We start from the raw sequence: 57,671 nt of genomic DNA, 5'->3' as shown, positions 1-57,671 counted from the left end.
ATGAGTCCCCTGTTTAGACAAAACTCCCCTTTTGGAGTCATCAGTGAACAAGAATTTCAGCAAACTCAAAAAAAATTTGAAGCTTTCTTAGAAAGTATAGATATCAGTCAAATCTTTTAGCCGTATGCAAGAGTTTGTAGATCTTATGTTTAATTATCATAAAATGATTGTGGTTAAACTAATTTTTCTGGTAACCTAACCTTCCTACCTTATTTGGATGCGTAGCTCAGCGGTTAGAGCACCTGTCTTACACACAGGGGGTCATAGGTTCAAATCCTGTCGTGTCCAAGTTGCGGGAGTAGTTCAATTGGTTAGAGCACCGCCCTGTCAAGGCGGAAGTTGCGGGTTCAAGCCCCGTCTCTCGCGAAACACTCACTAGGGTTCTAAAAATGCCTCACGGTCCACGTCCTGAAAAATTTAGCTTTCCTTTGTATTTCTCTAAAACCCTAAGCTGGTTTTTTTTAGGAGGGGGACTTGCTGCTGTTGGCATTCAAATGATTTTAGTTCCCAATGACCTTATTGATGGAGGAATCGTTGGGTTATCTCTTATAGCCTCGCATTTTATTGGGCATAAGTACCTCCCTTTTTGCTTGGCTATTTTCAATCTTCCTTTTGTTATTCTTGCTTTTCGTCAAATTGGCAAGTATTTCGTTATCCAAATGTTGACTGCAGTGATCGTTTTTTCCTGCGCTTTGTGGCTAATAGATATTCTTCCGCTTTGGTTAGGGATTAGCCCTGTCGTATTTAAAGGCTCTGAAATGGAAACTGTAGTTCTTGGTGGAGTAGTCATTGGGGTTGGCTGTGGTTTAATTATCCGGCATGGAGGCTCTACAGATGGAACAGAGATCCTAGGGATTATTGTGAACAAGAAAAAGGGGTTCACAGTAGGTCAAGTGATCTTATTTGTGAACTTCTTTATCTTTGCTCTGGCCGGGTTTGTTTATAAAAATTGGCACACAGCTTTTATTTCTTTCCTTACCTATGGTGTAGCAACAAAAGTTATGGACACAGTGATTCTTGGATTTGAGGATACAAAGTCCGTAACAATTATTACATCTTCTCCACGAAAGTTAGGACATATTCTTATGGAGACGTTAGGTGTTGGTTTAACCTATATTCATGCAGAGGGAGGTTATTCCGGGGAGCCTAGAAACCTACTTTATATTGTTGTTGAGCGTTTACAGCTTTCCCAACTTAAGGAAATTGTCCACAGAGAAGACCCCTCTGCTTTCATTGCTATTGAAAACCTCCATGAAGTGATCAATGGAAGGCGTACAAGCTAATATCTAAAGTTTAGCCCCCCATTCTTTTGTTAAAGAATTAGGAATACCTAAAAGAGCAAGAAGTTTCCCTACAATTGCGTTCTCCAAATCCTCTATAGTTTGAGGTAAAAAGTACCACATAGGCATAGGAGGGAAAATCGTTGCTCCACTCTGGCTAAGTTTTGCTAAATTTTCTAAATGAATCGTATGAAGAGGAGCCTCTCTCGGGACAAGGACTAAAGTTCTTTTCTCCTTAAGAGCAACATCTGCAGCTCTTCGTAATAAATTATCTCCTAGTCCAATAGAAATCGCAGCAACTGTTGCCATGCTACAAGGAATAATAATCATAGCATCTACAGAATAGGATCCAGAAGCTAAAGGGCTATCTATTGCTGTAATTTTATGTATAGAGATGTTTTGAAGTTCTTTCTTAGAAAAGAGATTTGTAAATGAGGAGGTCTTGAGCTCATAATAAAGTGTTTTTCTCCCTGATGGGGAAATGATTACATCAATGTGATGCTTCATTGCTGCGAGTTGTTGGATAAGCTTAATAGCAAGGATTGCCCCTGAAGCTCCAGAAATTCCAACTACGAAATGTTTCATAAGTTAACACATATTGATCAAAAACAATAGAAACATACTCATAAGAAAAGATAATGCAATATAAATATTCGCGAGAAAGAAGCAGCGCTCCTCTCCTGTTTGTATTTTTCCTATTTTTTGATAGCTTCTAAAAACATAAAATATTGTTCCTAAAGGAAAGATCGCCAAAAGATAAAATATGTAATTTAAGGCCCCTATCCATCCTAAAGAAAGGTACAGACTGCTGCTTAGCATTAAACATACAGAGGCAATAAGAATACTTTTTTCTTTCCCAAAGCGTGCTGGAACACTATACAATCCTTCCGAGCGATCAAAGGAAATATCTTGGATAGCATAGATAATATCATTAGCTGTAATGATAAGTCCTATACTTATTCCCCAAACAATAATTAGGAGATTTATATATCCTGGAAGGTTCCCCTGAGCTAAGACGAAGAAATTCATAAGAATCGCGGTAGTATAAATCCCTCCTAAAATCCAATGGCACAACAAAGAAAAGCGCTTCATATAAGAATAAAGGACAAAAAGTGTTATAGATAAGAGTGCCCAATAAAGAACTCCTAAAATCGCACAAAGAACAACAAAGCAAACAAAACAAGTGCCAAGAATAATATAAACAGAAAGACTGGAAGTTAAGTTACTCGGCAGTACCCTAGATTTCGTACGAGGATTTTTAGCATCTATACATTTATCAATGTACTGGTTCAGTACTATCCCTAGAGTTCTTGCAAATGCTAATGCAATTCCTCCGAAAGAAATTTTCCATAAGGCTTTCTGAAACGTAATCGTTTCTATAACTTCAGGAATAGACAAAACAAAAAATGTAGAAGCCAATAAGAACAATAAAGAAAATACAGATGTATTTATATTAATTAGTTTTTGAAAAACGCTTAATTTCACTATTGACCAAACGTTTGTAATATTGTAATAATTTTTTTATTAGCTTTATTGCTTTACCCCTTTCATTTCAGGGGATATCTTCTGTGGTCTTTTTAGTCCCTTAAAGTGGGGGCTTCTTTTTTACTCATAAAAAAAGAAATCAAATTGCGTCTCTAAAGATCGTGTGCCTTTATCCTTAAAATAAGCACCTTTATAGACGACTCTCTCACTATTTTCTATTCTATAAACATGTTAAAAATTTTTTATAAATAAAAGGGATAATAAAAAGTATAGATTGTTGTTTTTCTATATAGAAAAACAAGTTTGCATTATCATGTTTTATTTTATTAATATTAACTTTTATCATGGCAGTAAACTTTACTAGTTCCCTTTTGCCTCAAGAGCAGGCTCCTCAAGTTTTAGCTTGGAACAACCATTATATAAATAATGACAGGCAAACATTTTTAGCTATTGTTAGTGCAGTTTTTGTTGCGACAGCTCTTATCCTCACAGGAACTTTTTTAATTTGTGCAAATTCTATCGTTGGTTTTAGTTTTGTTTCAGCTATAATTTTAGGAACGCTAACTATAGTCATTGGTAGTAGTGTTCTTCTGTATGTTTTAATTGTAACTCTAAAAAAAACTCGGGCATGGACCAAAAATTTTCTTAGTATTAAAAGATATATTCAACCAATTTTATCTAAACCAATCTCCCATCAAAAACGATCGGCACATATTTCATCATTTTTTTGTAGCTCTCCTTTAGATATAGAGTCCTATGGAAGTCCTTGTAACCACCCCCTTGCTAAGACCCACATAATTCTTTCTGCTGCTGGAGTTTTGTCTGGAGTTAGTTTATTAGTAAGTTCTGTTGCTTTGTTAGTATTGTGTTCATCGTTATGTTGGTTAGGATGGGGACTAGGGGTCATTGGCGCTACTGTTTTAACTGCTAGTTTATTTGGAATTCGCTCCCATAGTCTTATTGCACAGGGCGCCTCTTATATTTACATTAATCATTATCAAAAGCACTTAAGAGAGAAGTTAGAGAAACTCCTTATGAATAAAGAAAAACAACTCCTAGCTCTGGAAAACAGAGAAAGTGCCCAAAAAATTAAGATATCTGTTTTGCAAGAGCAAATTAAACAACTTACAAAACAAATCGAAGAGCAGCAAGAAAATAAAGTTATGGAAAAAAGCTCTTCTCCAAAACCTCCTAGTCCTTCTTCCAGTCTTCAGAGGCTCGGCTCTTTGGCTAGAGGAATTGTAAGTTATCCTTTTACAATAGCTGGCAATGCTCTTTCTTTATCCGCTTTAGAAAACGAAATTTTTGACATCTTCTAAAGCTTTTATATGCGAATTAAAAAAATTAAAATAAAATATGTTATATTGTTTAAGAATGTTTTTTCTTTAAATTCTACCTATGAGTATAAAAATACATCAAGATCTCTCAAACACAAAGAATGTAAAGAATATTAACAATGCGTGTGCGCTGGGAGAGATAATTCAGAAATCTCAAATAAATGCAAATGTTGCTGGGATATCTTGTTTTGCCTTAGGGATAATTTTCCTTTTAGCTGGAATTCTTCTTCTTGCTTATCCTTTGGCTCTTCCTGTAATCTCAACGGTTCTTGGGGCTCTGTGTATTGGGATAGGAGCTGCTTTATTCGCTTCTTCTATATCTCTGTGTGTTTTGAAGAAACCGGTCTTTTCTAATCAGATCATGAATTTATCAAATAAGCTCAAAGAATCTTATGATGCTCTAATTTGTAGAGAAAAAGAAATAAAAGCTCTTTCTTCTAAAGTTAGAAGTCAAGAAGAAGAGATTCTTAAGCTTAAAAAGGAAAATCAACACTTAGAAGCTTGTATTCTAGAGCAGCAACAAAGAATGCATAGTGAGCTTGATCGACTTTCTTCAGACGTTAGATGTTTAAAATCGCAGCAAAACCTTTAGATTTGCTAAGAAGCTTTTTGAAAGCATTTTAGAAGTTATGCTGTTTGACCTGAGACAAAACTATCTGAGTTAAAAATTTCTCTCCTTGCATATAAAGAATTTCTTGAGCGTGTTTTTTGCTATATTCTTTGATAATTTGATGTATTTTAGGATGATCTTCAGAAGAGCGACATTCTGAGAAAAATTTGTCTTCATTGTCTAAAGAATAGAAAAAATCTGTTCCCAGAACAATACTGGATAGAACTCCCAAACTTTCCGCATAGGAAAGATGTTTTTTTAAATCTTGTAAAGATTCCCCCACGAATTTTTTAACAACATTAAGGCCGATTATTCCTCCTCTCGAAGAAATTTCTTTTGCATGTATATCTAAGAGGTTTCTAGGGGAATTTTTCACAGTTCTAAAATTGGAATGGCTAGCAAGTACTCTTAAATTAGGAAGCTTGTCTAGAGTATAATCCAAAATGTCATCAACAAGCTTATCACTACAATGGCTAAGATCTACAGGAATAGCTAGCTCATCCATCAGATTTAGAAGGTTTTTTCCATCTGCAGAAAGCTTCCCCGGTTCTAAACAGCCACCACCAAAGCGGTTTTTCATGTTCCATACAGGGCTAAGATACGCAATAGGACCTTGCTTGGAAAGCATGATAAGTTGATTTAAAAGCTCTTCTAAAGGTTGATCATCCCCTCCCAGTCCTGAAGCATTTTCTAAACTTCGTATGATACTGACTTTGGGATTCTGAGAATCCGTATTAAGAGAGGGTTTTTCATAAGTTATTAATTGGATATGCGCCTCTTGATCAGGAAGGGAGAAAAACAACTGGTTTTGCTGCGAGAAGGTTAGGGAATCTCTGTAATGAGCAACATATAAGGCACAAACTTGCGTGGTAATTCCTCCTACCACTAGCTGCTGAGGGGAACAACGCACAGCAGGATCTTTTAAGGAGAAGGTCGGATGAGAAAGAAGATCTCCATGGAAGTCTATTATCATAGAGAACCTGCGGGAACATTTACAAGATAAGGGGAAAGATAAGGAGAAAGCTCAGGATACAGAGTTGTTTCAGGATTATAGACATAACATATGGAGGAGCAATTAGAGCTAATAGCTTGTCTTAGCTGAGAAAAGAATGTTTTTGGATGAGGAGATTTACAAACGAACTCATGATTTTTAGAGCTTTCCAAAAAGTAGGAGAGCTCGTCAGTATTCAGAAAAGTATAAATTTTTATGTTCTTAGCAAAGGAGTGATTTGTTGTGCGAAAGCGCATAACAACAGCTTCTAAGCAACTTTCTATAGAAACACATGAAATTACTCCCTCGCGATAAAGAATAAAAGGATCTACAGAAGCCACTGTAGATTCTAAACCTAAAAAGCAATCCCCATCAAATATACATAGATCCTCTGTTTTGAAATCCTCAAGAACCTCATGGGCATACACTGCAGGTGGGAAATCTGAAATATTTGCAGATGTCCCCACCAAAGGGCCGCAAACACTAATAAGCTCCTGAACAACAGGATGGTTAACTATGCGAAAAGTAAGCGTGCTTTCTGAAAACTCAGGATTTTTATTGTGAAGAATTAAAGATAGAGGGCCAGGAAGAAAGGTTTTTGCAACTCGAAGCTCTTGAGAAGATAAAGGCCTATGAATCATCTTTTCAATTTCTTCTAAAGTATTCACATACACTGCTAGTGTTTTACTCTTACTTCTTTTCTTCATCTGGTAAAGCTGTGTTTTTGCTTGTGGAGAGTGTTGAGAGCAGACCAAGCCAAATACTGTGTCTGTAGGAATGGCGACAACTTTTCCTAACTGGATATTGTAAATAAGATCTTCTAAAGATGAAGTAAGAAACGCTTGAGACACGAGAACCTGCTGTTAATAGCTTTATACACGCAAGAAGATAAAAAATTCTTTAAAGAGAAACGTTCATTCTGAACGTATCCATATTTTTTCTATGGACTTTTTTAGATAAGATTTTATGCTTTATACTTCTTTTTATACCAAAGAAATTCTTCATCACCCAAGGATGAGTTCCCTACTTTTTAAGTTTTTTAAGAAATTTTTATGACAACAAACTCCTTTTTTCGCCGTAAGCTTGCTGGTCTTGATGTTATTGAATGTCCAGGAAATCCTGAGGATCCTGTAATTATTTTATGCCACGGGTATGGTGCCCAGGCTGATAACCTTACTTTTTTCCCTTCAGTATGTTCTTTCTCTCAAATGAGGCCTACATGGATCTTTCCTAATGGGATCCTGCCCTTATCTGAGAAAGCAGAATATGGTCGTGCATGGTTCCCTTTAGATATATCTCTCTTTGAATCTTTAATTACGGATAACTCTAAAGTTAGTCCAGAAAAAGAACGTAAATACCGAGAATTATTTGATGTTGACCTTACCCCTGCTAAGGAAGCCATTGAAAACCTTATTACAGATTTACAACGCCCCTACAGACAGATTTTTATTGGAGGGTTTAGCCAGGGAGCCATTTTAACAACACATTTGGTGTTAACCTCACAAATCCCCTATGGAGGAGCGCTAATTTTTTCTGGGGCTTACGTATTTGATCAGGGGTGGGAAGAAGGCATACGAAAATGTGCTCAGGTTCCCTTTGTACAAAGTCATGGTCTTCAAGACACTATCCTCCCTTATTTTCTTGGAGAGAAGCTCCATGGTTTTCTCTCTCAACGCCTTCATGGAGAACTCGTCTCTTTTCCTGGAGGTCATGAAATCAGCTCGGGAGTATTGCAGAAAGTTCAGCATATCCTTCCTTTATGGCAAAGCGCTAGCTTCTAATTTTCTAGTTCGAGTAGCTAGAAGCTTCTGATTTCTGAGCTTGAAACCTCAACGATAGAAGCTGCAAAGCTACCCATTCTAGAACACTTGCTGCAGATGAGGAGTTGTCTAGAGCTTGATAGGCACTCTCTATAACTGTTAAAACTTTTTCTAAAGGCAACTTAGGTAAAAGAAGAGACTTGTCCTGATATGTAGGGTAGGATAGAGCTGAAGGGAAACATCCTAAATCTAACATATACCGATCGCGATATAGCTTTAAAAGCACTTCTAAGAACTTTCTAGCTTTATCTCTAAGAAGTTGCTTTTCAATGTCTGGACCTCCCTTAACAAGGTTCCCTACTTCTGTAATAGGGATCTCTTCTAAAGCACAACGATACATACATTCTATGGCTTCCTGATCAGGAAGAGGTATCTCTCTTTCTTTTAAGAAAACCCCTAATGTGCGTGATAAAATCGTTGCAGGCAAACGCTGAGGCTTTGTGGAGGTTAAAATTAAGATGGCATGGTGGGGAGGTTCTTCTAGCACCTTAAGAAAAGCAGATATCGCAGATAATGTCATCCTATCAGCTTCTTCAATGATATACACCTTATAGGATGCCTCAAAAGGAGGTATCCAAATGTCCTTCTTAATCTCTCTTGCAAGATCTATAGAGTGTAGTCTTCCTTTCCCTGAAGGGGAAAACTCATGAATGTCAGGATGGATGTGAGCTTGGATCTTATATTGAGCTTCTGGCAATCTTGACAAGATGATTTCAGCAGCAAGGTCATAGGCCTTATGACGAAGCATTTCATCTTGAAAGCTGTGCAACAAAATTGCCTGAGGAACTTCCCCGGCTTGGATTTTCAGCAACAGAGCAGACCAAGGATCATCTTCTATTGGCATAAGCCACACTGAATATGTTGTAAAACCTTTTTTACAGACTCCTCTAAGGACTGGCGAGCATCCAAAATCAAATAGCGATCAGGATTTGCATTAGCAAGAGCCAAGAAACCAGAGCGAATGGCCTCATGATAGCTTAAAGGGTTCTTCTCAAACTTATCTAAAGTTTTTTGCTGCACCTTTCTAGAAAGACCTATTTCAGCAGGAACATCTAAAAGTACAACGAGATCAGGAAGAAAAGGCTTAGGACCTATAGCTTGGTAGCAAAGATCTGAAACAAAAGACATCCCCAGCCCCTCAGCTATTCCCTGATATACAATTGTAGAATCATGAAATCGCTCGCAGAGAACAATATCTCCCCTTTCTAAGGCTGGAATAATGGTTTCTTGTATATGTTGAGCTCGTGTAGCTAAAAATAAGAAAAGTTCGGTATACTGCGATACTTTTGTCTCAGAAGCTTGTAAAATCAGCTCTCGAATGCGCTCTCCTAAGGGACATCCTCCAGGTTCTCGAGTCATTACTATAGAACGCCCTTCAGAAACTAATTTCTGATGCAACATCTCTGCTAAAGAAGTCTTGCCTGCTCCTTCTCCCCCTTCAAGAACTATAAACATCGCGTGATTTCCTAAATTGAAACGTTTTCTTTTTCTATCAACTCCGACTCACTGCTTTCATTAGAAGATGGCAATCTTTCCATCGCAACAAGAACGTCCCCATCTTTAAGATGCACAAGACGCACTCCTTGTGTAGACCTTCCCATAATACGAACATCTTGCATACTAATGCGAATCGCCTGTCCCTGTCCAGACATCAATAAGATACTATCATTATCCGCAACAGGAACTGCTCCAAGAACATCGCCATTTCTTTCATTAATCAATATAGAGCGCACTCCTATGCCACCACGGTTTGTTTCCCTAAAGTCAGAAACTAAAGAACGCTTTCCAAATCCATTTTCACATACCACAAGTACAGATTGGTTATCTGTAACTATCTGGCAACTAACAACACAATCCTCTTGATTCTTGAGAGAAACTCCACGCACTCCACGAGCAGCTCTTCCCATGGGACGGACCTTATCATGAGGGAAACGTACTGCCATTCCTAACTTTGTAAAGAGCATCACCCGATCATGTTCATTTTCAATGTGACAAGCAGCAATAAGCTCATCGTTATCATCTATCTCTAAAGCACGGATTCCTTTTTTCCTTGGGTTGCTAAATGCATCTAAAGGAACCTTTTTAACAACACCCTGTTTTGTAGCTAAAAATAAGAAGTCAGCATTTTCAAAACTTTTTACATTTAGAATTGCAGCGACCTGCTCTCCAGGACGAATCCCCTCTAAGAAATTAATCAGAGATTTCCCTTTAGATCTTCGTTCGCCTTCTGGGAGTCTCCAGACTTTAATCCAATAGCATTGTCCAAAATTTGTAAAGATTAACAAGTAATCCTTTGTAGAAGCAGAATATACTGCCTTTAAGAAGTCCGACCCCTTTTTCATATCAAAGCCCGAAACTCCATGACCGCCACGACGCTGCTCTCTAAAGACCTTAATAGGCATTCTCTTTACATAGTCATCCCCAGAAATCGTAATAATAACAGACTCATCGGTAATGATATCCTCAATATCACGCACATCATCAGCATCAAACTCTATCGTGGTTTTTCTTGGGGTCTTATGGTACTTAACAAGATCCTGAAGCTCGGTTCGTATAATATCCTTAACAAGCTCCTCATCCGCAAGAACACGTTTATAATAAGCAATCTTATCTAACAGCTCATCATACTCCTTACGCGTTTTTTCAGCTTCTAATCCAGTAAGTTGATACAGCCTAAGTTCTAAAATTGCCACTGCCTGAGCATCTGTAAAACCATAAAGCTCAATGATTTGCTGCTTTGCATGCTCTTTGCTATCACTATCTTGAATCGTCTTTACTACAGCATCCAAACACGACAAAGCTTTTAAATAGCCTTCTAAAATATGCGCACGAGTTTCTGCTTTATTAAGCTCAAATCGGGTTCTTCTTCGTAAAACTTCTGCACGATGGCGAATCCATGCGGAAATCATTCTATGGATGTTCATGGTCCTTGGAAGATTTTTATCCAAGGCCAACATATTTGCTCCAAAAGTCGTCTGGACATCCGTAAACTTATAGAGCCTATTAATCATGACTTCTGAGGATTCACCTTTCTTTAACTCTAGGACAACGCGAACCCCCTCCTTATCCGACTCATCACGAACATCAGAAATACCCGATAAAGTTTTATCATTTACAAGATCCGCGATCTGCTCAATCAGGCGAGATTTGTTAACGTTATATGGTATTTCTGTGATTACGATGCTTTCTCTATGCTTTTCTGTGTTCTCCTCAACATGGAGACGAGCACGCACTTTGATTTTCCCTCTCCCTGTATGATAGGTCGAGCAAATCCCTTCATGCCCGCAGATAATTCCCCCCGTAGGAAAATCTGGTCCTGGCATGACCTCCATAATCTCTTCTATAGATGCTGTAGGGTTGCTCAAGAGCAAAAGGGTTGCTTCAATCAGCTCTCCAAGATTATGTGGAGGAATATTTGTTGCCATTCCCACAGCAATTCCAGAAGAACCATTGCATAAAAGATTGGGGAATTTTGCAGGGAATACTGTAGGCTCATGTTTTGTTTCGTCATAGTTCGAAACCATATCTACAGTGTCTTTATCAAGATCTTCCATAAGGAAAATCGCACTATGAGTGAGCCTAGCTTCTGTATATCGCATAGCAGCAGCTGGATCTCCATCCAAAGAACCAAAGTTCCCTTGGCCATCTACAAGAGGATAACGCATTGCCCAAGGCTGAGCCATTCTTACCAAGGTAGGATAGATTACACTTTCCCCATGGGGATGGTAATCTCCAGAAGTATCTCCGCAGATCTTTGCACACTTTCTATGTTTTGCTCCCGGAGTTAAGCTTAACTGCCTCATAGCATATAGAATACGCCTCTGCGAAGGCTTTAATCCATCTCGAATATCTGGAAGTGCCCGAGAAATAATCACAGACATAGAATAACGAAGGTAGCTCTCCTTCATTTCCTCTTCTAGATTCTTAGGAACAATAATTTCTTCATTGTGCAACATGGGGCTCTAGGCTCCTAAATATCTAAATTATTCATCCGAATAGATAGGGCGTGACTCTCTATAAATTCTCTTCTTGGTGGGACCTCTTCTCCCATAAGCATTGTAAAAACATGATCTGCTTCTACAGCATCCTTCAAGGATACCCGAATTAATGTTCTTTGCTCAGGGTTCATTGTGGTATCCCAAAGCTGATCCGCATTCATCTCTCCGAGACCTTTGTAGCGCTGAATCTCGATTCCTTTCCTTCCTATAGTTTTAAGATAATTAATCACCTCTTGCAAGGTATAGCAAGTATAGGGCAAGATTTTAGAATCATCACTTAAGATTTGAATAGGATGAGTTTGAGGAATCAGATAGTTACGGATATCCATGCCGTAATCTTGAAGTTGATTTTGGATCTCTAGGAATACAGAAGGCTTATAAAGCTCTACAATTTTCACCTCTTCCCGGGCAAGAATTTGGTCTTTTTCTTCCTCAGAATACAGATACATCCCACTCTCTTTCTTGTTTGGAGTACAATAGTATAACGGATACCCCAGGGAGTCTTTGTACATCTCTAAAAACTCAGAAAAGGGTATTGCCTTTTTCTCAAGTGCTGTAATAAAGCTTTCTATGCTTAAAATCACCTTAACAAAAGAATCTAAAGCATCTCCACTAAGTTCTCTTTGTGTATCTGTAAATACAGCCCTACACTCTCCCATCCCTAAAGTTAGGAGATAATCATCCATCTCATTTTCGGATAAGATATAACGAAATTCTTTTTTCTTACTCACCTTGTATAAAGGAGGCTGAGCAATATACACACACTCATTCTCTATAAGAGCTGTCATATGCCGGTAAAAGAACGTTAGCAGCAATGTGCGAATATGAGAACCATCCACATCAGCATCTGTCATAATAATAATGCGTTTATATCGCAGCTTTTCAAGATTAAACGTATCAGAACCAATACCACAGCCTAATGCTGCAATAATTGTTCCAATCTCTTGGTTCTGGAAAATCTTCTGTAGGCGTGCTTTCTCAACATTTAAAATCTTTCCACGAATGGGCAGGATAGCCTGGAACCTACGGTCCCTTCCTTGTTTTGCAGAACCTCCCGCAGAGTCTCCCTCAACAATATATACCTCACATTTCTCTGGATCCTTCTCTAAACAGTCAATCAGCTTTCCTGGAAGACGCGCGCTATCTAAAGCACTTTTCCTTAAGGTTAATTCCCTGGCTTTCTTCGCAGCTTCTCTAGCTTGTGCAGCAATGAAAACCTTTTCTACAATAAGCTTGGCAATTTGTGGGTTTTCATCAAAAAATGTGGTTAAAACCTCTCCAGTAACCTGCTGTGCTACAGAACCTACACTTCCATTTCCCAACTTTTGCTTTGTTTGCCCCTCAAACTGAGGATTAGGCACCTTCACAGAAATTACCGCAGTTAATCCCTCTCGAATATCTTCTCCCGTAAGGGAAAGCTTCTCATTCTTAGCAAGATTGTTTGCTTTAATATAGGCATTTAAAACCCGAGTTAACGCAGTAGAAAATCCTGTAAGATGGGTTCCCCCCTGACGGGTAGGAATGTTATTCACATAGGAGTAAATCAATTCAGAATATCCGGAGTTCCACTGTAAGGATGCTTCAAACTCCGCATCCCCATCATCCCCAGGTCGCACCCCAAAAATATAAATAGGCTCAGGAAATAGGCTTTCTTTGTTTTGATTCAAGTAATTTACAAAAGATTGGATCCCCCCTTCATAAAAGAAGGTCACCTTATCAAAACTTACATCTCTATCATCTTCAAAATGAATGCGTATCCCACGATTTAAAAAGGCTAGCTCCCGAAGACGCTTCATTAAAATAGAACGATCAAAGACACAGACAGAAAAAATCTTTGGATCAGGATAAAAGGTAATCGTTGTCCCCTGGTTTTCTGTAGCCCCCAATCTTTGTAAAGGAGTCTCTGGCACACCTCGAGAAAACTCCATCTGATAGATTTGCTGACCCTTACACACCGTAGCAACAAGCTTTTCGGACAAAGCATTTACACAAGAAACCCCCACACCATGAAGTCCTCCAGACACCTTATAGCTATCCTTATCAAACTTTCCTCCTGCATGTAGTACTGTTAAGACCACTTCTAATGCAGAAATTTCCCTCCCTTGTTTTTCTGATTCCCTCTTGTGAATCTCTACTGGAATTCCTCGCCCATTGTCCGAAATGGTAATCCCTCCATCCTCAAGTATACGCACATTGATTTCTGTGCAATACCCCGCCAAGGCTTCATCAATACTGTTATCAATAACCTCATACACCAAGTGATGCAATCCAGAGATTCCAGCATCCCCGATATACATCCCAGGACGCTCACGAACAGCCTGCAATCCTTCCAACACAGTAATGGCAGAGGCATCATAATTTTTTACTTCTATATCCATAACTTACCCCAACAAAAACTGTATCTCCTGGATATTGGCATAAGGAACTATTTTATGTATTTGAGAAATTAGCTCTCTTTGACTTGCTTGCTTAAGCAGTGCATACAAAGACGAATTATATACTTTTACAAATAAAATTTGATCTTTAAAGCCTATTGCCTGAGACATTCCTGAGTATGTTTTTCCAAAAGCTTGATTCCATGCTTCAATTACTTCCTGAGGCTTTGAAGACACGATTCTTTGAATCGCTTTCAAATAACTATATACATAGTTTTTTGCATGCTTAATGGGAGAGGCTGTTCTTTTACTTTGATATTTCGATACTTTCGGCTTTAAGAGCATAGTTTCTCCATGAAATGATGCGTCATAAAGATTTGACATTATGCCACATCAAAAGAAGAGCTTTATATATCCTAGAGAAACGAAAAAAGTCAACAGATGAAAAGCTTCAGAAGGACACAATTAAACAAACGTACCCTTCTCTGAATAACCACTTAAAGACACTTCTTCAGACTCTTTATGAACAAGTTCTTTATTCTCTTCCGGCTCTATAAGATTTACAATATCTTGCGATGTTTTCCTAATCAATTTAGATATATCAAAACTTAGATTTGCAAATGCTTTATATACCTCCATAGTATTCTCTCTCTTTTTCGTCGCGGGAGAATCACAAAGAGGGATCGCATTAGCAATAATCTTTGTCACTCCATAGAGAAGATAAGCAACAAAAAATCCAGCAATAAATGCTACAGCCGCAGCACCACAAATACATACCGCCAAAAAGTGCCCAAGAACACGCAAAAGCAGCCCCAAAACCTTACAAACAAGCTCTGTAACAAAAGCTATCATCCCAAGACCGGAGATTTCTAACAATGCTCGCATACAATGCTCTTTCGCATATACAGGAGAAGCAACCTCACCAGTTTTATTCGCTTCTTTGCGGCTGGCTAAAATCACTTCGCGCAGCCTTTCTATACCAACAACAGCTCCAATAACGGGAATGCTTCCCGCCAAATGAACAAAAAATCTTACACAAGAAGTAATCCCGAAAGGGCTTTCATTTGGATTAATATACATTAGATGCTCTCTTGTCTTCTCAGGAAAAATTTTGTGGAAGGCAGGATAAAACTTAAAAAAAATAACTGTCAAGTTTTTTCCAAAAACTCACTTCTAATAAAAGTTAGAACTGATTTTATAAGAAAACCCATTCTAGAAGCGACTATTCTAGAGAGCAGATTAAAGGCCTAAGACACCAAAGATTTATCTTAGAGGGAAGATATGGAATTATAAGGTGACAGATACCGAAAAAATTAAACAATCCCAAGAGCATATGGTATAGCACAGTAGTGACAAGCTCTAAAATAGTGAGAACGCTGCTGAGTCCTAAGATCTCTAAAACTCCACGGAAGTAATGCTTATACCTATAATACGAGGCCGACTCTATCTGACACCTAGAGATCCCCCATTCAATTTTCTTTATATATTCTTCAGAAACTGAAGCTACTCTGGCGATTCTATTTACCCCAATATATATACCTAAAAGAGGAACTGAACCTATTAAGTTCTTTTTTAAGTCCTTTAAAGAAGGATGCACAGAAAATGCTGATCCAAAAGGATGATGGGTTACCGAACTAAACATTAGGCCTCTTAAGATTGAGGGGAAAGTGGTGTGGTTAAAATGTTCCCCTTATAGGTCTCTTCAAAAAAGAGCCTTACACGATCACTTTGCAACAGCTGCTTAAGCTTTTGGATTTTCGAAGTAGCTAAATCTTCCTTGCGAACGACAACAATATTAGCATATTTAGAAGTTGAAAAGTCTTCTAACCATAAACTATCCTCCTGCGGAGATAATCCTCCTGTAATCGCAAAATTTCCAGGAATAACAGCAGCATCTACATCTTGAAACGAAGACATCAATAATGGCGCAGCGATCTCATGAATGGAAATTTTGCGCTCTCCTAAAGTACATACATCCCTTTTTGTTGCATTTAGGGAACTTGTATGCTTAAAAGAAATTAATTCACAAGATTCTAGAAGATCTAATGCTCGCTGAGAGTTTGTACGATCTACAGGGATTGCTATGGTAAGTTTCCCCTTGCGTCTAAGCTCTTGGACACTTGAAAACTTCTTAGAATACAATCCCATAGGCTCTATATGAACTCTCACTAAAGGAACAAGCTCCTCAACGCAGTTATAGCGCTCACACTCATCTTGAAAAAATTCTTCATGTTGAAAATAGTTGGCATCTATTTGCTTATCTAAAAGCAAGCGGTTTGGGATTCGATAGTCATCAAGAGGAAGAACCTTTAAACATAGCCCTAGAGCCTTAGCATCTTCATTTAAAGCATAAAGCAGCTCTGCATGGGGAGCTGGGCTTGCGGCTATGCGCAAAAGATCTTGTGATTTTAAATTGTGACAACCTGTTGCTATACAAAGAACTACTACGCACCAAGCAAACTTCAATATTTTTTTCACAAAAGACCTCTTCGCTTCAAGATATTACGACCTAAGATGTCTCCAAAAATTCTTATACACTCTATAAAGAAAAGAGTAATCACGAGAACAGCAATAGTGATTTTCCAATCAAAACGATAATATCCATATTGCAACAGTATCTGCCCCAGCCCTCCCCCACCAACAAAACCTGCCAATGTAGAGCATGCTATAAGATGAACAATAACATTCTTAAGAGAAAAAATCATTTGAGGATACTTTTCAGGGAAAAGAATATCTTGAATAATTTTCCTTCTAGGAATTCCAAGAGCAATCGCTGGCTCAAGATAAGCTCTTCCGGCACATTGCAGAGATTCAGAGATTAATGAAGCAACAAAAGGAATTGTCCCAACAGTAAGAGGAACAATAGATGCTGTTGCGCCCAAAGAAGTCCCTACAAGTAAGCGCGTTAAAGGAAATAGAAGCACAATAAGTATCGCGAATGGAATAGCTGTAAGAAAACTTAAAAGCATTGAGATGACTGTATAAACTCCTTGTCGAGGAGAAAGACTTCCCGGAGAAAAATAAAAAAGAGTTACCCCTAAACCTCCCCCCAAAACACAGGCCAAGACAAAGGCCACACCTACCATATAAAGAGTTTTTCCCGTTTCTACAAATAAAAGACGGACCAGGTCTCCTTGCATCCCCCTACTCTCCTTCTTTAACAATCACACCCTGCTCTATAAGAAGTCGTTTCACTTTGATCCGATTTTCTCTCGTGCCCTCTAAAACTATGTTAAGGAAACCTACAGGCATATTACGAAATAAATAGACATTCCCAGACAGGATATTTATAGAGGCAAGCCCAGTCTTTGCTATATGACTGATGATCCCCCTCATAGCAAGCTCTTTAGGAAAACCCAGCCCAAGGAACTCTTTATTTTCAGATAGATTCACAAGAGACTTAATTAAAGAAAACTTCTGTAAAGGCTCGTGGAAAAGTTCTTTGGTAATTTCATTTTGAGATTTTAAAAATAAACTTTCTGTCTCACCAAATTCTTCTAACCCTCCATTATGCAGTACAACAGTATGAGAGCAAATATACTTTACTACATCAAGTTCATGAGAAACTAATACTAAAGTGATCCCCATGCTTTCATTCAGGTGCAACAAGCGTTCAACAACATCTTCTGTTGATCTTGGATCAAGAGCTGAGGTAATCTCATCACAAAGCAATATTTGGGGTTCACAAATCAATGCACGAGCTATAGCAACTTTTTGTTTTTGTCCTCCACTTAAACTCCCAGGATAGGCATCTTTTTTATGATATAAATTTAAAAAATGCAGCATTTCGTGCACTTTTTCACGAATCTCACTCAAGGGCATGTTCTTATAAAGCGTCTGCAAAGGATAAGTAATATTCCCCAAAACAGTTTTTGTAGAAAATAGCCCATAATTCTGGGAAATATAGGCAACTTTTTTAGCGAACTCCTGTCTTGAGACACCCTTTAAAGATGCGGGGTTATGAAATCCCGCTATAGAAATAGCTCCTGATGAGGGCAGCTCTAAGAAATCCAAACAACGCAATAGCGTAGTTTTCCCCGAACCACTATGGCCTATGATTCCACAAACCTCTTTAGGATATACCGAAAAAGAAATGTTTTTAAGAAGATAGTTTCCATTCACTTGTTTGCAGACATTTTGAACAGAAATAATAGGATGAGATTCTTTTAGCACAATGTTAGTCTGTACATCCGAAGCCCTGCATCGCAAGACTTTTAAAGTTAAAAACCAGAAAAATTAAACTATAACAACTATATTTCCACAAGGAGTAGGAAAATACGTAGCTATTTTATTAGTTCTGGAAGGAAAAATTGCAAACACTTTTTAGTTTCAATTAATGCAATAAGTTCATCTACCGTTATATTCAAACTATCCGCTAGCTTTTTGTAGTGACCAGAAGTAAATACTCTCGAAATAATTCCTCCTTGCATAGCTATAGAGAGAATCTTGGTAAGCGCAACTACTACTTTTTTTGGTAAGTATGTTCGTAATACTTTTTGTAAATGCATAGATTTTTTAAGAATAGGTAAAAATGTGAGCGACATAGGTAAAGTCTTTGGTGGATTTTCTGAAAGAAAGTTCAAAAATTGCTCTAATGCTTTCCTAATTTCTGGTGCTCCCTTAGCTAAAGAAGCTATAAGTCTGAGTCGAGAATTAGGTAAAGCATCTTCTACCTGTTTGATTTGCTCTTGCAGCTTAGAAGCAAATTGTTCTATATCATGTTGATCTTCCTCTATATCTGCAGAAGCTATATCTTTACGAAAATTCTTGGGTGTCAACTCATCTATGGGAAAACGAGCACCTTGAGAAACATCCTGAGAGCCTTCCTCAGTTCTTAAGGCTACCAACATCTTCTCAAATGCAGGATAGCTCGAACCACAAGTCATAATCAAAGCCCCAATGATATTCCCCTTCTCTAACAAGCGAATAACTTGCTTCGTTGCTTCTTGAGAAAGATTCAGTTGTTTCACAGATCCCACAACATAACATAGTAACTTAGGATCACCCAAAACCCATCCTGACAGCACAAGATTTATTGACATCAGGATTTTATTAAGCACGCCAGCAGAAGGCTTTTCTTTCTCTTTAAAAAATTTCTCAATTAGCTGCATAAGAGGAGGCAATATCTTGCCTGGTGTATGAATAGCATCATGAAACCAAGTCACACCATACGTTGAGTCGGTAAATAAAGTTGTCCCCATAGTAATGACGCTGGAGATCAGGTTATCTTGACCCGAAAAAGGATTAAATATCCCTATAATTAACTTTTTGACTAAGGTCTCTTTATTTTCGCCTCTATCCATTGTATCTATTAGGTGCCCTACAGACTGATATAGAGATGCTAAACACTTCTTTATTTTAGATTGACAATCTTTATAGAAAGCAGAAGAAACAACAGGGGGATTCTCTTCTAATAAAAATTGTCTAAGACGTAAAGAGGGGGCAACAAACTCTCCTGCTTCTTCTCCGCTATCACTTGAACTAAACTCTAAGTTCGGGTCATCTCCAGAAGATGGGGTATAGGGGCCTTCTACCCCTTCCCTAAAGGAACTGTGATCTAGTGTTTTTGACTTTCTAGGATATTTACGAATAGAAAGATGTTCACTTGGTTTTCCTATTTTAATTAAATCAATAGAATTTTTAAAATCCTCCATAAGGCGGTTAAAAGCTCGCGCACGACATACCCACAGCCCTACAGACACCCCAAGAAAAATAACAGCTGCCACCCCTAAAGCCCCTACAGCCACGGGAAATGCAGGGATACAATAGAGCAGAACCGCTGTAATTAAAAGAAGAGCAGCAGCCGCCACACCAGCAATTAAAGCGAGCTTATGGTAGCCACGAATAGAATTAACGATCTGCTGCTGATCAGGCGAAAGATTCGAAGAGGGAGAAGTTTTCGGATAGACTTCCTGAAACATAGAAATAAATTAATTAAATTATAAATACCATTTTATTAGAAGAGCTGCTAGAAGCCTAGATTTAATTTTGCATTTGAATGGGTTTTTATGTAAGCTCGTTCTTAACAAAAGTTAAAAACTTAATCAAAATGTTATAAGTTGTTTAAAGGAGTTTTTCTTCCTATGGCAGGAATTTATGATTTTCTAAATGATGACGAAGATAATCTCTTAACCTATGAATGTAAACTCGTTCGTAAAGAGACTCTCACCCTTCCCTCTTATAATTTTGTTGATGAGGTCTTTAGCTTGTCAGACCGCACGAATCGCGCGTTAAGATCTTTGCAAACACTGTTTTCTCATGGAAGATTAAAAGATACTGGATACCTCTCAATCTTACCTGTAGACCAGGGGGTAGAGCATTCTGCTGGAGCATCTTTTGCCGCGAATCCAATTTATTTTGATCCTGAAAACATTATTAAGCTCGCTATAGAATCTGGATGCAATGCCGTAGCTTCTACCTATGGCGTTCTAAGTCTTTTTTCTAGAAAATATGCACATAAAATTCCCTTCATTGTGAAGTTAAATCATAATGAGTTACTATCATATCCCACTACCTACCGACAAATTTTCTTTAGCCAAGTAGAAAGCGCCTATAATATGGGAGCTATAGCTGTAGGAGCGACAATTTACTTTGGGTCAGAAAACTCTAAAGAAGAAATTGTTACTGTTTCTGAAGCTTTCGCTCATGCCCGAGAACTAGGAATGGCAACAATTCTATGGTGTTATTTGAGAAATCCTGAATTTATTATGGAAGGCACGGACTACCATACTGCTGCGGATCTTACAGGGCAGGCAGATCATTTAGGAGCCACTCTAGGAGCCGATATTGTAAAGCAAAAACTCCCTACCTGCCAAGGAGGATTTAAAGCTATTAAGTTTGGGAAAACTGATGATAGAGTCTATTCTGAGTTGTCTTCTGTGCATCCTATAGATCTTTGTCGTTACCAGGTATTAAATAGCTATTGTGGCAAAATTGGATTAATCAACTCAGGAGGCCCTTCAGGAAGCGATGATTTTAAAGATGCCGTAAGAACTGCTGTTATCAATAAACGTGCTGGAGGAATGGGATTAATTTTAGGAAGAAAGGCATTTCAAAGGCCATTTTCTGAAGGTGTCCAGCTACTAAATTTAATTCAAGATATCTACCTAGACCCGAACATTACCATTGCCTAACTTTTACAAAAGGTCCCTAATGCATACTCATTCGAAATCAAAAAAATCTCTAGGAACATTCACCGTTGGGATGTTATCTTTAGCTGTAGTGATTAGCTTACGCAATCTCCCACTTACAGCAAAACACGGACTCTCTACGTTATTTTTCTATGCTGTAGCCGTAGGATGCTTTATGATCCCTTACGCTCTGATTGCAGCAGAATTAGCATCTTTTAAACCTTTAGGAATTTATGTTTGGGCTAGAGATGCTCTTGGAAAATGGTGGGGATTTTTTGCCATCTGGATGCAATGGTTTCATAATATGACTTGGTATCCTGCAATGCTAGCATTTATAGCCAGTACTATAGTCTATAAAATCAACCCTTCCCTAGCGCATAATAAGATTTATCTTGCGACTATTATTCTCTCAGGATTTTGGGGATTGACCTTCTTTAATTTTTTGGGAATTAACACCTCAGCAATTTTCAGCTCAGTTTGCGTAATTATAGGAACCTTAATTCCTGGGGTCATTTTAGTTTCTCTGGCTCTCTTTTGGGTTCTGTCAGGGAATCCTATAGCTCTTCCTCTTTCTTGGAGCGATATGCTTCCAGATTTTCATAACCCCTCTTCTTTTGTGTTATTAGCTGGAATGCTTTTAGCCTTATGTGGTCTAGAAGCTAATGCTAACCTTGCTTCTGACATGGTTAATCCAAGGAAAAATTACCCTAAAGCAGTGTTTATTGGAGCAATTTCCACTTTGGCAATTTTAGTCCTAGGTTCTCTATCCATAGCTATAGTCATTCCTAAAGAGGAAATCAGCTTAGTGTCAGGTTTAGTGAAGGCTTTTATTCTCTTCTTTGAAAAATATAACCTCTCTTGGATGACAAGTATTATTGTCGTTATGACAATTACAGGTTCTTTAGGAGAGCTAAATGCTTGGATGTTTGCTGGAACTAAAGGATTATTTGTCTCTACTCAAAATGACTGTCTTCCTCGAATTTTCAAGAAAGTGAATTCTAAAGATGTCCCTGTAAACTTAATGTTCTTTCAAGCGATCGTAGTGACTTTATTTACCTTGCTTTTTTTATGTTTGGATTCTGCAGATCTTGTTTACTGGATTCTCAGCGCACTAAGCATTCAGATGTATCTTGCTATGTATATATGCCTATTTATAGCTGGGCCAGTTTTACGAATTAAAGAACCTCGCGCACAAAGATTGTATTCTGTGCCAGGGAAGTTCTTTGGGATTTGCGCGCTTTCCTGTTTAGGAATTCTTTCGTGTATTTTTGCTTTATGGGTAAGTTTCCTTCCTCCAAAAGAAATTGCTCAGCTATCTGCAAGCGGTAGCATCAGCTATACCTCTCTTCTTCTTCTTGCCTTCGGCACTAACTGTTTAATTCCTTTTGGAATTTATTTTTCTAGAAAGCGCCTCCCTAAAGTATAACTGAACAACAGCCATCTCTTTTTAAGGAGATGGCTGCTTATCCTCTGTACTACTTGCTCCATTAAATAAGTATGGTAATAGTGCTTCTAAAGCCTGACCAGAGCGGATAGCGTTTAAAAGAGCGCCATACTCTATTCCTAAATGTGCAGCTAACACTGAAAGTTCTTTTCTTCTTACAACTCCCACTTGAAATACAGCAGAAACTATAGGACGGAATAAAACTAACCATTGTTTTATAGGCATAGCCTTTTCTAATAGCCCACGAATAAATGTTTGATATTTAGTATTACTTTGAAAAAGCTCAATTAAAATAAACAAATTTTCTAAAATGTTCGAATATTCCTTTAAAGCAAATTCATACAAATCTATAAGCTCTTTATAGTGTCTAGCCACAGATAAAGGAAACCTCCAATCTGAAGGAGAGCGCAAATCTAAGCAAAAAGCCATTTTAAGGCTCAAAGCATCCATAAATATTCTTAACTTTGGAGAGTTTTTTAAATATTCTACAGAATTCAACCCTTGAAAATATGTGTAATTTTCTAAAGCTGAAACAATAGGCTTCTGCTCTGTTTTTAATACACTTTTAATCTTTGCTTGCATTTCCTCAGTCTGAAGAGAAAGGATAAACTCTACGAAGTTTCCTTGAATTAAATATTCCTTAAGCTTTGGATTATTAATTAAAATCTCTGGGTCATAGGCATCTATACGCTTTATTGTATCTGTTTCTAAAAACCAGCCATAAAACCACAAGTTCAAAGAACCTAATGTTTTTTTACAAAGATCCGCATGTTCTTCCATAGAGGAAGCCAAAGAAAGAATATGATCTGCTATTTCATGAGTTAACTCTCGATGTTTAAGAAGTAGAATAAGAAAATCAGAGCAAGGATACTCAGTTAACAACTTGGAAAGATCGTATAAGTATTTACATAAAGGTTTTTTAGAACTTCCCCCTAGCCACTTAGGAATGAAAAAAGTTTTGATTTCATTACAAATTCCTAACACCAATCCAGGACCTTTCTGACATTCTATAACCGCCTCTATGCCATCCTTTACTAAAGATACTACAGACTTCTCGAGCTTTGTTAAGCTTTCTTCCTCTATCTTTTCCGGGAAATTTTTATTTTGATATTGTTGGATTTTAATGCAGATCAAAGACAAATCTTCTTGATATAACTCAAGCTGACTTAGTTTAGTCTCCTTATCCTCTAAAGGAAGGGTATTAATATCTAATAAAAATTCTAAATCTCTTTTAGAAAACTTTATTCTATCAAAATGCAACTTAGGAGTTACAGATTTACTAAAGTTTAAAGCAAAAATAAAAAGAATCCCGAATAAACATGTGCTGATAATAATGGGAAGAAAGATTGCAACAGCTACCATCAAAGACAATGCTTGACAGCCGATCAAAATCACAGGAAGAATAATCAAAAGAACTATAATAGAAAGAAATGTTGATGTAATAACAGCATCTCTAGAAATAAGAGCTCGGTAGTGCTTTAAGTTTAAAGAACAACTTCTGACATCCTCACTAAAAAAACAATTTGGAGAAAAAATAAACCACCTTTATTTTATTTTTCAGTGTTACAGAGATTTTAATTAAACTCTTTATAAGATTAGCTAAAAAAGAAGTAGTTTAAACATCCTGCGATTAAGAAAAAGATAATCATCGACATAATATCATTTAATGCCGTGACAATCGGGCCAGAAGCCAACGCGGGATCTACACCGAGCTTGGCAAAGAAAAATGGGGTAAACACCCCCAACGTAGTTGCTGTTAAAGATGCTCCAAGAATTCCAGCAGCAACAGTAACTCCTAACTGTAAACTGCTTCCTGAAAAAATATTTAACCCTAAACACCCCATTAAATAGACAACTGCACCACAAAGAACCCCAAGAAGCACCCCTGTTAGCAAGCCAATAGTCATTTCTTTAAAGATTGTCTCTCGGCGACGACCAAAAGATAGAGTCCCTGTTGCCATGCTTCTCACCAAAATTGTGCTACATTGCACACCAACGTTTCCAGACATCCCATTAATTAATGGGATAAAGAAAATAAGTAATGCAAGCAAAGCTGGAGAGATCTTTTGAAAATACGCCATGACAGAAGCACTGATTAACCCAGCAAATAAAGTAACTAAAAGCCATGGAGCCCTCAGAAAAAATCTGTGGAAAACATGGCAGCTATGATATCCTACATCTTCCGTAGTTCCAGCCATTCTTGCTATAGTTTCATCAGCTATATCTTCAATAGCTTCGACTACGTCCTCATAAGTAATTACACCGATTAAAAAATTTTCTTCATCAACTACAGGAAGAGCAGAAATTTTATAACGCTCAACAAGATCCACGACTTCATCTCGGGTGGTGTCTGGTAAAACCTTATGCTCTACTTGATTCATAATCTGCTTTAAAGAGACTTCTGGAGGATTGATAATCAGACTTCTATCGGTCACTACACCTTGAAGTTCCCCTTTGAAATCCAAAACAAATACTAAACGGGTTAAGTCTATCCCTGGATTATTACGAATGCATGCCGAAACATCTCTTACCGTCGTTTCCATAAGAAAGGCAAAAAACTCATTTGTCATTAACCTTCCTGCGGTATTTCTCCTATGCTTTTGTATATCACGAATTTTTAAAGCTTTCTTTGCATCTATTAATTCTAGGATTCTTCTATAACGACGATCAGGAATATCATCAAGCACCCACACAGCTTCATCTGGAGGCATCTGCTCAATCAAACGACAAATATCTGCATCTGATAACTGCCGAAAAATAGCCCATCTTGATGCTGAATCTGTATTGATAATAAAAGCGACTTTAGAAGCTATGCAAGGAAGGTTCTGATATAAGATAGCTCTAGATTCTGAAGGGAGGCATGATACAGCATAAGCAAGGTCTATAGGATTATATTCACTAACAATTTTTGTGAGGTCATGAGAATGAATATCTGCGGATAGACTCGTGAAAGCTTTTTCTAATTTGAAACTTAATTCATCATCTAAATGGCTCGTTTTCGAATCCATTAAGTTTCCGAAACTAAAGCCCTCATCTAACTTATCTTCATTTCGGTTTTGCTCCCCCACAATAAGCCTCTCTGATTAGCTAAAAATTCACGAAATGTATGTATTGCTCTTAAGTTTGCTAAATACGGGTCTTTTAACCACTGCGCTTCTGTAATCATAACTCCATGACAAGTAGAACGAATGACCATCTTCCACGCCTTTTCTACATCCTTCTCTACAGCATAAAGTCTTCCTAAAGTATAGTAGGCCTCGGGACATCCTAAAGATGCTGCCTGTTCTAAGTAAAACTTAGCCCTCTTTCCTAAGTCCAAAGTCTTTTCTTTCCAGAAGAAAAATAGATACACTTTTCCTAGTAAAAGTAAAATATTTTCATCCTCAGGATACACTTGTTGCAAATCTATTAAAATAGCCTCAGCTTTTTTAAATAAACTTTCTTTCTGAAGGATATTTCCCTTCCCTAAAAGCGTTGCAGCAAGAATTAATTTAGCTCTAAATGAAGCCATAGAGAAATCTATCTGAGACAATAAACTATAAGCCTCATCATAATAAGCTATATTTTCTTGAAGCTCCCCCAACAAATAGTAAGAATACCCCCAAAGCTCTAAAATCTCTACTCGAAAGCTTAGCTCCCAAGCTTTACGATAATAAAATAATGACTCTGTCAGGAAAATCTCCTTATATGCCTGATCAGAAGTCGCCTCAGCTAAACATTTTAAAGCCAACCCTCGATCGCTCCAAAATAAAAATACTTCCGGTCTTAAAGAACACAATCTACTTGCAATATCAACAGCTTTACTTAATAGTTGCGTACTTTTCTTTTTAACTCCCCAGGAAAAATATGCATCAAATAATTTTTGCAAAGCCCCCAGAGCATTGTAGTCCCATTCTATGCATGATTGGAAACAAGAGATTGCAGAAGAGAAATTCGCGTCATCGTTAAAATATAGTGCAGAGCACAGCTGAATGATCCCTAGAGCATATATTAAAGAGCGGTTCCCAGAAAAAGCCTTCATTACAGAAAGAAGCCGTAAGCGGCTTTCTCTAAATAAACCTGGCTCTTCCAAAGATAAGCCTAAAATTGCAATTCCTGCAGCTAAGGAACTAGAAAGCGAAATAGGATCTTCTGTTTTTTTCTGAACGATAGAAAACTTTTCTAAGCCTGCTTCAACAAGCTTAACATTATTATTTATCCACCCAAAGCGGATGAGCAAATCTCCCCAAACTTCCCAAAGATACACCAAATTAGGGAAAGATTGAATTGTCTGATATAATGTCAACGTAGCTTGCTGGAAGTGTTCGAACTTATAGCTCACATCAAACAGCTGAACTGTAGCCAACGCATAACGAAAGCGAAGACTCTCCTGATTAACCACATCTTCTCCAGAGCATAGAAAAATTGCTCGGGATAGTTGTGCTATCCCCTGCTCTATATATAGAGACTCACCTTTTCGCAAACCGAAACAAATTAATGCCTCAGCATAATCTTCTCGGATTCTTAAATTACTAGGGAATATGCTCAAAGCATGGGCCAAGCTTTGCATCCCATAGCTGAGGTCTTGAACTTCGGAATATTTTTGATATAAGGTTACAAAACTTTTTCCAGCTATATGATAAATCTTTGCGGAAGCTAGATAAGAAATCTCTTCATAATACTCCCCAGAAGCAAAGTGCTCCCATCCTAAACGATTCTCTAATTGAGGATGCTTGTCTAAAAGAGACTCTATAGCTTGAAAAGCTTCAACTATCTTAGATAAGAAATCTATGTCCCCAGAAAGAGAAAACATCTCGAAGTTAACACATAATCTTGCCGAATATAAAGATAGCTGATCCGATAAACTAAGCTCAGCCTTTTGAAATAAAATTTCTATGAAAGAGAAAACCTCTGAAAAAACCTGAGCATCCTTAAACTGGATCCCATAAGAGATCCCATGAAAAATAATTTTTTTTAAAGAACTCGGATGATCTTGAGATAACATGCGTATACTTTCTGATAGAGATAAAAACCCATTACCAGCCTCCTCTTGGAGGGAAAGAAGCTCTAATTCAGAAGTTAAAAAACTTATGATATCGCTATGATCATTAACTTCCTCTACCTTTAAAAGAGAATCAGATGTCTTAAAAAGCGGAAGCGATTTAATCATACCGATTTCATTATCCACAATTAAAGTTCCTCTAGTCATGTAAAAGCCTTAATAAAGCATTCACAAAAAATCTAAACGCCTTATCCAACGCAGTAAAAACTAAAAGAAGTTATATTAAAACTTTTAGGGTTTTAATCAAAAAAAATCTCAGAAAAATGGCCTTTATAGGAAAATAAAATATTTTAAATGTTTAAGTGGGTAATAAAATTTCTTTTTGCAGAAACTGATGCCCAAAAACACTTGCTTGCTTACTTTTGAAGAAATGCAACAACTGGAGGCAAAGGCTTTAAATATTGAAGAGAAGTTCTTCCTCCAGAAACCACCTCGCCGTTTTTAAATGATAAAAGCGCAAAGGGCTGAAAACATCCCATAGAATAGAAAGCATGTTGAGCCAATCCACTGCGTCTTCCCCCTCCTTCAAAGCTAAAGTATCTCTGAGGAATGATTAGCCAAAGACTACGAGATCGTATTATATCATCATTCCAATCTCTTTCTAAACATGATATGGCAATACGTCCAGCAAGAGGATTTAATAATCCATAAAACAGGGCCATGTAGTACGCTGAACCATAAAATGGCGCTTTTATTATATTCCATAAAGAACGGATTGTTTCTCTAAAAATATCAGAAAAAATAAAACGTTCTTCTTTTCTGATTTCCTTATGAAGACATCTTTCAATAAGCATCCTCAATAAAATATAAAAAGGAATCACTACAGAACGAATTATGTTATAAATCATTCTTCCCAAAACAAACATAGGAATGCCTATCAAAGGAAAAACAAACATGGGAACCCGATTTTCTACAACTTTAGGATACAAATATACAAGGGCAACACCAGAGCCTGAAGCATCTAATGTAGACAAATCCGTATAACATTCCACATCACTACTTGGCGAAAAAAAATCTTTGCCTGTGGTTTTTTGCCAAAATAGATTTGTTGGAACTAAACAACGCTTTCCAAAGGGATCTATCTTTGTCCCAGCAAAGATGTCTATTTTTTTTCCTAAGCAGTAGAAAACGGCTAACCCACCGATAAGTAAAACAGAGGGAATCAGTACAGTCAAAACAATTGCTGGCCAAGTTAATGTAGCTACATGGGATTTTAAGTTTCTTAAAGATATAAAGATTAAAGACAGTATTGATAAAATGCCCAAAACAAGCAGCGCCACCCTGATTTGAAGTCTTACCCGATATTCTGGAAGAAGGGGATTACAAAATTCCTTATCAGAAGAAAGTAAATTTGCTACTGCTTTCCAATCCTCTGTATTTACAAAATGGTCTAAAGAAACAGGCCTGAGCTTATCATTTACAGATTGAAGATTGAAAAAAGACATGCTAACTTCTAAAGCAACTTAATTAAGGAATTGAAAAAAAATAAGGTGCTATTATACTCCTCTTACATTTTTGACAAAAACTTTTAATATCACATGCAAAAACGGCATTCTTTTAAGAAGCAAAACTTAATATTATTAATTTCTATTTTCATAGGGTTAGCTTTAGGGAGGTTGGGGCTTCCTTGGCTTAATCAAGGTGCAGAAATAATTGCAGAGACTTTTTTAAAGCTTCTTCGTTTAATTAGCCTACCACTAGTGTTTGTGGCTGTAGGCTCTACAATAACTTCCATTGAAAATATTCAAACGATCTTCTCTTTAGGCAAACGCATTTTATACTATACTCTTCTAACTACAATTATTGCTTCTTTTATTGGTTTGATCCTATTTGTAGTTCTGCAACCTAAAGTGCCTCTTGAAGGCGAATCTAATTTAACATCTGGAAATGTAGGCTACATAAACGTACTTGCAAACATTCTTCCAGAAAATATCTTCAAGCCTTTTCTTGAAGGAAATGTAATCTCTATAGTATTCCTTGCAGCTATTTTGAGCTTTGCTTCACTTTTCACAAAAGATCGGGAGAAAAGTTTTATAAGAGAATTATTTAATTCAACATTCTCAATGTTTCTTAGCCTTGCAAAAGGTGTGTTAAAATTTTTACCAATTGCTGCTATTGCCTTTGCAATTCTTGTCTATAGGGACATGTCTAACTACAGTCACTTAAAAAGTTTTAGTAAATATTTTATTTGCGTCATAGTATCAAACTTAATACAAGGTATTGTTGTTCTCCCCTTATTACTTAAGATAAACCGTCTATCTCCCCTAAAAACTGCGATGGCAATGTCTCCAGCTCTAATTACAGCCTTTTTCTCTAAGTCTTCTGCAACCACCCTGCCTTTAACTATGGAAGTCGCTGAAGAGCAGCTCCACATTCATCCCAAGCTGTCTAGATTTGGTTTCCCTTTATGCTCTGTAATTAACATGAACGGATGTGCAGCATTTATTCTTATTACAACATTGTTTGTAGGAGTTTCTAACGGAATAGAATTTTCTCCCTTTTCTATGCTCGTCTGGGTGTTTATTGCAACCTTGGCTGCCGTTGGAAATGCAGGAGTGCCTATGGGCTGCTATTTCCTTACACTTTCCCTCTTAACTTCAATGAAAATTCCTCTTTCTCTTCTCGGATTTATTCTCCCTTTTTATACAATAATTGACATGATTGAGACAGCATTAAACGTTTGGTCTGATAGCTGTGTGGTATGCCTTGCGAACAAACAGTTTCACCATATTTAAAAACCAAAATCTCAAAATAAAATCATATGTCCCAAAAACATACTCACTTTTCGTCTAGACTTGGTTTTATCCTCTCTATGATGGGCATTGCCGTCGGAGCAGGAAATATATGGCGTTTTCCTAGAATCGCTGCCCAAAATGGTTGTGGAGCCTTTATCCTTTTATGGCTGTGTTTTCTCTTTTTATGGTCAATTCCTTTGATTATTATTGAATTATCTATAGGAAAACTTACTCAGAAAGCACCTATAGGGGCAATCATAAAAACCGCAGGAAAAAAATTTTCTTGGGCAGGAGGGTTTATTACTCTAGTCACGACTTGTATATTGGCCTATTATTCAGTAATTGTTGGCTGGGGAATTAGCTATTTTTATTATTCCATGTCGGGAGAGATTCTATTAGGGAAAGATTTCTCTCAGCTGTGGGAAACCCACTACCATAGCACCATACCTTTGTGGTCTCACGTGATTTCCTTAAGCCTAGCTTATTTAATAATTCGCAAGGGAATCGTCGGAGGCATAGAAAAGTGTAATAAAGTTTTGATCCCAGCGTTTTTTTTCTGTACGCTCTGTTTATTTATACGAGCTGTTACACTTCCTGGAGCCTCACAAGGCATTAAGCAACTGTTTGCCTTTAACTGGTCTTCCTTTGCCAACTATCGAGTTTGGGTAGAAGCTCTGACACAAAATGCCTGGGATACTGGCGCAGGTTGGGGATTACTTTTAGTTTATGCTGGGTTTGCCTCTAAAAAGACAGGCATCGTATCCAATGGAGCTATAACAGCTTTTTGCAATAACTTAGTTTCTTTAATTATGGGGATCATTGTTTTCTCCGCTTGCGCCTCCTTAGATGGTTCTGGAGCTCTACAATTAAAAGAAGGAATAGGCTCTTCTAGTACAGGAATTGCCTTCATCTACTTGCCAGAGCTATTCACACGGCTCCCTGGTGGGGACTACATAACTATGCTGTTTAGCTCTATTTTCTTTTTAGCCTTTGCTATGGCTGCACTTTCCTCAATGGTATCTATGCTCTTCCTGCTCTCTCAAACTCTTTCAGAGCTAGGAATAAAGAAGTATTTGGCAGAGCTTTCCGCGACCTTAATTGCATTTATTTTAGGAATCCCCTCAGCTCTTAGTCTTACTTTCTTTACGAACCAAGACAATGTGTGGAGTATAGCTCTTATTGTAAATGGGCTTATTTTTATTTTCGCATCGCTTACTTATGGCCTACGCTCTTTAAAAGAAAAAGTTTTGCTTTCAGTCCCCAACGACATTCAGTTACATAAACTTTTTGATTATGTGGTAAAATACTTACTTCCGATTGAAAGTATTACCCTTCTAGGATGGTATTTTTACGAAAGTCTGTTCTATGCGGACGGGAATTGGTGGAACCCTATTTCTACATTTAGCCTTTCAAGTCTATTGCTACAATGGTTTACAGGCTTTATCATTCTATGGGCTTTAAACCAAAGACTTTATTTGGAATACACACGAAATAATTAAAAGGAGTTATTTAAAAGAGAAAACATCATCTATTATTGAAATAAAAGCCATCTTTGGTTACCCTTTTTCCGAACAATTAAGTGTGAGGGAGCTCATGTCATCATCTAGTCCGCTGCAAACGCTTCAAAGAAATCTAAATAACGTAGAAAGCAATATCAATGCCATCTTGCATAGGCAGCAAATGCTCGAGGAAGTTGTGGGGAATGTATTACTTTCATCTGCAGGAGCTTCTGGAGCTGATCAAACTGTCGTTATTCGCAAAAAGGCACCTAGCACATGTTCAAAAGTCGCAGCTGCAGCACTTTGCATTCTTGCTATTGCAGCTATTGCAGTCTTGGTTGCTTGTATTATTGCTGCTTGCGGTGGCTTCCCCATGTTGTTAAGCTTTCTTAACATGTATACATTAGGTGCGTGCCTTTCTCTTCCTATTTTAGGTTGTGCCTCAGTTGCTTTAATCTTATTATCTATGTTTTCTGCTGACGCTCTTCTTAAAGGATGCCCTTCTTCTATAATTATTCATTCTGAAAACCATAGTAACAATCCATAACTATAATTTAACCAGCCAAGTTTGTAGTGAGTTCTGGACGTCCAACATCATCTCCATCTATTCCAGTTCTATCCAATGATAATGGTATAGAGAGCGATTCTGTAATGGTATCTTCTGGGAGTGGTATGCATTCATCAGAAGTGCAAGATCTTTCCTTAAAACTTGCAGAAATACAAGCAACCTTGTTAGGAATGTTTCCTGGAGGAAACACGGCTCCTACAAGTAAGCATTTTGCCCCCTCTAGTTATTATGCACCTCATCAAGGATTTCCGTACACGACTTCACCATATTCTTTACCTTCAGAAGACCTTCTGTTAGCATCTCCCTCGTTTAAAGCTCAAAACCTTCAGATGAATCACATGCAGTTGAGCTTAACAGCATTAAAAGCTGAAGTGGCAAATATAAAAGCTTCTGTTTCACAAAGCTCTGCCCAAACAATTTGCAGTGGAGCTATGGCTTTAGCTACACTTCTTCTTGCCATCTCTTTTGTAGCGATTATTATCATTGTACTTGCAGCTTTAGCTCTAGGTGGGGTCTTACCTCAATTTGCTATGTTATTAGAAAGCCAAGCAAATATTATTTGGGCTATAGTCAGCGCCTCTATTGTCACTATGATCTGCTTAACCAGTGTTCTATGTGTAATGCTCATTAAACACAAGCCTGCTTCATCCCCTCACCCTCTCAATTAAAGAGGGTAAAATAAGCACAAAATCAAGGCCCAGCTTCCTTGATATTAAATGCTTTAATAATTAAACTATTCTTTGCTTGATAGGTTGTAGAATATGCAAAAAGCCCTGCGCCTACTATTTAATCTACATTGTAGAGAGGAAAGGCGTGTTTTCCTCTTTTCTGCATTGGGGTTAGTTTGGGGCATAGGTTGCTATGGGACGCTAGCCCTTGTTGAAGGATTATTTATTGAAAATTTAGGAGCTTCGGAGCTTCCTAAAATTTACTTGATGTCCTCTCTTATCCTCTGTCTCCTTTCTTCTTTTATTCTTTTCAACTTATTTAAAAAGCGAGTTTCTCCGACAACCTTATTTCTTGTCCCTATAACAAGCACTCTAGGCTGCAATGTTTATCTTTTATTTTATACGTTAGCTACTCCAGTTCTTCCCAAGTTCCCTTTATTTGCATATCGCGTCTTAATTTGGGGCTTAACAATTCTTTCATACACAAATTTTTGGGGGTTTGTAGATCAATTTTTTAATTTACAAGATGGGAAGCGACATTTTTGTATTCTTAATGCTGCGGTCTTTCTAGGGGATGCAATAGGCTCAGGAATGGTTGCATTTTTTATTCATAAGATCGGAGTCCAAGGAATTCTTTTGTTATTTAACATTGCTCTGATTCTGACCTTCCCTATAGTCTCCTATATATCTAAAACTCTTAAATTCCTTTCTGATGACTACGAGACGTTTATTAATGCAGGACATCCCCTCCCTGCCGCTCAAGTATTTAAGCTATGTTTTAAAGATAAGTATACAATTTCCTTGCTATGCTTTTACTTTTTTATGCAGCTCCTAGCAATCGCTACAGAACTCAACTATCTAAAGATTTTAGACATACAATTCTCTGGAAAAAAAGAATTCCTACTCACCTCTTATATCGGAACATGTGCCCTCTGGATTTCTTTAGGGAATATGTGCTTTGCTCTATTTGCCTATAGCAGAATCATTAAAACCCTTGGGGTTAATAATATTATTTTGCTAGCACCTTTATGTTTTTTCAGTCTTTTTCTTTATTGGACATTTAAAAGTCCTTTGGGGCTTGTAACTGTCGCTATGGTTATTAGAGAGGGAGTAACCTATGCTCTTGATGATAACAATCTTATGCTGTTAATTTACGGCGTTCCAAATAAAATTCGTAACCAAATTCGCATTATCATTGAGTCCTTCATAGAACCTATTGGGATGCTGTTTTGGGCTATAACGTGTTTTCTAACCTCAAGTCAACAAGTGCTATGTCTATGCATTTCTGCCCTAACAATTGTTCTTGTGTATCTTGTACGCACCTATTACGCAAAAGGCATTTTTAAAAATCTATCAACTCAAGCTCTCCGCTTTGATAAATCTATAGAAGACTGGGTACAAACATGGACGACCAAACAGAAGCGTCAAGTAGAACTATTCCTTCTAGCTCATTTAAAACATCCCAATGAGTATCATCAAACCCTAGCATTTCAATATTTACTATATCTGGGTAGTCGTAGCGTTTTACCAACCCTTCTTGCCCATATGAACAAATTAAGCTTGCCTAACAAACTTAAAGCCATAAACATGTTAAAGGAGAGCCTTTGGGCCAAAGACTTTTTGACTCTAGAGCTATTAAAGCGCTGGACGAGAAAAATTCCTCACCCTTTAATCTCAGCAGCTATCCATCTTTATTTTGCAGAGCATGATCTCTTTCATATCACAAATATTGTTGAAGACCTCTATGACCATTCTGGAGACCGTCTTCTCGCCGCTATTCTTGTAGTAAGAAGACAAAAAATCTGTGGACCCTATCGAGATCTTGCAAATTCTCGCCTTAAAGAGTTGCTGAATTCTAAAAATCAGCAAGGGCTATCTCAAGCGTTAACTATTCTAACTTTAGAAAAGAATGAAGAGAACTTTTTATTGTTACTTGATTTCCTAGAATCTTCTGATTCTAATATCCTTACCCAGACGTGTAAAGCTCTAAGCGTTTCCGTTACCCCTTCGCACAAACCTTACTGTCATAAGCTAATTTCTGCGTTAAAGCACGTATCTTATAATAACCAAGCTTGCTACTATCTTCTGCAAACTATTAACATCGCCTTAGATCCAGCATTAATTAAAGATCTTCTTGTTACTGTTTCCATGCTTAAAAGCTCCTCCAGGAAACTCGCAGAATCCATAATTAAAGATCTTCCTAAAGAATTTGCTCCAGCCTTTCTTCAAGTCTTAAGCGATGAAAATCTCCATAACCGCACTCGCATTCTTGCAGCCAAAATTCTCTGTAAAATTAATAGTTGGCTTCTCAAAAAGCATGCGTATAAAATTATCAAATCTAAAGCAAGAAAGGCTCTATTTTACGCCTATCATAAACAATATATTCAGCAAAAAAACCCCGAGTATAATTTAGGCGTACTTGTAGATACACTAAATTCTAATTATCATGCTGAAGTAAATTTCATGCTAACAATTCTTGGAATGTTAGGCTCTGTAGAGTACTCCGATGTTCTCATCCGCGCTCTCATAGGAAAAAATCAAAAAGTTAGAGCTCAAGCTTTAGAATCTTTAGAGAAGAACTGCGATAGCTACTTATTTTCCTTATGCGAGCCTTTTATAAACCAACCCACACTTCCTCATAGTGAAAAGTATTACTTTAAATGTGGAATTGTTCCTCTAAGCCTTAAAGAGCTCCTAAATATGATGGAAAACTCTCCTTCATACCTAAGTAAGTTAGCAGCGCGCCAACTCAAGCAGGAGTTGATATATTGTAGTTCTGAATTCTACTCTCTAGGAATAACAGGCACCCTCGAAGAACAAGAAGATAGGCAAATAAAAGATAATGCTGATACACTTCTGCCTTTCTTTTAAGCTTCTCAAACAAAGGCCCTTATGAATCTCATTGATAGAGCATTTTTACTGAAAAAAACCCCAATTTTTCAATCTTTAGATATGGACCTTCTCCTTGCTGTATCAGACAAGACAGAAGTCATGATTTTCAAACCTGAATCCACAATCTTCTCTTTAGGGCAGCAAGGCTATACCCTATACGTCATTATGGAAGGATGCGTGAAAATTACAAAAAGCAACCTCTCCCAAGAAATTATTTTAAAATCCCAAGACTGTTTTGGAGAAGAGAGCGTTTTTAGCAACAAAACTAGAGAGTATACAGCCTCAGCAACTACACAAGTACGCACCTTAGTGCTCAACAAAAGCCAAATTCTCAATATTATTGAAGAATGCCCTTCCGTAGCACTGTCTTTTCTAGAGCTCTACAGTAAACAGGTAGGCCTTAGGCTCCCCCTAAAATACCTAAACCAAAGATAGCTATATAGAAATCTTTAAAAGCAAAAGATGCAAAGAGCCACTAATATCTATGGCCCTTTTGCAATGAAAGATATTGCATCCCAATATAAAAATTACTGTTGTTGTTGACGATTTTGGATGTAAAGCAAAACATCCCCAACAGTACGAAGTTTTTCAGCCTCTTCCTCAGAAATCTCAAAGTTAAACTTCTCTTCTAAAGTCATGATTAACTCTGTCAAATCTAAGCTATCAGCATTAAGATCTTCAATAAATGAAGCGTTCTCAGTAACTTCGCTTGGATCAACGCCGAGTTGTTCTACAATAATATCCCTTACATCGTCTTCTAAACTCATTGTTTTGTCCTTTTACAATTTTTCTAATCCAAAATTTTTATTCTTATGCACGAAAAAAAGGCCAGTATTGCAAAAAATCTCTTTTTCGAGCTACCCATTGTTATATTCTTCCTAATAAGTAACTCCACCATCAACAGCAAAAACCTGCGCAGTAATATAAGAGGAGAGTGGAGAAGCTAAAAATAAAGCCATTCTTGCAATATCCTCAGGAGTGCCTGCTCTACCCATAGGAACCATCTTCATCCACTCCGCCTTTAACGCATCGCTTAATACATTGGTCATGTCAGTATCGATAAACCCTGGAGCAATGCAGTTCACACGAATATTCCTTCCTGCAACTTCTTTAGCTAAAGATTTAGAAAATGCAATCATCCCAGCTTTCGCAGCAGCATAATTTGCCTGCCCAGGATTCCCCATCTTTGCCACAATTGAAGATACATTGATTATAGCTCCAGAACGAGCCTTAATCATAGGGCGAATCACAGAAGAACAGGTATAATATAAAGAGTCTAGGTTCGTACGGATAACAGCATGCCAGTCTTCTTCTGACATCCTTATTAATAAGTTATCCCTAGTAATGCCCGCATTATTCACCAACACATCGATTCTTTGATGCCTTTCTAAAAAACTCTGCACGCCACTTTTTACAGCCTCAAAATTTCCGACATCTATACAAGAAAATGAAACTGAGCCCCATTCTTTAAGAGTCTCCACTGCAGCTTCACCTCTTTCTTGGCTAACTCCCCAGATCTCTACTTCTGCACCCTCTTTAACGAAAATCTCAGCAATTCCCAAACCAATGCCACGGGAGCCACCAGTCACGATTACCTTCTTGCCTGCAACCATCATATCCATAGAATTATATTCCCTCTAAAAACTTCTCGATACTTTCTACAGTCCCAAGACTATATGTAGGCTTAGAAATCCCTATAGAGCGATTTAAACCTGTAAGGACTTTCCCTGGCCCCACCTCTAAAAAAACATCAACTTCCGGCTCAATCTGATAACAACTCTGATACCATAACGTTGGAGAAGCTGTTTGACGTGCTAAGGACTCTCTTATTTCCTCACTCTCAATCAAAAACCTCGCATCTACATGAGACATTAAAGGAATCTTAGACTCCTGGATCACTAAGTTATAAATATGAGGAGCAAGACCATCTTGAGCAGACTGCATTAATTTCGTATGGAAAGCTCCTTGAACTTTAAGCTTTACCACTTTTTTTACGCCTAATGCTTGAAACACCGTAATAGCCTCATCTATCTTCTCTGGCACTCCAGCAATAACTATTTGCTTGGGAGCATTATAGTTGGCTATGGCTATCCCTTCTCCCAAACTCGCTATACCCTCTTTAACAGCATCTGCAGTTAGTCCTAACAGTGCCGCCATGGCTCCTGGGCTCCTAGTACATGCCTCATTCATTAACTCCCCACGTTTCTTAATCAAACTAAGACCATCTTCTAAAGAAACACGATGAGATGCAACTAAAGCAGTATATTCTCCTAAACTTAACCCAGAAACAATGCTTGGAGATATGCGCGACTCCAATATCTTTACTACAGCTAAACTATGTAAAAATATCGCCAGCTGACTGTGCACAGTTTCCATAAGGACATCTTCAGGGCCATTAAACATCAGTGAAGATAAAGAAAACCCTAATGCGTGATCTGCTGTAGAAAATAGGTCGGAGACAATAGGATAAAATTCTGCTAGATCCTCCCCCATACCTACATACTGGCTCCCTTGCCCAGGGAATAAAAATGCATATCTAGTCATTCTTAGCCTCACACGTGCTCTAAAACAACAGATCCCCAAGACAACCCTCCACCAAAGGCTGTCAAAAGCAAATACTCATGAGGAAGAACCGTTTCTGTGTTTAGTAACTCATCAAGAGCAATTCCTAAAGATGAAGCTGCAGTATTCCCATACTTATACAAGCTCTTAAATACCTTAGCTTCACTAATATTAAAACGCTTTGCTATAGCATCTATAATCCTCTCATTGGCCTGATGAGGGACCAGCCAACCCACCTGCTCTTCTTGAATTCCCGCCACTGCGATAGAAGCTTTAGAAGCAGCCTCCATTCTCCTAACAGCATGCTTAAAAACTTCCTTCCCTTCCATAGAGATATAATGTCGCCCCTCTTTTAACGTAGCTTCAGTAGCCGGATTCCGGCTTCCTCCTGCAGGCAAACTCAATAAATCTCCTAAAGCCCCATCTGCACCAAGACATACTTGGTTAATTTCAAGAGCTCCAGGGCGACTTCTTCCCACAATACATGCAGCACCACCATCACCAAAAAGCACACAAGTATTTCGATCCTGATAGTTTACAAATGAAGAGAGCTTATCCGCTGCAATAAGCAATACATGATTGTAAGTCCCCGACTCCACATACGCTTTTGCAATGGATAAGCCATACAAAAACCCAGTACAAGCTGCTAGACAATCAAAAGCCGGAACTTCTTTTATTCCTAAGTACGCTTGTGCAAGAGCCCCACTAGAAGGGAAAATATAATCGGGAGCAGAGGTAGCAAAAACTATACAATCTATAAGGTCTTTGCTAAGTCCTGACGCTCGTATAGCTTTTTCTGCAGCCTTGGCTCCCATATCTGATGTGTACTCATTATCAGAAGCAATACGCCGTTCTTTAATACCTGTTCTTGTAACGATCCACTCATCAGATGTATCTACCATTTTTTCTAAATCCGCATTAGAAAGAATTTTTTCAGGAAGATACGAACCTGTAGCTAAAATTGCAGCTTTCTTTATCTTATCCACAAACACCTATAGTAAAGAAAAAAGCTAGTATACTATTCAAAGAGTTTATACCCTAATTTTAATTTGGGTCCCAACCCCTTTATAAAAAATAGTGACACAAGAATTTACTCAAACGATATGGTTAAATACCCAAGCTACCTATCTCAATTAGTTTCTTTTTTAAAAAGACTCCCCGGGATTGGCTTTAAAACTGCAGAAAAGCTCGCATTTGAACTCCTTTCTTGGGATGAAGAACAACTTAAAGCTTTAGGCAATGTTTTTTATGAAACTGCAGCAGCAAGAAGCTTCTGTTCTCAATGCTTTTGTCTTAAAGAATCTTCTTTAACACAATGTGAGTTTTGCTCTTCAACTCGAGATACATCAACTCTTTGTATTGTTGCCTCACAAAAAGACGTTTTCTTTTTAGAGCGCTCGAAAGTCTTCAAAGGTCGCTATTACACTCTTGGCTCACAGCTCTCACCTATGACAGGTCAGCATATCCCTCCCCAAAGAGTTGCAGCCCTTAAACACTACATACAAGTATTATCTCCTAAAGAAATTATTCTCGCTCTAGATGCCACTCTAGAAGGAGATGCGACTGCTCTGTTCTTAAAGCAAGAATTAGAAGGAGCATCCTTTTCTGGATCTATCTCTCGTTTAGCTTTAGGCCTGCCTGTAGGCCTATCTTTTGATTATGTTGATGTAAGCACGTTATCACGAGCCTTTTCAGGAAGAAGCCTCTATTAGTAATGGTTGAAATAAAAGGTTTTCTTTTCTTAAGATCTCTTAAACTGGTAAAAGGCTAGACATTTCTAATTGTGACATATAGTCTGAAGGTAAAGCCTTGTTAAAAAACACTTCAGCTCGTATTTTTATGCTTACCTCTTAAACAACCCCTCTACCAGGGGAGATTTTCTGGAAAAACCATGCGAAATAAAGCCGTTCTTCTCTTTTCTACTTTATTGCTTATAACCTCTTCTACCTCATTCGGATCGAATAGCGTAAAAGAAGGGTGTGTTGTTGTAGATTCCATCAATATTACAGTAGAAGGAGAAAATTCTTTAAATCAACACTCTCAACCCAACCTGAGGACTAAAAGTGGAGCTCTTTTTTCTCAAATAGATTTTGACCAAGATCTTCGTACATTAGCTAAAGAATATGATAATGTAGACCCCAAAGTAGAGTTTTCACAGGGAAAAGCTTACATTTCTCTGCATCTTATCGCTAAACCTTATATTCATAAAATTGCCGTTATAGGAAATAAGGCTATTCCTGAGCATAAGATCCTTAAAACATTGCAAATCTATCAAAACGATTTATTTGAAAGAGAAAAATTCCTTAAAGGATTTGATGATTTAAGAACTTACTATCTTAAGCGTGGTTACTTTGAGTCAAATTTAAACTATGAGCTGGATCATAATCAAGAGCAAGGGCGAATCAATATTACTATTCGCATTCAAGAGGGTCCCTGTGGAAAGATTAAACAGCTCAAAATTGAGGGTCTTTCTCGCGGGGAAAAAGCTGATATTCAGGAGTTTGTCCAAACAAAGCAGTACTCCTTAGCTACCAGTTGGTTTACTGGAGCTGGGCTGTACCATCCTAACATCGTAGAACAAGATTCCCTGAGCATTACAAACTATCTGCACAACCAGGGGTATGCAGATGCTATTGTTACCCCAAAATATACTCTAGATGCTCGGAATAATATCCTCCTAACTTTATACGTGGATAAAGGTCCCAAATATACCCTAGGCCACGTACATATTGAGGGACTGGATGTCTTGCCAAGACGCTTAATAGAAAGACAAATATGTGTGTCTCCGGATGAAATTTACTGTCCAGAAAATATTTGGAATGGCGCGCAAAAAATTAAGCAGATGTATGCTAAATATGGTTACATCAATACCAATGTAGATGTAGTTTTCGCTCCGCATTCCGATCGATCTGTTTATGACATTACCTATCATATAAGCGAAGGTTCTCCATATAAAGTTGGTCTAATTAAGATCACAGGGAATACACATACCGATCCTAATGTTATCCTCCATGAAACAAGCCTATTCCCTGGGGATACCTTTAATCGATTGAAGCTTGAAGATACAGAGCAACGTCTAAGAAATACAGGCTATTTCCAAAGTGTTAGTGTCTATACTGTCCGCTCCCAGCTTGATCCTATGAATAGCTCTGAGCAATATCGTGACATCTTTATTGATGTTAAAGAAACAACGACCGGAAATTTAGGCCTATTCTTAGGGTTTAGTTCTTTAGATAACCTTTTTGGAGGAGTTGAGTTATCTGAGAGCAACTTTGATCTGTTTGGGATTCGCAATATCTTTGATAAAGGGTTTCGTTGCCTTAGAGGTGGTGGAGAATATTTGTTTTTAAAAGCTAATTTTGGAGATAAGGTTACAGACTACACTCTAAAGTGGACTCGTCCACATTTTTTAAACACACCCTGGATTTTAGGAGTAGAGTTAGACAAATCTATTAATCGAGCCCTCTCTAAAGACTATGCTGTTCAAACCTACGGAGGAAATGTCAGCACAACTTATATCCTGAATAAGAATTTAAAGTATGGTTTGTATTACCGAGGCAGTCAAACAAGCCTCCATGAAAAACGTAAATTTCTCTTAGGCCCAAATATTGATAGCAACAAAGGTTTTGTCTCTGCCCTAGGTGTAAATTTAAACTATGACTCTGTAGATAATCCTCGTAATCCTACAACAGGAATTCGAGGCGCCACGAACTTTGAGGTTTCAGGACTAGGGGGAAAATACCACTTTACTAAACTTACATTGAATAGTTCTATATATAGAAAGCTTACAAGAAAAGGGGTATTGAAAATTAAAGGAGAAGCGCAGTTTATCAAACCTTTTGGAGATACTACTGCTGACGGCATTCCTGTAAGTGAACGCTTCTTTTTAGGAGGAGAAACTTCTGTGCGAGGGTATAAGTCCTTCATTATCGGGCCAAAATATTCTCCTACGGAACCTAAGGGCGGATTATCTTCCTTGCTTCTTTCTGAAGAATTCCAATATCCTCTCGTCCAACAACCAAATATTAGTGCTTTTGTCTTTCTTGATTCAGGATTTATTGGGCTTCAAGAATATACTATCCGATTAAAAGATCTGTGTAGTAGTGCAGGTTTTGGCTTGCGATTTGATGTTATGAATAATGTTCCCGTAATGTTAGGTTTCGGCTGGCCATTCCGTCCAACAGAAGTCTTTAATAGTGAAAAAATTGATGTTTCTCAAAGGTTCTTCTTTGCTTTAGGAGGAATGTTCTAACTACATATAAAGGGAGCTCATCATCTTTTTAGGAACACATGTTTCCCTTGAATGATCATTTAGATTTAAAAAGGTTTTTATGAAGAAATTACTTACTGCTACAGTGCTTGTGTTATGCGTACAAACACTTTCCCTAGATGCAAATATTGGAATTGTAAACTTAAAGCGTTGTTTAGAAGAGTCTGCTTTAGGAAAAAAAGAATCTGAAGAATTAGATTCAATGAAGCAAAAATATATGCGCACAGCAGAGAAAATGGAAGAGGAACTCACCTCTTTATATAATAAACTTCAAGACGAAGACTACATGGAAAGTCTTTCTAAAAATGCTTCCGATGAATTAAAAAAGAAATTCGAAGAGCTTTCAGCTGAGTACAATACGTTCCAAGCACAGTGTTATCAAGCTGTAAACCAAAATAACATGAAACGCATTCAAAAGCTCATTGAAGAGGTCAAACAAGCTTCTAAAAAAGTTATGGAGAAAGAAAAATTAGAAGCAATTCTTAATGAAGAAGCCGTTTTAGCGATTGTCCCAGGGGCAGATAAAACTGATGCTATCATCAAAATTCTTGATGAGTCTTTCAAAAAAAATAACTAATCTAGAGGTAAGAGGTTTTCTATGTCCCAAGAAGCAGTGTATACTCTAAAGGAGTTGGCAAAACTGTTACAAGTCGATGTTCAAGGCAACTTAGAAACCCTTATTTCTGGCGTAGAAGAAATTGGAGAAGCTAAAAGTCATCATGTTACTTTTTTAGACAATGAGAAATATATCTCTTTTATGAAAAAGACAGAAGCTGGAGCCATAGTTGTTGCTAAGCTCCATGCAGAAAAATATGCTTACTTAAATAAAAATCTTTTAATTTCTTCTGATTCCCCTTCTTTAGTATTTCAAAAGTGTGTAGAGCTTTTCATCAAGCCTGCCTCGTCAGGATTTGAAGGTATTCATCCGACTGCAGTAATTCATCCAACAGCGTGTATCGAAGATAATGTTTGTATAGAACCTTATGCAGTAATTTGTCAGCACGCCCATATTAAATCCGGGACGAGCATTGGTGCTGGGAGTTTCATTGGAGCCTATAGTACCATAGGAGAAAACTGCCTTATCTATCCAAAGGTTGTGATTCGAGAACGCGTTTCTATCGGCAAACGCGTTATTATTCAGCCTGGAGCTATTATTGGCTCTTGTGGTTTTGGCTACATTACAAATGCTTTTGGACAGCATAAACATCTTAAACATCTCGGTGTTGTTATCATTGAGGATGATGTTGAAATTGGAGCAAACACCACAATTGATCGTGGTCGTTTTAAAAGAACCCTGGTTCGTGAGGGCTCGAAAATTGACAACCAAGTACAAATCGCTCACCAAGTAGAAATTGGGAAGCACGGTATTGTTGTTGCTCAAGCAGGAATCGCAGGATCTACAAAAATCGGCAACCATGTCATTATCGGTGGACAATCTGGAATTACTGGACACATTTCTATTACAGATCACGTCATTATGATGGCCCAAACAGGAGTAACAAAACCGATCTCTTCTCCAGGAGTATATGGAGGTGCTCCAGCGCGTCCCTATCAAGAAATACACCGTTTGATCGCAAAAATTCGAAACCTTCCTAAAACAGAAGAGCGCATAGCGAAATTAGAAATTCAGATGAAAGAGCTATTTGTGCAAAAGGAAGAAAATACAGAAGTCCCCAGGTGATCACTAATAAAAAGCTTTCATACGTTGTTTCAATAATAGCATTTTTAAAATATTTTTATTGAGAATTTCTGGGCTAACCTTTCCTGATTGAATAAGTTTTACAATTTTCTTAACGCCAAGATTGTAATCGTAAAAATTAGAAAACATAAAATACTCTCCTCCTAAATTTAAAGCCCTGACGACTGCTTCATCATTAGCAAGAATAGAAGGGCCAATAAACTTTAATGAAGAGAAATTAATCTCTGAGGAAAGCTCTTTAATTGTGTTGGCTAAGCAATAACGCAAAGCTATAGGATTTTTTATAAAAATTTGTTCAAAAGAAAGCTCTCCATCATACATTCTTCCTTGAATATTTTGGCTATGCTCTAACCCTATGATAAGCTGAGAATAGCTTAGAAGATCTAAAGAAGTGATTTCTTTTAAAGCTAAAGAAAAAACAATGCCGTACTCCTTTAAAAACTCCCCCAAGTTCTCCCCCAAAGCAATCATATTTTTACAATCAAGAAGGGAAACCTGACGAGAAGCCATATATACATGTAAGCTGCTTTCTAAACGGCATCCTAATAATAGAGGTATTTTAGTAATTTGATTTATAGAGCGAATATAAGCACTTTGCTGTTCAAAAATCCCAAAACCACATAACACTCCCCCTAACCCTCTATCACCTTGTAACCTTTGAACATTATCTATAAAGTCATTAAAATTACTCTCATGTGGAGGAGCATAAAAAAACAACTGAGCAATTCTTTCTTCTTGTGACTCCAGCATAAAGAAGAGCTCTTTAACCTCTTCCAGCTGCTCTTTTTTATAGGGCAACCATTGAACTCTATTTAAATACATATCTAAAGAATTCTCTTTACTTAAAACCTCTTGAGAAGACTCTAGAATGTATAAGACAATAGAGAGAAATTTTCGTTCTAACTGTCCTTCCTCATCATTTTGCTTGTCAGACTGACGATCTCTATGTTCTTTGACATTTTGTACAGGTTTTATACAAAAATCACTATGTCCAGACTGACGGAAAACTTCCATTCAAGCTCCTGTATTTCTATAAAAACAAATTGAAAAGCTTAAACTATAAAGATTTTTCGAATTTAAAAACTCAAATATTTTTCTTCAGAATAGACCTTGTCTTTTGTGACACCTAATCCTATAATGGCTCCTAAAACAATCTTATTAAGATTCCACGTTATGTCCTATTCGGCTCCTTTTAATATTGCTTCTGAGCCCACTCAAGAAGCATTAGTTCAGAGTCTACTAGAATCTTTTGGATCAGAAGTTTGCATACAACTACTCAAACAAATGATATTGATCCGAGAGTTCGAAACTCGAGGAGAAGAGGCATACTTTGAAGGTCTTGTAGGAGGATTTTACCATTCTTATGCAGGGCAAGAAGCTGTAGCAACGGCTGCCATTGCGAATCTAGGAACAGAACAATGGTATTACTCTTCTTATCGCTGTCATGCCCTAGCAATTCTACTCAATATTCCTTTAGAACAGCTTGCTGGGGAGCTTCTTGGTAAAGAGGTGGGTTGTGCTCACGGTAGAGGTGGGTCCATGCATATGTGCGGTCCCCGTTTTCCTGGAGGATTTGGAATTGTTGGAGGACAAATTCCCCTCGCTGCAGGAACTGCATTTGCTTTAAAGTATCGTGATGAGCATAAAGTATCTTTATGTTTCATTGGGGAAGGCGCTGTTGCCCAAGGGGTATTTCATGAAACACTAAACTTTAGTTCTTTGCAAAGTCTCCCCCTAATGCTGATTATTGAAAATAACGGATGGGGAATGGGAACAGCTCAACATCGTGCTTTAGCGAAGTTCCCCATAGGGGAATCTCAAGGAGCCTCTTATAACATCCGCACATTTACACTGAACGGCTTAGATCTATTTAACTGTTTGCTTGGCTTTAAGGAAGCTTATGCTTATATGCTATCTTCAAAACGCCCTGTAATTGTAGAGTGTCTATGTTCTCGGTTTCGAGGTCACTCTATTTCTGATCCTAATCTCTATAGGACTAAAGAAGAGATGCAAAAACTGTATCAAAAAGATCCTATTCTTTTTGCTAAATCATGGTTAGAAAAACTCAATGTACTCACAGAAGAGCAGTTTCAACAATTACGTAAGGAGTGTCGAGACAGCATTATCGAAGCCTTTACTAAAGCAAAGTCTTCTCCAGACCCTTCCATTACAAGCTTAGAAGAGGGAGTCTATGCCTAACGTTAAAACTATAGAAATCCGAGAAGCAATTAGAGAAGCAATTGATGAAGAGATGTCTCGAGATCCTACAGTATGTATCCTTGGAGAGGAAGTAGGAGAGTATAATGGAGCTTATAAAGTCACAAAAGGGTTATTGGATAAGTGGGGCCCTCATAGAGTTATAGACACTCCAATTAGTGAAGCTGCTTTTTCCGGGGTTGGTATTGGAGCTGCTATGGCAGGTCTTCGACCTATTATTGAATTTATGAGCTGGAATTTCTCTTTGGTTGCTGCGGATCAAATTATTTCACATGCAGCCAAAATGCATTATATGACCGGAGGAATCTTTTCCGTCCCGATCGTTTTCCGAGGACCAAATGGAGCTGCAGCACAAGTTTCCTGTCAGCATTCGCATTGTGTTGAAGCGTTATACGCTAATATCCCTGGGTTGATTATTGTTGCCCCTTCAACCCCCTATGATGCTAAAGGCTTATTAAAATCCTCTATTCGCAATAATAATCCCGTACTCTTTTTAGAAAATGAGCTTGACTATGGAGTTAAAGGAGAAGTTCCAGAAGAAGAGTATCTTGTTCCCATAGGGAAGGCGCGCACAGTTCAGAAAGGAAACGACTTAACAATCATTACTTACAGTCGTATGGTAGGGATTGTCAAGCAAGCTAGCGAGGTTGCTCAGCAGCGCTTTGGAATCTCTATAGAAATTTTAGATTTACGTACGATAAAACCTTTAGACATTTCTGCAATTTTAGTTTCGGTGAGAAAGACTTCCCGATGCATAGTCGTAGAGGAGGGGCATTATTTTTCCGGAATTTCTTCAGAAATCATAGCTCTTCTTGTAGAACATGCTTTTGATTCCTTAGATAGCCCTCCCTTAAGGGTATGTCAAAGAGAAACCCCTATGCCCTATAGTAAGACTTTAGAGCAGGAAACACTTCCAAATATACATAGAATTGTAGACACCATTGAAAAAGTCATGGAGTAGATTATTGTGATTTCTCTATTAAAAATGCCTAAGTTATCCCCTACTATGGAGAAAGGAAAGATTGTTAAATGGTGTAAGCAAGAAAACGAACAGATTCGTTATGGAGATGTTCTGTTAGAGATCTCTACAGATAAAGCTGTTCTAGAATATACAGCAACAGAGGATGGCTGGCTAAGGAAATGCCTTGTACAGCCTAGTGATGTGGTTGCTATTGGAGCTCCCATTGCTGTGATATCTACAGAGCAAAATGAAACCTTTGATCTTGAAACTCTACTTCCCAAAGCTGCGGAACAAATTCCGGTACCTACTCAAGAAGCACCTTCTTCAGAACCCCCCTCTACTTCCAATCCTGCAACCCCTTCAATAACATACATGGGCTTTAAGCCTGAACCTCCTTTGGATTCCTTATTAGCTTTCCCTTCTGCATCTCAAAATTCAGCAATTTCCCCTTTAGCAAAGCAAATTGCTAAAGAAAACAACTTAGATGTGACTGCAATCCCTGGAAGCGGCCCTGGAGGACGCATTACGAAAAAAGATTTAGAGAAAGCTCCACCCAAAGGGATTGCTGGTTTCGGCTTCCCTAAGGTTCCAGATGTTCCTCCAGGATCTTACCATGAAGAGGAGATGTCTCCAGTAAGAGAAATTATTGCCTCTCGGCTACAAGCAGCAAAAGCTTCAATTCCTCATTTCTATATCAAACAACAGATTTATGCGACTCCCCTACTCAATCTCCTTAAAGAGCTACAAATGCAAAATATCAAGCTCTCTATTAATGATTGTATCGTACGAGCATGCGCTCTAGCCTTAAAGGAATTCCCTGAAGTGAACTCAGGGTTTAACAGTGTTGATAATAAAATCGTTCGCTTTGAAACGATAGATATTTCTATAGCTGTGGCAATTCCTGAAGGCATCATTACTCCTATTATCCGTTGTGCAGATAGAAAAAATACTGGAATGATTTCTGCAGAGATCAAAGCCTTAGTTGCGAAAGCAAAAAGCCAGTCTCTTCAAGAAAATGAGTATAAGGGAGGTTCTTTTTGTGTTTCGAACTTAGGCATGACAGGAATTACAGAATTCTCGGCAATTATCAATCCTCCTCAAGCTGCAATTCTTGCTGTAGGAAGCGTAGTTGAACAACCTATTGTCCTTAACGGAGAGGTAGCTATAGGCGCTACTTGCATACTAACGCTGTCTGTAGATCATCGTGTAATCGACGGCTATCCTGCAGCGATGTTTATGAAAAGACTCCAAAAAATTCTCGAGGCTCCTGCTGTGCTTTTATTAAACTAGAGCTTCCTTAATTAAGACTCTCCAGAACAGGATGTGCACGGCACAGACCAGATGTTAGCAGCGTAGTTTTGAACCGCTCTATCGCTCGAAAAAAATCCCATACTTGAAGAATTATAAATTGATTTTTTAATCCACTCTTCAGAGTTAGTAAATAGGCTTGCTGCCTGTTCGTGAGCATCAATATAAGCTTCCAAATCTGCCAAGACAAAAAATGGATCTCCCTCATGAAGGAGCCTGTGTACTATAGGCTTGAATAGGTTCTTATCCTCAGGGCTAAAAAACCCCTCATCAATTAAATTCAGAATGTGTTTAATTTTCGGATTGTTATCACAAATATTCTGGGGATAGTATTGAGGACGCAAGGAGGCTATCTCTTCTTCTTGGAGGCCAAAAATAAACATATTCTCCTTACCAATATATTCTGCCATTTCTATATTTGCTCCATCCATAGTGCCTATGGTTAGAGCTCCATTCAAAGCGAACTTCATATTTCCTGTTCCAGAAGCTTCCATTCCCGCCGTGGAAATCTGCTCAGAAAGATCTGCTGCAGGAATTATGACTTCTGCCATAGACACACAATAATTTGGTAAAAACAGGACTTTAAGCCTATCTTGCATTGCAGAATCGTTATTTATACGATCTGCAACAAAATTGATTAGCCTAATAATAAGCTTTGCCATGGCATAGCCCGGAGCAGCCTTCCCAGCAAAAATCACTGTAGTAGGTACTGTAAGAGAGGTATTATGTTCTTTAAGATCTATGTAAAGATAGATCACCCTAAGGATGTTCATAAGCTGACGTTTATACTCATGGATCCGCTTAATATGACAATCAAACAAAGACTCAGGGTTGACGACTACACCAAGCTTCTTATAAATATAGGTCGCAAGATCCTGCTTATTTTTTAACTTTGCTTCATGCCACTGCTCTCTAAAGCTAGCATCCTCAGCGAAAGGCTTGATCTGTGCAATTTCAAAAAGATCTACAATATGGCGATCTCCAAGTGTCTCATCGAGAAGCTTATTCATCCTAGGGTTACAGAGAGCTAGCCAACGTCTTGGGGTAATTCCATTAGTTACATTAATAAACTTCTCAGGGAAAAATTCGTAAAACTCCTTAAATAAGGTTTCCTTAATGAGCTTGGAATGAAAAGCTGATACCCCATTGACCTTTGAAGAACCAATAACAGCAAGATTTGCCATATTTACACGCTTCTCACTTCCCTCTTCAATAATGGATAATGCGCGACGCTTGTCGTTATTCCCCGGATAACGCTCTGAAACCTTTGCTAGCCATCTCGAGTTGATCTCATAAATAATCTCTAAATGTCGAGGTAATAGCTTCGCAAATAACTCTAGAGGCCATCGTTCTAAAGCCTCAGGAAGGATGGTATGGTTCGTGTAATTAAATACTGCCGAAGTAATTTCCCAAGCTTGATCCCAGGACATCTCCTCACGATCTACCAATATGTACATCATCTCAGCTATTCCTAAAGCAGGGTGTGTATCGTTTAGCTGCACGGAGACCCTTTCTGAGAGTTTTTCTAAGGAAATATGGGTTTTGGTATATCTACGAAGGATATCTTGTATCGTTGCAGAAACTAAAAAGTATTCCTGCTTTAAGCGCAATTCTTGTCCCTCAGAGATAGAATCATTAGGATAAAGAATCCTAGAGATGTTCTCAACCAAAGCGATATCCTCAATAGCGCGGATATAATCCCCATGGTTAAAATAGCTAAATTCAAAGCCGTGGGGAGATTGCGCTTGCCATAGCCTTAAGGAATTCACAGTGTCATTGCCATAACCAGGAATGGGAACATCATAAGCCATAGCTAAGACCTCCTGGCTATCTACCCACTCGGCGATCTCTTTCCCACGAGAATCCGTATAATGGATTACCCTACCATAAAAATGCACAGGATAAAGATACTCTCCACGGCAAATCTCCCAGGGATTCCCATAACGCAACCACTCATCAGGAGCTTCTACCTGCTCGCCATTGACAATCTTTTGATCAAAAATCCCATAATCATAACGTATGCCATAGCCATATGCTGGAACCGCAAGCGTAGCCATAGAATCCAAATAGCAAGCGGCAAGCCTCCCAAGGCCACCATTCCCTAACCCTGCATCAGCTTCCATTGAAACAAGATGATCGAAATCATAGTTTAAGCAAGCAAGAGCCTTTTTGACTAAATCCAAAATGCCCAAGTTTAACAGGTTGCTCTTTAAGCTTCTGCCAATCAAAAACTCCATAGAAATATAATAGACCCTCTTTACATCGTTATCATAATAACGACTTTGAGTCTTCAACCATCCCTTCGACAGCCACTCCATGACAGTCTTTGCAACAGCCATAAAGATATCCCGAGGAGAAGCAGATTCAGGAGTCTGCACAACTCCTAAATACAAGCGATCCAATATCGCCTGCTTCATAGTTTCAACAGTCACCTGATTCTTATCGAAATACGGAAAATCTTCCATGTAAATGGCCGTGAAAAAAATCTACTTAGTGCCCAACTAATAAGAAAAATTAGAAAAAAAAGGAAGACCTTCCTATCTACAAAAAACCAAGATTTTAACAAGCTCCTCTCATAAACTTCTCCAAGGTTTTAATTTATTTTATTAAAATAAAATTATTCAAATTTGACCGTAAAAGATAATTATGTATATAATTATTTGTCTTTAATTTCATGAGAATACTATGTCAGTAAAAGCACATGAACGTGGAGCTTGGGCAGGACGTCCAGAAAAAAACGTATTTACACTTTCTGATTATGCTAGCGGTAATGATCCTGTGCAGTCTTGTAAGTCAAGAATAAAAAAAGCTGCGGCGAAAGCCTCTGACCTGGTATCACAAGACAAAAAGAGTTTCTTCACCCAACACAAGACTCTATGTACTTGGCAAAATATTAAGCCAATTCTTTGTGCTATAGGTTTAATTCTAGCCTCCCTAACCAGCATTATCTTAATAGTCCAAAGTGGGGTGACACTTGCTGCTGGAATCTGTTGTGTATTAGGGCTTCAGTTAATCATGTTTTCTTGTGGAGCTGCTTGTCTCTGCTTACGCATAAGAACACTTTATCAGCAAATCCGCGCCTCATAATAGAGATTATAACTTAATTTCATCTTCCTCTTGAGGAAGGAAATCTAAGCTTTTATTTGCAGCCGTCAAGTGTTTAGAAATGTCTTGGACAGCAATGTGAACGTCATTGCCGACATTTTCAACTTTCTGAGCAATAAGGCGTATCGAAGAAATCACTGTGGAGTGATCTCGAGAAAAAATGTCCCCTATACGGACAAAAGATAAAGCAAGTTTTTGTCTACATAAATACATTGCTATTTGGCGCGGAAGAACATATTCTCGAGATTGTGAACGCCCTAAGATGCTTTCTTGAGTCACTCCATAGTATCGTGAAACGGCCCGAATGATTCCATTTGGCGTAAGACGAACACTTTTAGCAATCTCTAAAACATCCTTTAAAAGGGTTCTAATATCATCTTCATAAAGCAGTTGCTGAGAAAGCTTTTTATACGCAACACGCTTAGATAGCAGCCCTATAGCATGAAGTAAATTTTTTACATTTGCAGATAAGGAAGAGATCAGGAAATCCAAAGCAAACTCTTGAATACGTATTCCCTGAATTTCAGCTTGACGCATTAATAAATTTCTTAATCCCTCGGTTCTTAGAGGCTGTATGGGCACGACAACGCCCCACTCAAACCTACTAATTAGCCGCTCTTCCATAGCTTTTAAATCTGCCGGGGCATAACAGGAAGAAATAACAATAAGCTTCCCTTCTGTATGTAGGGAGTTGAATGTATGAAAAAATTCCTCCTGAGTGGCGTTCTTACCAGAAAACACCTCGATATTCTCTATAAATAATGCATCAACATTACGATAAAATGCGCGGAACCTCTGCATTTCTCCAGAGCGAATAGCAGAAACTAGATGCTCCGTAAAAAGATCCGAAGAAACATAGAGAACCTTGTCACAGCTCTCGCGAAGCATATGAATAGCAGCTTGCATTAAATGGGTTTTCCCTGCCCCCTCAGGACCAAAAAGGTATATAGGATTGAAGGGAAAGCTCTTACCTTCTTCTATTCTTGCAAACTCTTGTAAAATTCTAAAGGGAAGATCATTTTCTGAAGAGACTAGAAAACTCGAAAAAGACATTTCCGGAAGCACTTCCCCATATTGCATAGTAAAATATGAGGTTTTTTCTTGCTGAATATGCTTTTCTTTAGAAAAAGACGCATTCTTATCCATAGAAGTAACATGGACTCGAATGGGCTTACCATTGTTATTCACAAGACCAGCCTTAACCTTATGCCGCATGTGCTCTTCAAACCAAGTGACTTGGAAAGAATCCTTCGCTTCTAAATACAGGTTGCAAGCATCAAAACACACGACTTTCAAAGAGCGTAGCCACTTATCTACAGTACTGCTACCTATCTCCTGTTCTTGTAGCAAAAGAAAATCTTCCCATGCCCGCATAAATTATAAGCTCAATTTAACTAGCTTGTTTAAACACTAATAACATAACCACGTTTTTTCTAGTATCACCGATGTTTTTGCTTATTGTTTAAAGTAACTTCATTTTTAAGATGTTTACTATCTAAAACTTTATTAGTAACCCACTGTTGAATTATTCCTAAAATCATCGAAGAGAGCCAGTAAATGTTCAATCCTGAAGGGAAGTTATAAAACATCGCAGTGAATAATATCGCCATGACTGTTCCCATAGTCTGCTGTTGACGCTGCTGTTCTGTCATCTGCCCTTGCTTATTGTAGTTTGTCATTTTCTGCTGAACAAACATCACCAAGCCTAAAATTATAGGCAATACATGAAACTCATTTCCTATAAACCAAATCGGATGTTGCCAAGAAAACAATACATCTGGAGCAGTTAGGTTATCTATCCACCCTGGGAATAAAGACGCACCTCTCAATAAAAATGAGGATTTCAATAAATCAAACATAGCAATTAAAAAAGGCAGTTGAATCAACAACGGCAAACATCCCGTAATTGGGTTCACCTTATTTGCCTTATATAAAGCCATTACCTCCATCTGTGCACGTCTAGGCTCTTTCTTATACTTTTGCTGGATCTGCTGAATATAAGGAGATAGCTTCTGCATGCGCCTCATAGAACGAATAGACCACGCATTCAATGGATAAAGGAGCAACTTTAAAAAGACCGTTAAAAGCACAATAGATAGTCCCCAAGATCCTGTTAAGGCCTTGAAAAACTTCATAATTACAAACAACAAAGAAGCAAACGGAGCCGTGATAAAAGAAAGGAACCCACGCAAGGAAATACAGGATAAATACTGAGGATTCTCTCCATTTTCCTTTGTAAAAGTTTTATCCAAAGTCTTTAATGAAGGTTCCGCTAAAGGCCCAGCGTAAACTAAAAACTTAGAGCTACCAGCTTCTTTAGGCAAAGGCATTAAGGTCTCATAGCCTGGATATTTTGCAGCCGGGAAAGCTTGATTTCTCGGTTCCAAAAGAGTTAATCGAGTAGGCAATACAGAGCCTGGAAGATATAAAGATGCAAAGCCTGTAGGGATGTTGGTTAATGGGGTAAGGATAATTCCAAAATATCCATTAGAATTCAATATCCATTGAGGATGGGCTCCCCTTTGAAACATGAGTGGTGTTTTCATTTTAGGAAGCTTGGCCTTGTCCAGTTGTCCCTTACTTTGCACTCTGTATTGGATCGCAGGCATAAATGCATTAGACATAATTTCAACTTCAGGAACCCCAGAAGTTATCCACATATCTGCAAGGTTTTCTGAAGAGACTACTTCTACTTCAAAAGCATAGGGCTGAGAAGTAGGATCCTCTGGCAAGGTATAAATTTTTTGAAGGCTCTTATCTAAGCTTTCTAAATGGATTGCTTTAGAAGTAAAAGAAAGCACGCGATATCCAGAAGCTATAGGCATAGACAGCTCCTTTCCAGAAACCACATTAAGCGCATGATAACTTATAGGGACGCGTCGTTTTGCATCACTCAATATTCCCCTTCGAAGCAAGGAATAATACCCACCAACTTGTCTCTCAACTTTTTCTCCATGTGCATTAATACAAGAAACTCCTGGGAAAAACGCTTGCTCAGGATCTTGACGAACTAAATCTCTATCAAAGCCAATCTCATTAACAATACTCTCTTTACTTGTAGAGACAAAGGGAAGATTAATTTCTTCTATAGATCCACTTTCTTGAGAGATCAAAAGTTGCATGTAGTCATTAGAAAGGACAAAGTGTTCGTTACTTCTGAAAGATTGAGGCGCTTCACTTTGTCCATCAAAAATCGCAGCTCTTGCCATAGGCAAATCAATAAAGGTAAGACGCTCCCTCTGTGAATCATACACTCCTAAAGGTAAATACTTATTTCCCGATCTCCAGAAAACAAGAGACGTACCGAAAATCTCGCTATCTTTATTCCAAATCTTTCCTTGCTTATATTCCCCAAGAAATACAAGAGGCGCTTTACGGTTGCGAAACTCTACAACTAAAACAGGAAGAACCTCATCATTTAAAGGAAGATATACTTTTGCATTTTCAGAGAATACCCCAGGACGATCTTGGCTATACAATGCCAAGTGCACATTATCAAAAGCATGTGTTTGCTCTACAAAATTCCAAGCCTCTCCAGAAGCATACACAAGATCCGAAACACTCCCTGTATGGGGAAGCAACATATGTTCTCCAACACGCACGGCATAGTGAAGAGAAGACTCCTCTGCATCTTTTGTAAAACCACAGGAAACAACACTCAGTCCTGTCGTTTCTGTTAAGGAAAGAATCTGTTCTGAAATCTCTTGTTGCCTTTCTGAGAGCTTTTTATAAGAGCTATACTCCTTATAGCCAAAAAATGTCTGGCAGCCAACAAAAGCTATTCCTACCAAGGAGAAGAACAGAAAAGTACGTTTATTCATCTGATAAACTCTAAAAAATTAAATCGAAAAGGCAAAAATAGCATAAATCTATTTATCTCTCATAGGAGAATTATGAAACGCAGTTATTTTGAACTAAATCACTTTCGTTCTTTTTTATATTTCACAAAACAAATATAAAACAAAACTCCACCAGATAAAAATAAAGGCAAAGATAAGATTTGTCCAATAGTTAACAAGCTGTTATCGCTTAAAACATTCCCCTGATGACTCTTTACAAACTCCGCAAAGAAGCGAATCACAGCAACCCCCATACATACGATAGCTGTAATCCAACCACGACCAAGTTTTAAATACCGTTTATATGTAAAAACATAAAGAACGAGAGATAATAACAAATAGCTTACTCCCTCATATAATTGCACAGGATGTACAGGAATCCCACGGGCCCCTTGTATAGGGTCAGAAAAAATCACCCCCCAAGGAAGAGAAGTTGGTGTCCCAACAATTTCCTGGTTCATAAAGTTCCCCAAGCGAATCAAAAATGCAGAACATCCAAAAACGGCCCCACAAAGATCTGTGAGGAATAGCGGAGTTAACCAAGGTAATTTTTTCCGATATATGTAAGAAAAGATGACAATCCATATAAGCAGCCCAACGATTGCCCCATGACTCGATAATCCTCCATTCCAAATCTTGAAAATTTCTTTGGGATTACGCATGTAAAAATGAAAGCCATAAAACATGACATATGCCAAGCGAGCCCCAACAACAACAAAGAACAAAGAGTATAATGCAAAATTTTCTAAAGCTTGTTGGACTTGTTTTTTTAAACAAGTATTTTCACAATCTTTATCATGGAGGGAAAGCACTAGGTATATTCCAGAAACGCACGCCAAGAAAATTCCTGAGACAAAAAACAAACCATACCAAGTTAACCGGATAGGAAAAGACTCTGACACCCATAAAAACTTCGAAAATCCCCAATAGACTGCTGCGATACTTGCCATCGTCATCCTAAAAATAGCAATAAAATCTACTTCATGCGTATAATAAAACAATTAAAAATAAGCGCAATAATATGAAAAAAAATTCTCACCAAGCATTAATTATGCTTCCAGGGGTTTTATGGGTTGTTGCAGGCACTAAGCTTATCCTCAAAGCCGTCTCTGCTATTTTGAATGCCGAGCTACCTTTTTCTCTTAGCCTACTTCTTAGCATACTTTCTTGGGGGATGTCCTATATAAAACATCACTACATTCTAAAACGCTCAGCAGAGACACAACACACCCTTGCAGTTCAGCTAATATTTAAACGAATTACTGCAAAGAAGTACCTCAAGGCCTCTTTTCTCTCTAAGCGGTTTTTAATTATGGTTTCCATGATTTTCTTATCTTTAGGTTTACGACACCTTATCTCACACATCCCTAGCCTCTTTATCTTGCGCGCAACCATTGGATATGCTCTTATCAGAGCAGCCAAGACCTATTTTTCTCTTATTCAAAAAACTCTTCCTCAAACATAACTAAAGGCACTAAAAACTTTATGGAAATTATCCATATTGGCACAGATATCATTGAAATCCAAAGAATTCGCAAAGCTATAGAAAAGCACGGGAAGCACATCTTGAACCGGCTTTTTACCATTAAAGAGCAAGAATACTGCCTTAAAAAGGCTCATCCCTTCGCTTCTTTTGCAGCAAGATTTGCTGGAAAAGAAGCTGTTGCTAAAGCTTTAGGGACAGGAATTGGCAAAATCGTAAAATGGAAGGATATTGAGATCCTAAAAACTTCTAGTCAACCTGAAGTTTTTTTAGCTCCTCATATCCCTGCGAGCACAGGAATAAATAAAGTCATTCTTTCCATTAGTCATAGCCAAAACTATGCTACAGCAACAG

The 57,671-nt window shown here is 38.0% G+C and carries 51 protein-coding genes and 2 tRNA genes (2 of these 53 running past the window's edge); 25 read left to right on the top strand and 28 right to left on the bottom strand.

Annotated elements, in window-relative coordinates:
* The 4 genes from surE to G5S_RS03870 all read left to right on the top strand — a co-directional run.
* Window positions 1–120, top strand: partial view of a 5'/3'-nucleotidase SurE gene (surE, locus tag G5S_RS03885; protein WP_013712897.1) — the end only. It extends 714 nt beyond the left edge of the window; the window shows 120 of its 834 coding nt (coding positions 715–834); its start codon lies beyond the left edge, outside the window; the stop codon is at window positions 118–120.
* Window positions 121–215: 95 nt separating this feature from the next.
* A tRNA-Val gene (locus tag G5S_RS03880) sits at window positions 216–288 on the top strand.
* 4 nt (window positions 289–292) lie between these two features.
* Window positions 293–366, top strand: a tRNA-Asp gene (locus tag G5S_RS03875).
* Between the two features lie 23 nt (window positions 367–389).
* Window positions 390–1,283: a YitT family protein gene (locus G5S_RS03870; protein WP_021756648.1), complete on the top strand. Its 894-nt coding sequence runs from the start codon at window positions 390–392 to the stop codon at window positions 1,281–1,283.
* Window positions 1,284–1,286: 3 nt separating this feature from the next.
* Here G5S_RS03870 and G5S_RS03865 read toward each other — a convergent pair whose 3' ends face one another.
* Window positions 1,287–1,865, bottom strand: coding sequence for a UbiX family flavin prenyltransferase (locus tag G5S_RS03865; RefSeq protein ID WP_013712895.1), 579 nt, complete (start codon window positions 1,863–1,865; stop codon window positions 1,287–1,289).
* A 3-nt stretch (window positions 1,866–1,868) separates the two neighbouring features.
* The gene (locus G5S_RS03860) at window positions 1,869–2,765 is read right to left on the bottom strand and encodes a UbiA-like polyprenyltransferase (RefSeq protein ID WP_013712894.1); all 897 of its coding nucleotides are present in this window, start codon (window positions 2,763–2,765) and stop codon (window positions 1,869–1,871) included.
* A gap of 344 nt (window positions 2,766–3,109) precedes the next feature.
* On the opposite strand from G5S_RS03860, the gene G5S_RS03855 reads away from it, so the two are divergent.
* Window positions 3,110–4,084 (top strand): hypothetical protein, encoded by a 975-nt coding sequence (locus G5S_RS03855; protein ID WP_013712893.1) that lies wholly within the window; start codon window positions 3,110–3,112, stop codon window positions 4,082–4,084.
* A gap of 79 nt (window positions 4,085–4,163) precedes the next feature.
* Window positions 4,164–4,694 (top strand): IncA family protein, encoded by a 531-nt coding sequence (locus tag G5S_RS03850; protein WP_013712892.1) that lies wholly within the window; start codon window positions 4,164–4,166, stop codon window positions 4,692–4,694.
* Between the two features lie 28 nt (window positions 4,695–4,722).
* Here G5S_RS03850 and G5S_RS03845 read toward each other — a convergent pair whose 3' ends face one another.
* Together G5S_RS03845 and G5S_RS03840 are read right to left on the bottom strand one after the other, a co-directional pair.
* Window positions 4,723–5,685 (bottom strand): membrane dipeptidase, encoded by a 963-nt coding sequence (locus tag G5S_RS03845; RefSeq protein ID WP_024010909.1) that lies wholly within the window; start codon window positions 5,683–5,685, stop codon window positions 4,723–4,725.
* Complete coding sequence (locus tag G5S_RS03840) at window positions 5,682–6,554, bottom strand: L-threonylcarbamoyladenylate synthase (protein ID WP_013712890.1); 873 nt, start codon at window positions 6,552–6,554, stop codon at window positions 5,682–5,684. The genes G5S_RS03845 and G5S_RS03840 overlap by 4 nt, the downstream gene beginning before the upstream one ends.
* A 201-nt stretch (window positions 6,555–6,755) precedes the next feature.
* Here G5S_RS03840 and G5S_RS03835 point away from each other — a divergent pair, with 201 nt between their 5' ends.
* A complete protein-coding gene (locus tag G5S_RS03835; RefSeq protein ID WP_013712888.1) occupies window positions 6,756–7,484 on the top strand; it encodes an alpha/beta hydrolase family protein in 729 nt (242 codons plus the stop codon).
* A gap of 4 nt (window positions 7,485–7,488) precedes the next feature.
* Here G5S_RS03835 and G5S_RS03830 read toward each other — a convergent pair whose 3' ends face one another.
* From G5S_RS03830 to G5S_RS03780, 11 genes are all read right to left on the bottom strand, one after another.
* Complete coding sequence (locus G5S_RS03830; RefSeq protein ID WP_013712887.1) at window positions 7,489–8,367, bottom strand: DNA polymerase III subunit delta'; 879 nt, start codon at window positions 8,365–8,367, stop codon at window positions 7,489–7,491.
* Window positions 8,358–8,978: a dTMP kinase gene (tmk, locus tag G5S_RS03825; RefSeq protein ID WP_013712886.1), complete on the bottom strand. Its 621-nt coding sequence runs from the start codon at window positions 8,976–8,978 to the stop codon at window positions 8,358–8,360. Before tmk ends, G5S_RS03830 begins: the two co-directional genes overlap by 10 nt.
* An 11-nt stretch (window positions 8,979–8,989) precedes the next feature.
* Window positions 8,990–11,479, bottom strand: a complete 2,490-nt coding sequence (gene gyrA / locus G5S_RS03820) for a DNA topoisomerase (ATP-hydrolyzing) subunit A (RefSeq protein WP_013712885.1) — start codon at window positions 11,477–11,479, stop codon at window positions 8,990–8,992.
* A gap of 14 nt (window positions 11,480–11,493) precedes the next feature.
* Entirely contained in the window at window positions 11,494–13,899 is a 2,406-nt protein-coding gene (gyrB, locus tag G5S_RS03815; RefSeq protein ID WP_013712884.1) for a DNA topoisomerase (ATP-hydrolyzing) subunit B, read from the bottom strand.
* Between the two features lie 3 nt (window positions 13,900–13,902).
* Complete coding sequence (locus tag G5S_RS03810) at window positions 13,903–14,241, bottom strand: DciA family protein (protein ID WP_013712883.1); 339 nt, start codon at window positions 14,239–14,241, stop codon at window positions 13,903–13,905.
* A 120-nt stretch (window positions 14,242–14,361) separates the two neighbouring features.
* Window positions 14,362–14,976, bottom strand: coding sequence for a hypothetical protein (locus G5S_RS03805; protein ID WP_013712882.1), 615 nt, complete (start codon window positions 14,974–14,976; stop codon window positions 14,362–14,364).
* A gap of 142 nt (window positions 14,977–15,118) precedes the next feature.
* Entirely contained in the window at window positions 15,119–15,538 is a 420-nt protein-coding gene (locus G5S_RS04925) for a hypothetical protein (protein ID WP_021757286.1), read from the bottom strand.
* Between the two features lie 8 nt (window positions 15,539–15,546).
* On the bottom strand, window positions 15,547–16,374 hold the full coding sequence (locus tag G5S_RS03795; RefSeq protein WP_013712881.1) for a MetQ/NlpA family ABC transporter substrate-binding protein: 828 nt from the start codon (window positions 16,372–16,374) through the stop codon (window positions 15,547–15,549).
* On the bottom strand, window positions 16,371–17,036 hold the full coding sequence (locus G5S_RS03790) for a methionine ABC transporter permease (protein ID WP_013712880.1): 666 nt from the start codon (window positions 17,034–17,036) through the stop codon (window positions 16,371–16,373). Before G5S_RS03790 ends, G5S_RS03795 begins: the two co-directional genes overlap by 4 nt.
* Before the next feature lie 4 nt (window positions 17,037–17,040).
* Window positions 17,041–18,069, bottom strand: a complete 1,029-nt coding sequence (locus G5S_RS03785) for a methionine ABC transporter ATP-binding protein (protein ID WP_041467036.1) — start codon at window positions 18,067–18,069, stop codon at window positions 17,041–17,043.
* Window positions 18,070–18,179: 110 nt separating this feature from the next.
* Complete coding sequence (locus G5S_RS03780) at window positions 18,180–19,817, bottom strand: CT214 family putative inclusion membrane protein (RefSeq protein WP_013712878.1); 1,638 nt, start codon at window positions 19,815–19,817, stop codon at window positions 18,180–18,182.
* A 162-nt stretch (window positions 19,818–19,979) separates the two neighbouring features.
* On the opposite strand from G5S_RS03780, the gene G5S_RS03775 reads away from it, so the two are divergent.
* Both G5S_RS03775 and G5S_RS03770 read left to right on the top strand, forming a co-directional pair.
* Complete coding sequence (locus tag G5S_RS03775; RefSeq protein ID WP_013712877.1) at window positions 19,980–21,029, top strand: class I fructose-bisphosphate aldolase; 1,050 nt, start codon at window positions 19,980–19,982, stop codon at window positions 21,027–21,029.
* Between the two features lie 19 nt (window positions 21,030–21,048).
* On the top strand, window positions 21,049–22,452 hold the full coding sequence (locus tag G5S_RS03770; protein ID WP_013712876.1) for an amino acid permease: 1,404 nt from the start codon (window positions 21,049–21,051) through the stop codon (window positions 22,450–22,452).
* A 21-nt stretch (window positions 22,453–22,473) separates the two neighbouring features.
* Here G5S_RS03770 and G5S_RS03765 read toward each other — a convergent pair whose 3' ends face one another.
* The 4 genes from G5S_RS03765 to G5S_RS03750 all read right to left on the bottom strand — a co-directional run bounded on the left by G5S_RS03765 (window position 22,474) and on the right by G5S_RS03750 (window position 28,956).
* A complete protein-coding gene (locus G5S_RS03765) occupies window positions 22,474–23,880 on the bottom strand; it encodes a CT214 family putative inclusion membrane protein (protein ID WP_013712875.1) in 1,407 nt (468 codons plus the stop codon).
* A gap of 185 nt (window positions 23,881–24,065) precedes the next feature.
* A complete protein-coding gene (gene mgtE / locus G5S_RS03760; RefSeq protein ID WP_013712874.1) occupies window positions 24,066–25,478 on the bottom strand; it encodes a magnesium transporter in 1,413 nt (470 codons plus the stop codon).
* A gap of 26 nt (window positions 25,479–25,504) precedes the next feature.
* Window positions 25,505–27,619 (bottom strand): tetratricopeptide repeat protein, encoded by a 2,115-nt coding sequence (locus tag G5S_RS03755; protein ID WP_041467094.1) that lies wholly within the window; start codon window positions 27,617–27,619, stop codon window positions 25,505–25,507.
* Between the two features lie 248 nt (window positions 27,620–27,867).
* Entirely contained in the window at window positions 27,868–28,956 is a 1,089-nt protein-coding gene (locus G5S_RS03750; protein WP_013712871.1) for a hypothetical protein, read from the bottom strand.
* 93 nt (window positions 28,957–29,049) lie between these two features.
* On the opposite strand from G5S_RS03750, the gene G5S_RS03745 reads away from it, so the two are divergent.
* The 6 genes from G5S_RS03745 (at window position 29,050) to G5S_RS03720 (ending at window position 36,308) form a co-directional block, all read left to right on the top strand.
* The gene (locus tag G5S_RS03745; protein ID WP_013712870.1) at window positions 29,050–30,246 is read left to right on the top strand and encodes a dicarboxylate/amino acid:cation symporter; all 1,197 of its coding nucleotides are present in this window, start codon (window positions 29,050–29,052) and stop codon (window positions 30,244–30,246) included.
* Window positions 30,247–30,272: 26 nt separating this feature from the next.
* Window positions 30,273–31,745, top strand: a complete 1,473-nt coding sequence (locus tag G5S_RS03740; RefSeq protein WP_013712869.1) for a sodium-dependent transporter — start codon at window positions 30,273–30,275, stop codon at window positions 31,743–31,745.
* Window positions 31,746–31,839: 94 nt separating this feature from the next.
* Window positions 31,840–32,292 carry an inclusion membrane protein IncB gene (gene incB, locus G5S_RS03735; RefSeq protein WP_013712868.1) on the top strand — a complete coding sequence of 151 codons (453 nt, stop codon included), beginning with the start codon at window positions 31,840–31,842 and terminating at the stop codon, window positions 32,290–32,292.
* A 26-nt stretch (window positions 32,293–32,318) separates the two neighbouring features.
* The gene (locus G5S_RS05035; RefSeq protein ID WP_193763770.1) at window positions 32,319–32,981 is read left to right on the top strand and encodes a hypothetical protein; all 663 of its coding nucleotides are present in this window, start codon (window positions 32,319–32,321) and stop codon (window positions 32,979–32,981) included.
* Between the two features lie 93 nt (window positions 32,982–33,074).
* A complete protein-coding gene (locus tag G5S_RS03725) occupies window positions 33,075–35,852 on the top strand; it encodes a membrane protein (RefSeq protein ID WP_013712866.1) in 2,778 nt (925 codons plus the stop codon).
* 21 nt (window positions 35,853–35,873) lie between these two features.
* Window positions 35,874–36,308: a cyclic nucleotide-binding domain-containing protein gene (locus G5S_RS03720; RefSeq protein ID WP_013712864.1), complete on the top strand. Its 435-nt coding sequence runs from the start codon at window positions 35,874–35,876 to the stop codon at window positions 36,306–36,308.
* 92 nt (window positions 36,309–36,400) lie between these two features.
* Here the strand turns inward: G5S_RS03720 and acpP are convergent, their stop codons facing one another.
* The 4 genes from acpP to fabH all read right to left on the bottom strand — a co-directional run bounded on the left by acpP (window position 36,401) and on the right by fabH (window position 39,421).
* On the bottom strand, window positions 36,401–36,640 hold the full coding sequence (gene acpP, locus G5S_RS03715; protein WP_013712863.1) for an acyl carrier protein: 240 nt from the start codon (window positions 36,638–36,640) through the stop codon (window positions 36,401–36,403).
* Between the two features lie 111 nt (window positions 36,641–36,751).
* Window positions 36,752–37,495 (bottom strand): 3-oxoacyl-ACP reductase FabG, encoded by a 744-nt coding sequence (fabG, locus tag G5S_RS03710; RefSeq protein WP_041467034.1) that lies wholly within the window; start codon window positions 37,493–37,495, stop codon window positions 36,752–36,754.
* A gap of 4 nt (window positions 37,496–37,499) precedes the next feature.
* Window positions 37,500–38,417, bottom strand: coding sequence for an ACP S-malonyltransferase (fabD, locus tag G5S_RS03705; RefSeq protein ID WP_013712861.1), 918 nt, complete (start codon window positions 38,415–38,417; stop codon window positions 37,500–37,502).
* 8 nt (window positions 38,418–38,425) lie between these two features.
* A complete protein-coding gene (fabH, locus tag G5S_RS03700; protein WP_013712860.1) occupies window positions 38,426–39,421 on the bottom strand; it encodes a ketoacyl-ACP synthase III in 996 nt (331 codons plus the stop codon).
* Between the two features lie 117 nt (window positions 39,422–39,538).
* On the opposite strand from fabH, the gene recR reads away from it, so the two are divergent.
* From recR to lpxD, 4 genes are all read left to right on the top strand, one after another.
* Window positions 39,539–40,147: a recombination mediator RecR gene (recR, locus tag G5S_RS03695; RefSeq protein ID WP_021757272.1), complete on the top strand. Its 609-nt coding sequence runs from the start codon at window positions 39,539–39,541 to the stop codon at window positions 40,145–40,147.
* A gap of 179 nt (window positions 40,148–40,326) precedes the next feature.
* On the top strand, window positions 40,327–42,687 hold the full coding sequence (bamA, locus tag G5S_RS03690; RefSeq protein WP_041467033.1) for an outer membrane protein assembly factor BamA: 2,361 nt from the start codon (window positions 40,327–40,329) through the stop codon (window positions 42,685–42,687).
* A 79-nt stretch (window positions 42,688–42,766) separates the two neighbouring features.
* Window positions 42,767–43,282, top strand: a complete 516-nt coding sequence (locus tag G5S_RS03685) for an OmpH/Skp family outer membrane protein (protein ID WP_013712856.1) — start codon at window positions 42,767–42,769, stop codon at window positions 43,280–43,282.
* 21 nt (window positions 43,283–43,303) lie between these two features.
* Window positions 43,304–44,386 (top strand): UDP-3-O-(3-hydroxymyristoyl)glucosamine N-acyltransferase, encoded by a 1,083-nt coding sequence (gene lpxD, locus G5S_RS03680; protein WP_013712855.1) that lies wholly within the window; start codon window positions 43,304–43,306, stop codon window positions 44,384–44,386.
* Window positions 44,387–44,389: 3 nt separating this feature from the next.
* On the opposite strand, the gene G5S_RS03675 is transcribed toward lpxD, so the two are convergent.
* Window positions 44,390–45,418, bottom strand: a complete 1,029-nt coding sequence (locus tag G5S_RS03675; RefSeq protein ID WP_013712854.1) for a hypothetical protein — start codon at window positions 45,416–45,418, stop codon at window positions 44,390–44,392.
* 159 nt (window positions 45,419–45,577) lie between these two features.
* Here G5S_RS03675 and G5S_RS03670 point away from each other — a divergent pair, with 159 nt between their 5' ends.
* The 3 genes from G5S_RS03670 to G5S_RS03660 are packed head-to-tail and all read left to right on the top strand — an operon-like array spanning window position 45,578 to window position 48,872.
* Window positions 45,578–46,603 (top strand): thiamine pyrophosphate-dependent enzyme, encoded by a 1,026-nt coding sequence (locus tag G5S_RS03670; RefSeq protein ID WP_041467032.1) that lies wholly within the window; start codon window positions 45,578–45,580, stop codon window positions 46,601–46,603.
* Window positions 46,596–47,582 (top strand): alpha-ketoacid dehydrogenase subunit beta, encoded by a 987-nt coding sequence (locus G5S_RS03665; RefSeq protein WP_013712852.1) that lies wholly within the window; start codon window positions 46,596–46,598, stop codon window positions 47,580–47,582. The genes G5S_RS03670 and G5S_RS03665 overlap by 8 nt, the downstream gene beginning before the upstream one ends.
* A gap of 6 nt (window positions 47,583–47,588) precedes the next feature.
* Window positions 47,589–48,872: a pyruvate dehydrogenase complex dihydrolipoamide acetyltransferase gene (locus G5S_RS03660; protein WP_041467031.1), complete on the top strand. Its 1,284-nt coding sequence runs from the start codon at window positions 47,589–47,591 to the stop codon at window positions 48,870–48,872.
* An 11-nt stretch (window positions 48,873–48,883) separates the two neighbouring features.
* Here the strand turns inward: G5S_RS03660 and G5S_RS03655 are convergent, their stop codons facing one another.
* On the bottom strand, window positions 48,884–51,355 hold the full coding sequence (locus G5S_RS03655) for a glycogen/starch/alpha-glucan phosphorylase (RefSeq protein ID WP_041467030.1): 2,472 nt from the start codon (window positions 51,353–51,355) through the stop codon (window positions 48,884–48,886).
* Between the two features lie 220 nt (window positions 51,356–51,575).
* Between G5S_RS03655 and G5S_RS03650 the strand changes: the two genes are divergently transcribed.
* Window positions 51,576–51,977: a hypothetical protein gene (locus G5S_RS03650; RefSeq protein WP_013712849.1), complete on the top strand. Its 402-nt coding sequence runs from the start codon at window positions 51,576–51,578 to the stop codon at window positions 51,975–51,977.
* A 6-nt stretch (window positions 51,978–51,983) separates the two neighbouring features.
* Here G5S_RS03650 and dnaA read toward each other — a convergent pair whose 3' ends face one another.
* The 3 genes from dnaA to G5S_RS03635 all read right to left on the bottom strand — a co-directional run bounded on the left by dnaA (window position 51,984) and on the right by G5S_RS03635 (window position 56,775).
* The gene (dnaA, locus tag G5S_RS03645) at window positions 51,984–53,369 is read right to left on the bottom strand and encodes a chromosomal replication initiator protein DnaA (protein ID WP_013712848.1); all 1,386 of its coding nucleotides are present in this window, start codon (window positions 53,367–53,369) and stop codon (window positions 51,984–51,986) included.
* A 65-nt stretch (window positions 53,370–53,434) separates the two neighbouring features.
* Window positions 53,435–55,816, bottom strand: coding sequence for a membrane protein insertase YidC (gene yidC / locus G5S_RS03640; protein ID WP_041467029.1), 2,382 nt, complete (start codon window positions 55,814–55,816; stop codon window positions 53,435–53,437).
* Window positions 55,817–55,914: 98 nt separating this feature from the next.
* Window positions 55,915–56,775, bottom strand: coding sequence for a prolipoprotein diacylglyceryl transferase (locus tag G5S_RS03635; RefSeq protein WP_226328600.1), 861 nt, complete (start codon window positions 56,773–56,775; stop codon window positions 55,915–55,917).
* Between the two features lie 80 nt (window positions 56,776–56,855).
* Between G5S_RS03635 and G5S_RS03630 the strand changes: the two genes are divergently transcribed.
* On the top strand, window positions 56,856–57,299 hold the full coding sequence (locus G5S_RS03630; RefSeq protein WP_013712845.1) for a hypothetical protein: 444 nt from the start codon (window positions 56,856–56,858) through the stop codon (window positions 57,297–57,299).
* 20 nt (window positions 57,300–57,319) lie between these two features.
* On the top strand, window positions 57,320–57,671 hold the 5' portion of the coding sequence (acpS, locus tag G5S_RS03625; protein WP_013712844.1) for a holo-ACP synthase. It continues 17 nt past the right edge of the window; only the first 352 of its 369 coding nucleotides appear in the window; its start codon is at window positions 57,320–57,322; the stop codon falls past the right edge of the window.

Source organism: Chlamydia pecorum E58, assembly GCF_000204135.1.
Taxonomy (GTDB): Bacteria; Chlamydiota; Chlamydiia; order Chlamydiales; family Chlamydiaceae; genus Chlamydia; species Chlamydia pecorum.
Note: the sequence above shows the minus strand (reverse complement) of the source record. Positions and strands in the feature narration are given on the sequence as shown.

What these genes read in the sequence shown, in the direction of transcription:
- G5S_RS03870 (WP_021756648.1), top strand. Translation starts at nt 390, where the DNA reads ATGCCTCACGGTCCACGTCCTGAAAAATTTAGCTTTCCTTTGTATTTC.
- G5S_RS03865 (WP_013712895.1), bottom strand. Translation starts at nt 1,865, where the DNA reads ATGAAACATTTCGTAGTTGGAATTTCTGGAGCTTCAGGGGCAATCCTT.
- G5S_RS03855 (WP_013712893.1), top strand. Translation starts at nt 3,110, where the DNA reads ATGGCAGTAAACTTTACTAGTTCCCTTTTGCCTCAAGAGCAGGCTCCT.
- G5S_RS03850 (WP_013712892.1), top strand. Translation starts at nt 4,164, where the DNA reads ATGAGTATAAAAATACATCAAGATCTCTCAAACACAAAGAATGTAAAG.
- G5S_RS03845 (WP_024010909.1), bottom strand. Translation starts at nt 5,685, where the DNA reads ATGATAATAGACTTCCATGGAGATCTTCTTTCTCATCCGACCTTCTCC.
- G5S_RS03835 (WP_013712888.1), top strand. Translation starts at nt 6,756, where the DNA reads ATGACAACAAACTCCTTTTTTCGCCGTAAGCTTGCTGGTCTTGATGTT.
- G5S_RS03830 (WP_013712887.1), bottom strand. Translation starts at nt 8,367, where the DNA reads ATGCCAATAGAAGATGATCCTTGGTCTGCTCTGTTGCTGAAAATCCAA.
- tmk (WP_013712886.1), bottom strand. Translation starts at nt 8,978, where the DNA reads ATGTTTATAGTTCTTGAAGGGGGAGAAGGAGCAGGCAAGACTTCTTTA.
- gyrA (WP_013712885.1), bottom strand. Translation starts at nt 11,479, where the DNA reads ATGTTGCACAATGAAGAAATTATTGTTCCTAAGAATCTAGAAGAGGAA.
- gyrB (WP_013712884.1), bottom strand. Translation starts at nt 13,899, where the DNA reads ATGGATATAGAAGTAAAAAATTATGATGCCTCTGCCATTACTGTGTTG.
- G5S_RS03810 (WP_013712883.1), bottom strand. Translation starts at nt 14,241, where the DNA reads ATGCTCTTAAAGCCGAAAGTATCGAAATATCAAAGTAAAAGAACAGCC.
- G5S_RS03805 (WP_013712882.1), bottom strand. Translation starts at nt 14,976, where the DNA reads ATGTATATTAATCCAAATGAAAGCCCTTTCGGGATTACTTCTTGTGTA.
- G5S_RS04925 (WP_021757286.1), bottom strand. Translation starts at nt 15,538, where the DNA reads ATGTTTAGTTCGGTAACCCATCATCCTTTTGGATCAGCATTTTCTGTG.
- G5S_RS03790 (WP_013712880.1), bottom strand. Translation starts at nt 17,036, where the DNA reads ATGCAAGGAGACCTGGTCCGTCTTTTATTTGTAGAAACGGGAAAAACT.
- G5S_RS03780 (WP_013712878.1), bottom strand. Translation starts at nt 19,817, where the DNA reads ATGTTTCAGGAAGTCTATCCGAAAACTTCTCCCTCTTCGAATCTTTCG.
- G5S_RS03775 (WP_013712877.1), top strand. Translation starts at nt 19,980, where the DNA reads ATGGCAGGAATTTATGATTTTCTAAATGATGACGAAGATAATCTCTTA.
- G5S_RS03770 (WP_013712876.1), top strand. Translation starts at nt 21,049, where the DNA reads ATGCATACTCATTCGAAATCAAAAAAATCTCTAGGAACATTCACCGTT.
- mgtE (WP_013712874.1), bottom strand. Translation starts at nt 25,478, where the DNA reads ATGGATTCGAAAACGAGCCATTTAGATGATGAATTAAGTTTCAAATTA.
- G5S_RS03755 (WP_041467094.1), bottom strand. Translation starts at nt 27,619, where the DNA reads ATGATTAAATCGCTTCCGCTTTTTAAGACATCTGATTCTCTTTTAAAG.
- G5S_RS03750 (WP_013712871.1), bottom strand. Translation starts at nt 28,956, where the DNA reads ATGTCTTTTTTCAATCTTCAATCTGTAAATGATAAGCTCAGGCCTGTT.
- G5S_RS03745 (WP_013712870.1), top strand. Translation starts at nt 29,050, where the DNA reads ATGCAAAAACGGCATTCTTTTAAGAAGCAAAACTTAATATTATTAATT.
- G5S_RS03740 (WP_013712869.1), top strand. Translation starts at nt 30,273, where the DNA reads ATGTCCCAAAAACATACTCACTTTTCGTCTAGACTTGGTTTTATCCTC.
- incB (WP_013712868.1), top strand. Translation starts at nt 31,840, where the DNA reads ATGTCATCATCTAGTCCGCTGCAAACGCTTCAAAGAAATCTAAATAAC.
- G5S_RS03725 (WP_013712866.1), top strand. Translation starts at nt 33,075, where the DNA reads ATGCAAAAAGCCCTGCGCCTACTATTTAATCTACATTGTAGAGAGGAA.
- G5S_RS03720 (WP_013712864.1), top strand. Translation starts at nt 35,874, where the DNA reads ATGAATCTCATTGATAGAGCATTTTTACTGAAAAAAACCCCAATTTTT.
- acpP (WP_013712863.1), bottom strand. Translation starts at nt 36,640, where the DNA reads ATGAGTTTAGAAGACGATGTAAGGGATATTATTGTAGAACAACTCGGC.
- fabG (WP_041467034.1), bottom strand. Translation starts at nt 37,495, where the DNA reads ATGGATATGATGGTTGCAGGCAAGAAGGTAATCGTGACTGGTGGCTCC.
- fabD (WP_013712861.1), bottom strand. Translation starts at nt 38,417, where the DNA reads ATGACTAGATATGCATTTTTATTCCCTGGGCAAGGGAGCCAGTATGTA.
- recR (WP_021757272.1), top strand. Translation starts at nt 39,539, where the DNA reads ATGGTTAAATACCCAAGCTACCTATCTCAATTAGTTTCTTTTTTAAAA.
- bamA (WP_041467033.1), top strand. Translation starts at nt 40,327, where the DNA reads ATGCGAAATAAAGCCGTTCTTCTCTTTTCTACTTTATTGCTTATAACC.
- G5S_RS03685 (WP_013712856.1), top strand. Translation starts at nt 42,767, where the DNA reads ATGAAGAAATTACTTACTGCTACAGTGCTTGTGTTATGCGTACAAACA.
- lpxD (WP_013712855.1), top strand. Translation starts at nt 43,304, where the DNA reads ATGTCCCAAGAAGCAGTGTATACTCTAAAGGAGTTGGCAAAACTGTTA.
- G5S_RS03675 (WP_013712854.1), bottom strand. Translation starts at nt 45,418, where the DNA reads ATGGAAGTTTTCCGTCAGTCTGGACATAGTGATTTTTGTATAAAACCT.
- G5S_RS03670 (WP_041467032.1), top strand. Translation starts at nt 45,578, where the DNA reads ATGTCCTATTCGGCTCCTTTTAATATTGCTTCTGAGCCCACTCAAGAA.
- G5S_RS03665 (WP_013712852.1), top strand. Translation starts at nt 46,596, where the DNA reads ATGCCTAACGTTAAAACTATAGAAATCCGAGAAGCAATTAGAGAAGCA.
- G5S_RS03655 (WP_041467030.1), bottom strand. Translation starts at nt 51,355, where the DNA reads ATGGAAGATTTTCCGTATTTCGATAAGAATCAGGTGACTGTTGAAACT.
- G5S_RS03650 (WP_013712849.1), top strand. Translation starts at nt 51,576, where the DNA reads ATGTCAGTAAAAGCACATGAACGTGGAGCTTGGGCAGGACGTCCAGAA.
- dnaA (WP_013712848.1), bottom strand. Translation starts at nt 53,369, where the DNA reads ATGCGGGCATGGGAAGATTTTCTTTTGCTACAAGAACAGGAGATAGGT.
- yidC (WP_041467029.1), bottom strand. Translation starts at nt 55,816, where the DNA reads ATGAATAAACGTACTTTTCTGTTCTTCTCCTTGGTAGGAATAGCTTTT.
- G5S_RS03630 (WP_013712845.1), top strand. Translation starts at nt 56,856, where the DNA reads ATGAAAAAAAATTCTCACCAAGCATTAATTATGCTTCCAGGGGTTTTA.